Below are 55,561 nucleotides of genomic sequence, written 5' to 3'. Positions count from 1 at the left end.
GGGTGATGTCCCAGTGCAGGTAGCCGCGCACGGTGCCGGCGAGCCCGCGCGGGCCTAGCGGCCGGATCACTCCGGCTTTGACCAGGGTCAGCAGCACGCGGGTCACCATGCGGCCCACTCTGCCATCAACCTACTTGCGAGTAGGTAACGGTGTGACGGCGGTCACATATCGGTGTTGGAGGCGCTCACGACGGCGTCGCGCAACGCGGCTCGCAACCGGCCGACCTCCAGTGGTGTCAGGACGGCGGCCTCGCCCGGCGGCACGGTGATCACGATGTGCCCCTGGCTGACGAACACCGTCATGTCCCGTCGGCGCGAAGCGATGTCGCGGCAGCTCACCTGCCACTCCTCTTTTGCTCCCACGGGTTTCTTCCTCCAGCTCACTCGGCGCGCCGGCTCGGTGCACCGGCGCTCACGTCAAAGGAGACGTGCGTCACCGGCTGTCATGACGGAGGTTTCGGGTTCTCCGTCCAGCGACCGCGCCGAGCTGCGGTTAGCGTCGCACGTGGGACGAGAACAGGTCACCTGGAGGGGTGAAAATGGCGGAACCGCAACGCATCGTCATCGTCGGGACGGGCCTCGCCGGCGCCTCCGCCGCGGGCGCGCTCCGAGACCGCGGCTACGGCGGCAAGATCACGATGTTCGGCACCGAACACCACCGCCCTTACGAACTTCCCGCGCTGTCCAAGGACGTGCTGCTCGGCAAGGCCGCCGAACCGGCGTGGGTGCACGAGCCGAGCTTCTACTCGGACAACGAGATCGACCTCCAGCTCGGCGTCTCGGTGCTGGAGCTCCGGCCGGACGACCACACGATCGTCGACTCGGACGGAGCGGTCCGCACCTACGACCGGTTGTTGCTCGCGACGGGCTCACGCCCGCGCGTTCTGCCTGGCGCACAAGGACATGTGCTCCGCACCCTGGACGACTCGATGGCGCTGAAGTCCGCGCTGCGCGAGGGCAGGCACGTCCTGATCATCGGCGCGGGCTGGATCGGCTGCGAGGTCGCCTCCGCCGCCCGCACGCACGGCTGCCGCGTCACCGTCGTCGACCCTTTGGCCGAACCGCTGGTGCGCGTCCTCGGCGCCGAGATGGGAGCGATGTTCCGCGGCCTGCACGAACAGCACGGCGTGGAGTTCAAGCTGGGCACCGGCGTAGCGGGCTTCTCGCCGTCCGGCGTGCGGCTGGACGACGGCACCGAGGTGATCCCGGACGTGACGGTGCTGGCCGTGGGTGCGACACCGCGGCTGGAACTGGCCGAAGCCGCAGGTCTGGAGCTGGCTTCCGGCGGCGTCGCGGTGGACGCGGTGTTGCGGACGTCCGCACCCGACGTGTTCGCGGCCGGCGACATCGCCGCGCAGGACCACCCGCGCTACGGCGGCAGGGTCCGCGTCGAGCACTGGGCCAACGCCAAGGACCAGGGCACGCACGTCGCCGGGTCGTTGATCGGGCTGGACGAGCCGTACCTGAAGTCGCCGTACTTCTTCACCGACCAGTACGACCTGGGCATGGAGTACCGCGGCCTCGCCGACCCCGAGGACGAGCTGGTGGTGCGCGGGGATGTCGCGTCGCGGGAGTTCATCGCGTTCTGGCTGCGCGACGGGCGGCTGCGGGCGGCGATGAACGTCAACGTGTGGGACCACGGGACGGCGCTGAAGGCGCTGGTGGACGCGCAGGCGACCGTGACGGCGGAGCAGCTGCGCGAAGCGGACCTGGGCGCGCTCGTCTAGAAGCCCGTCGGCGCCGGTCACAAGCCGTAGCACCGGATGACGGATCTCCGTCTCGGAGCAAGCTCGGAATCTTTGATCCACTCGGCATCGATGAGCAGTTCCCTCGTTGGTGCCGAGTGGTCGCAGATGGCGGGCCACACGCGAGGCGGTTGGTAACCCTTCGCCGAATGTCCTCGCCTGTCCCGGAAGTTGCTCAGGTAGCTGACCCGTGTCCAGCTTTCGGACGCACTGATGACAACGGCGGGGGTGATCTCGAATTCCTCTGGGGTGAGGAATGGCGTCACCGTGTGTGGATCCCAGCCTGGGTCGTGATCGACCAGCCGCACGTCAGCTGCTTGTGCGTCCCAGAACATCGGGGTGCCGATCGGGAGGAATCGCTTGCCGTTGTTGAACGAAGTCAGTTCGGGCAGGCAGAGACTGACTCGCACTTGGCGTCGTCTGAAAGTGTGCTTCGGGTGCCGGCCGCGGATGACACGAGCTGGAAGCCAGTGCCGATCGTCGAACTTGACCACTACCTTGTCGCTGCGCGAACCATCAGGGTGATTGCGCGCGGTTTTCCCAGCTCGCAGGACTTGATCAAGCCTGGCTGCGAATTTATGGGTACGGGTCTAGATGCAGGAACCCTGCAGCGGGCCCTCGCCCTTCGAGAGGTCCTGCAGGACCTTGCGGATCACCGCCATCTCCTCGGCGGAGTACCGGGCCTGGTAGGCGCGTTCGACCTCGGCGAGCGCGTCACCGGCCTCCTTCTGCAGCGACCGGCCCTTGTCCGTGATCACCGGCGTGCGCACGCGCCTGTCGTTCGGGTCGGGCACGCGCGTCACGAGGCCCGCCCGCTCCAGCTTGTCCAGCTCGCTCGTGAGCGTGGTCTTGTCGAGGCCGAGCATCGCGCCGAGCTTGAGCTGCGTGCGCTGGACCTCCTCGTTGGCGAGCGCCTGGAGCACGAGCTGGCCGCGCAGGGAGATGCCGAACTTGGTGATCTCCTCGGCGAACGAGGCGCCGACCCGCTGGGCGGCGCGGTGCAGCAGCCAGTTGATGTCCCACTTCGCCAGGCAGGCTTCGATGAGTTCCGGCTGCTCCTCCATGTGTTCCATCCTACATCCCGGGGGAGATGTTCTTGACTCGGAACATCTTGACTCGGAAGTTCTTCGCTCGTATGTTCCGAGTATGACCAATCTGCTGCACATCGACACGAGCATTCGGTACGAGGGATCCGTGACCCGGGAGGTGTCGGGTGCGTTCGCGGAGAGCTGGCGCGCCGCGAACCCCGGCTCCGGCTACACCTACCGGGACCTGCACGCGTCGCCCATCCCGCACAAGGACGGCACCGACCAGGGCATTTCCGCCGGACTGATCGCGGAGATCGACGCGGCGGACGTGATCCTGCTCGGCGCGCCGATGTACAACTTCTCGATCCCGTCGACGCTGAAGGCGTGGATCGACCAGGTCGCGACCTCCGAGCACTTCGCCCGCGAGGACGGCACGTTCGCGTGGGGCGGCAAGCGCGTCGTCGTCGTGACGGCCCGCGGTGGCTCGTACAAGCCGGGCACGCCGCGCGAGGGGTTCGACTTCCAGGAGCCCTACCTGCGGGCCGTGCTGTCGATGGTCGGGCTCGACCAGAAGCTCGAGTTCGTGCACGCCGAGCTCACGCTGGCGGACGTCGTGCCGCAGATGCACCAGTTCCGCGAGCTCGCCGTCGAGTCGCTCGCCGACGCGCACCGCGTGGTGAAGGAACTCGCCAACGCCTAACCTCCGTCGTGTGATCGACAAGGTGGCCTGGATCTATCTGAAGGACGGCCAGGTGCTCGGCACCCGGTCGCGGGGCAAGGACACGTACTACCTGCCGGGCGGCAAGCGCGAGCAGGGGGAGTCCGACGTCGAGACGCTCGTGCGCGAGATCCGCGAGGAGCTGTCCGTCGACATCGACGCCGGTTCGGCTGAGCACGTGGGCACGTTCGAGGCGCAGGCGCACGGCCACACGTCGGGGGTGACCGTGCGGATGACCTGCTACACCGCGTCGTTCGACGGGGAACCGGTGGCATCGGCCGAGATCGAGGAACTCGCCTGGCTGACCACCGCGGACGCGGACCGCGTCTCACCGGTGGACCGGATCATCTTCGCCCACCTGAACGAGGCAGGGCTTCTTCGCTGACCCTCTGAAACGGAAAAAGGAGAGCAGCGCTCTCCTCCCACTTCAACATATAGCGCACCCGGGGGCTTGCCACAAGACCCCGGGTGTACTTCATCATTTCCCGGCCAACGTCATCTACCTGGGGAAATGGGGAAGACTCCATGATCGACGTCATCATCGCCGGCGGTGGACCGACCGGCATGATGCTGGCTGGGGAACTGCGCCTGCACGGAGTGGGCGTGCTGGTGCTGGAACGGGACCCGGAACCGACGAAGGTCGTCAAGGCGCTCGGGTTGCACGCGCGCAGCATCGAGGTGATGGACCAGCGCGGCATCGTCGAGCGGTTCCTGGACGCGGGTAGGACCCATCCGCTCGCCGGGTTCTTCGCGGGCATCGACAGGCCCGCGCCGGAGAAGCTCGACACGAAGTACCCGGTGGTGCTCGGCCTGCCGCAACCGCAGATCGAGCGCCTGCTGACCGAACACGCCGTCGAGGCCAGCGCCGAGATCCGGCGCGGCGCCACCGTCACGGCGTTCGAGCAGGACGACGAGGGCGTGACCGTCACGCTCGCGGACGGCACGTCGTTGCGCGCGCGGTACCTCGTCGGGTGCGACGGCGGCCGCAGCACCGTGCGCAAGCTGGCCGGCATCGACTTCCCGGGCGAGCCGTCGCGGGTGGAGACGCTGCTCGGCGAGATGGAGATCGGCATCCCGTGGGAGGAGGCGATGCCGTTGATGCTGGAGGTCCGCGAGACGCAGAAGCGGTTCGGCATCGGGCCGATCGGCGGCACCGCGACGTACCGCGTCGTCGTGCCCGCGGACAGCGTGAACGAGGACCGGGCCGCCGTGCCGACGCTCGACGACGTCAAGGCGCAGCTGGTGAAGGTCGCCGGCACCGACTTCGGCGTGCACTCGCCGCGCTGGCTGTCCCGCTTCGGCGACGCCACCCGGCAGGCAGAGCGCTACCGGTCGGGGCGGGTGTTCCTCGCGGGCGACGCGGCGCACGTCCACCCGCCGACCGGCGGGCAGGGGCTCAACCTGGGCGTGCAGGACGCGTTCAACCTGGGCTGGAAGCTCGCGGGCGCGGTGCACGGGTGGGCGCCGTCCGACCTGCTCGACACCTACGAGGCCGAACGGCACCCGGTCGCCGAGGAGGTGCTGAACAACACCCGCGCGCAGATCGAGCTGATGAAGGTCGAGCCGGGGCCGCAGGCGGTGCGGCGGGTGTTCACCGAGCTCGTGGCGTTCGAGGAGGTCAACCGCTACCTGATCGAGAAGATCATCGCGGTGGCCGTGCGGTACGACCTCGGCTCGGAGCACCCGCTGGTCGGGCGGCGGATCGGGGACCTCGCGCTGAAGCGCGGCGGGCTGTACGCGCAGATGCACGCCGGGCGCGGGATCCTGCTCGACCAGGCGGGAACGGTGTCCGCCGGCGGCTGGGCGGACCGGGTCGACCACGTCGTGGACGTCAGCGAGGAGCTCGACGTGCCCGCCGTGCTGATCCGGCCGGACGGGCACGTGGCGTGGGTCGGCGAGGACCAGGCGTCGCTCGACGCCGAGCTGGCGCGCTGGTTCGGGGAGTCGGCGGGCTGAGCACCCGGCGAGGTGACCTCGGCGCCTCCGTCGAGGTCACCCGTTCGGGGGCGCGGACCGCTTTGTCACACTGTGCGGCGTGTCCGAGCCGATGACAGCGGTGCTCCTGCGTGCCGCCGAACTCACCGCCTCGGGGAAGCCGCGGCAGGCCGTCGACCTGTTGCGGCCCCTCGTGGCGGCGAACCCTCGGCACTCCGAGGCGTGGTGCCGCCTCGCCGCCGCCCACCTCGACCTCGGCGAGGCCGACCAGGCGCTCGACGCGGCCAAGCGCGCGATGGTCCTCGACGGCGAGCCCGCCTGGCCGCAACGGCTGGCCGCGCTGGCGTTGAGCGACCTCGGCCGTCCCGCGGAGGCGGCGGTCTCGGCCCGCGAGTCCGTGCGGCGCAAGCCCGGCGACTGGCGCGGCTACGTCGTGCTCGCCGAGGTGCTCGCGGACTCGCCCGAAGGCGCCGTCGAGGCGTTCGACTCGGCCCTGCACGCCTCGCAGCTCGCCCCGAGCGAGGCGCGGGCGTTCCAGGTGCTCGGCGACGCGGCGCTGCGCATGCGCGACTGGGGCACCGCCGAGCACGCGTACCGGGCGGCGATCAAGCTCGACCCGTCCGACGCGGACTCGAAGGCGAACCTCGCGACCGTGCAACGGCGGCGGTCGGCCAAACCGCCCGCGCCGTCGCAGTTGAACAAGGTCCAGGTGTGGCGTTCGCTGCGCACTCTCTCGTTGCTGCTCGTCGGCGGCGGTTTACTCGCGTTGATCGCGGGCATGCCCCGGCCCACCCCCTACCTGGGGTTCTTCACCGGCGCGCTGGTGCTGTGCTGCCTGGTGGTGGGGCTGCGGCTGCGGCCGTTCGCGCTGCTCTTCAGCCTGCGCAAGCTCGCCGTGACGGTGTCGCTGCTGGGCGTTTCGGCGCTGATCCTGGTCGGCTGGACCATCGCGTTGTTCTTCGGGGCTACGACGATGCAGCCACTTGTGCTTTCCTGGTTGTGCGCTGTCGTGGGGGGAGCGCTCGTCTATGTCGGTGGAGGCAGGAAGCGGTGATGCGTCGCAACGCGGTCGCGCTCGCGTTCCTGCTGTTCCTCGGACAGCTGTTCCTCGTCAGCGCGCCGGTCGAGCCCGCGGTCGCGGGTGCCGTCGTGCAGCACGGCCACGACGTCGCGAACCTGCCGGTCACCGCCCCCAAACCGCACAACCCGCACGCCGCCCAGGTGCCGCAGGCCCAGGTGGCGTCCGACGTGCCGCCCGTCGCGAAGCCCGCGCTGCCGATGCGGTTCGTCGTCGCCTTCGCCCGGCGCGTGCACCGCACGCCCGAGGGCATCCGCTGGACCCCGCAGCCCGCTCGTTCACCGCCTTCCGGTCGCTGAATCCCCTTCACCAGCAACCACTTTCTCCCGGAAGGCTTCTTCACCCATGTCGCGCGACAACGCGCGACGAGGGCTGCTCGTGCGCGGTCTCATAGCGCTCGGGGTCCTCGTCGCCTCCGCATTCCTGCTGCTCACCACCGATCCCCGCCTCGGTCTCGACCTGCGCGGCGGAACCCAGATCGTGCTCCAGGCCCAGGGCGACTCCGACGCCGCCGACCGTTCCATGGAGGTCCTGCGCCGCCGGGTCGACTCGCTCGGCGTCGCCGAACCGGTGATCGCCCGTTCCGGCGAGAACCGGATCGTCGTCGAACTGCCCGGCGTGCAGGACCCGGAAGAGGCCGTGAAGGTCCTCGGCCAGACCGCGCAGCTCACGGTGCAGCGGGGCGGCCAGACCGTGATGACCGGCGAGGGCATCTCCGACGCGCAGTCCAACGCCAACCCGCAGGGCGCGGGTTTCGTGGTCAACATCCAGTTCCAGGGCGAGGGCTCGAAGACCTGGCAGAAGGTCACCGGCGAGGCGGCCTGCGAACCGTCCGGCACCCCCGGCCGCCAGATCGCGTTCGTGCTCGACGGCAAGCCCATCTCGTCGCCCGAGGTCAGCCTCGACACGCCCTGCGGCGGTGGCCAGGCAGGCGGCGCGACCACGATCACCGGCCGCTTCTCCCAGCCGGAGGCCAAGGAACTCGCCCTGGTGATCCGCTCCGGCGCGTTGCCCGTGCCGGTCGAGGTGATCGAGCAGCGCACCGTCGGCGCGACGCTGGGCGCCGAGGCCATCGAGGCCAGCGCCAAGGCCGCGATCATCGGCATCGCCCTGACCTCGTTGTTCCTGATGTTCGCCTACCGGCTCGCGGGCTTCCTGGCCGTCGTCGCGCTGGTCGGGTACGCGGGTGTCGCCTACGCCGGGCTCTTGGCGGTGGGGGCGACGTTGACGTTGCCCGGCCTGGCCGGCTTCGTGCTGGCCATCGGCATGGCGGTCGACGCGAACGTCCTGATCTTCGAACGAGCGCGCGAGGAGTACGCGCGAAAACCGAATCTGCGCCGTGCCTCGGAGAACGGCTTCCGCGGCGCGTTGAGCGCGATCGCCGACTCGAACGTGACGACCCTGCTCGCCGCCGGTCTGCTGTTCTGGCTGGCCACCGGCCCGGTTCGGGGCTTCGGTGTCACGTTGACCATCGGTGTCCTGGCCTCGATGTTCAGCGCCCTGGTGCTCTCGCGCGTGCTCGTCGTGTGGGTGATCGGCTCGCGTTTCGTGGCTCGTCGCCCCCGGTTGAGCGGTCTGCACACGTTGGGCTACGTCCGCCAACGCCTGTCCGTCGTGCTCTACCGGCGTCCTTCGCGGTGGCTGATCAGCGCGGGCGTCCTGGTCCTGGTCGCGTTCGCGGGCCTCTTCGCGCGCGGCCTGAACCTGGGCGTCGAGTTCACCGGCGGCCGCATGCTCGACTTCACCGCAGGTGGCGGCATCGACGCCGGTCGCGTGCGCACCGCCCTGTCCGATGCGGGCTTCTCCGACGTGGTGGTGTCGTCGTCCGGCAACGAGGTCTCCCTGCGCACCGGCCCGATCGACGACGCGACGTCCAACCGCATCGGCGAGGTCGTGTCGTCCGCCGTTGACGGGGGCGCCCGCCAGTCGAGCAACGAGCTGATCGGTCCGTCGCTGTCGTCCGAACTGCGCCGCAACGCCATCATCGGCCTCGCCATCGCCGTCGCCGCTCAGCTCGGCTACCTGGCCATCCGCTTCGACTGGCGCCTCGGCCTCGCCACCGTCGCCGCGCTGATCAGCGACGTCCTCGTGCTGATCGGCCTGTTCGCGTGGATGGGCAAGACCGCGGACGGCGTGTTCCTGGCCGCGCTGCTGACCGTGATCGGCTACTCGGTCAACGACTCCGTCGTCGTCTTCGACCGCCTGCGCGAGCTTCGTGGGGCGAGGTTGAAGGCCGCCTATCCGGACGTGGTGTCGGACGCGGTCGTGCAGACCGTGCCGCGCACCGTGAACACCGGCATCGGCGTGCTCTTCGTGCTGGCGGCGTTGCTGGTGCTCGGCGACGGCTCGCTGGCGGACTTCGCCATCGCGCTGCTGATCGGCCTGATCGCCGGCACGGTGTCCACAGTGGTCACGGCGGCGCCGATCGCGATCTGGCTGGAGTCGCGCTGGCCTCGTCAGTCGGTCGCCCGGAAGCGTCCGGCGGCCGCGCGGGTCTAGTGCGCGCCGGTCGTTCCGTAGCAAAGTAGGCGGCATGACCTCTTTCGCCGCGTACCAGAACGAGATCTACCTGCAGGGGCTCGGTGGCGCCGTGCCGCCGTTCACCACCGACCCGGACGCGCTGGAGCAGTCCGCGCGGGATCGGCTGGGACCGGGTCCGTTCTGGTACGTGGCGGGAGGCGCCGGCTCTGGCGCCACCGTGCGGGCGAACCGCGAGGCGTTCGACCGGGTGCGGATCGTGCCGCGGATGCTGACCAACGCGACCGAACGGCACCTGGGCGTGTCCGTGCTGGGCACCGAGCTGCCCGCGCCGGTGATGCTCGCACCCGTTGGCGTGCAGTCGATCCTGCACCCGGACGGCGAGCTGGCGACCGCGCGGGCGGCCGCCGAGCTCGGCGTTCCGATGGTGTTGTCGACGGCGTCGTCGCACACGATCGAGGAGGTGGCGGAGGCGTCGGGCGAGGGGCCGCGCTGGTACCAGCTGTACTGGCCGAACGACCCCGACGTGTGCGCGTCGTTGCTGGAGCGCGCTCGGAAGGCGGGGTACACGGCGCTGGTCGTCACGCTGGACACGTGGACGCTCGCATGGCGGCCGCACGACCTGGACCAGGCCTACCTGCCGTTCCTGCGGGGTGTCGGCACGGCGATCCCGTTCAGCGACCCGGTTTTCCGCGCCGGGCTGCAGAAGTCGCCCGAGGAGGACCTGCCGATGGCGATCCTGCGGTGGGTGCAGCTGTTCACCGGCACCGACAAGTCGTGGGACCAGCTGGCGTTCCTGCGGGAGCACTGGGACGGGCCGATCGTCCTCAAAGGAATCCAGCACGCGGACGACGCGCGCAAGGCCGTCGAGTACGGAATGGACGGTGTCGTCGTCTCGAACCACGGCGGGCGTCAGGTGGACGGCGCGGTGGGGTCGCTGGACGCGCTGCCGTCCATCGTGGAGGCGGTGGGGGAGCAGGTCGACGTGCTGTTCGACTCGGGCATCCGCACCGGCGCCGACATCGTGAAGGCGCTGGCGCTGGGGGCCAAGGCCGTGATGGTGGGGCGGCCGTTCGCGTACGGGCTCGCCCACGGCGGCCAGGTGGGTGTGAAGCACGTGCTGCGCAGCCTGCTCGCGGACTTCGACCTGACGCTGGGACTCTCGGGCCACCGCAGCCCGGCCGACCTGGGGCCGGACGCGCTGCGGTTCTCCTGACGAGAAAGGCCGGGGGTGCCCCGGCCCTTCTTACGGCATCGTCGCGGTCATTCGCGCCAACGTGCCGAAGTCGGCTGGCTGCACGCGCAGCCAGCCTTCGCTCTTCGCCGCCAGGTACCGCCCGCTCGGCGTGTCGATGTACGTGATCGGGTTGACGCAGCGCTGCTTGCGGCCCAGGTGGTCCCGCTTGGCCGAGAACACCTGACCGCCGCCCGTCCGCGGCTGCCCCATGATCTCCTTGAGCTGCGCGACGAGCTGGTCGTTCGGTGTGCTCGTCGGCCGGCTCTGCTGCATGAACGACCCGGTGTCCTCATAGGACGGCTGCCGCTTCTGCTGCAGCGCGTCCTCGGGGAGCGTGATCGGGCTGCCCTTGCCGGCCGGGGTCGGCGGCAGCGCGCCGACCAGCGCCTGCGGGGCCTCGTCCGGCCGCACCGGTTCGAGCACGAACTGCTGGTCCGCCGTGAGCAGGATCCGCAGCGCGTCCTGGCCGTTCGTCACGACCAGCACGCTCTGCTGAGGCCCGTCCTTCAGGCTGAAGAACGCCCAGTACTCCACGCCGGCCTCGACGACGAGCCGCAACGCGTTGACGAGGTCCGGGTGGACCTGCCCGCCGCGCGCGAGCCCGTATCCCTCGAGGTGAGCCCACGCCGTCCGCTGCAGCCGTTCGAGCTCGCTCACGTCGCCCGACTCGAGGAGCCCCTCGTCGAACTCGACCTGGGCGAGCAGCGCCCGGTGCAGCGTGGGCAGACCCGCGGCCTGCCACGCCTGGTACAGCGCAGTGACAGGAATGGCGACCCTGCTCCGCAGCACGTTTCCCCCTTATCCGCCGATGACCGGCGGAGCAACCATCGTTCCGTCGCCGAAGATGTCCTCGGTCTCCTGCAGGTACGACGCGGACTTGTGCTCGCTGTCCTCGGCACCCTCGCCGCGACCACCACCAGCGCCCATGCCGCCACCCATGCCGGCCGCACCACCACGTCCGGCAGCGCCGGCCGCACCGGCACCGGCGGGCCCGAACCCACCAGCGCCACGACCTTCACCGGCAACGCCGGCCGCACCACCGAAGCCGGCGGCACCGGCAGCTCCAGGCCCGCCCATCCCACGAGCGGCCGCGGCACCACCGAGACCACCACCGGCGCCACCGCCGGGCCCACCGAGCCCGCCACCACGGCCACCGCCTCCGGCGCCGCCACCACCAGGCCCACCCAGGCCACCGGGACGGTTGCGCGGGTTGTTCGGGTCGAGCGGCCCGCCGGGACGGCGCGGGTTGTTGGGGTCGAGCGGCCCGCCGGGACGACGCGGGTCGTTGGGGTCGAACCTGCCGCCAGGCGGCACGTTCGGGTCACCGATGTTGGTCGGCGGCCGGTTGCGCGGGTCGTCGGTGGGGGGAGGCGGCGGGAACTTGTCGTCGACGCCGGCCGTGCCGGTGGTGTCGGTCGGCGGCGTCCACTGGGACAGACCAGTGCTGCCGTCGCCACCACCGTTGCGGCCGCCCCCGCCGGGAGGCGGGTTGTTGCTGCCGCCGGGAGGGTTGTTGCCGCCGCCGGGAGGCGGGTTGTTGGTGCCGTCGACCTCGTCGATCTTGTACTTGCCGTCCGGCGGTCCGTCCTGGACGCTCGCGTCGTCGGCATTGGGGGAGATGAACGTCGGCTGGTTGTCGGTGCTCGCGTTGACGGCGGTGGCGTACTGGTTGAACGCCCGCACGTTCTGCTCGCTGACCTGCTGGTTCTTCTCGACGGCCTTGTCGTAGTCGGTGTCCCACCACGCCATGTCGTTGAGGAACGGCTTGTCCGGGACGGCCGGGGGCTGAGCCATGGCGTTGCGCGCGTTGACGTACGCCTCGCCGACGGCGTCCGCGCTCGTACCGGCCTGCGTGGCCGAGTCGCCCGTGACGGTCGCCCAGGTGGCGAGCGGCGAGGTCGCACCGCGTGCCGCGTCACCCGCGGAGCCTTCCCAGGCGGCACCGGAGTCGCGCACTGCCTGCTCGATGAGCTGGGCGACGTCGCCGTGGCCGCTGGACAGGTCGCGCCACGCCTGTGCGGTCACCGAGGTGCTCTGACCCGGACCGCTGCCGTTCTGGAACCACTTGTAGATCGTGTCGCCGCCCGCGAAGGGGAGCACGGCGAAACCGCTGACGTTCGGCTCATCCCCAGCCATCTCGCTACCCCTTCAGGTTTGTGATGATCAATTGCGCGACCCGCTCCGCCTCCGGGCACGCCTTCTTGGCGGCTCGCTCGTCTGCGGCGATGTTGGTCTGAACCGTGACCGAGTCGGTCTTGGCAGCCTGGATGGAGACCAGGCAGGTGATCAGGCCGTCGAGCTGGTCGGTGGAGATCACCCGAACACCGTCGATCTTCTTGTCCTCGAAGACCGGGTTGCCCTTGACGTTGGCGACCATGTCGTCGAACGACTTCTTCTCGGTCACGGAAACCGAGTACCGGGAGTTCTTGATGACGTCCTGGCCCTTCCAGGAGCACTGCGGGCCGAGTTCCGCGGTGTTGGACTCGGGCGCCCGCACGGAACCGAGTGTCGTGACCTGGCTCGCGGTGAGGATGCTGCACGGGTCGCTGACGTACTTGGCGATGCTGAGGCCTGGGCCGTCGCTTCCGGTGGGCTCCGTGCTCGTCTGCCCGCCGCCGGTCGTCGGCGCCGGCGTGGGGTTGCCACCGGTCTGGGAGCTCGTGCACCCGGCGAGCGCACCGAACGCGAGCACGGCGGTCAGGAGGGCGGTCATGCGCTTCAAGATCGTGTCAGCCCTTCATGGCGGACTTCGCCGCGTCGTCGGTGGCCCGGTACTCGGCCAGGGCCTTCTCGATGTTCTTGATCGTCTGCTCGAGCGCTTTGCGTGCTTCGCGGTTCGCCCAGAGGTAGCCGCCGGGCTCACCGCCGGCCGTCTTGCGCATGGCGAGCGTCGCGTAGCCGCTGTACGGGTCGGGGCCGGGAGCGCCGGCGTACTGGATCTTGCCGCTCGATTCTTCCAGTTCGGCCAGGCGCTCGATCGACTTCTTCAGGCCGTCGATCATCTTCTGGGCCTGGTCGGGGTCGACGCTGAACTTCGCGGTTCCGCCACCGCCGCCACCCGAGCTGCCCAGGGCCGATCCGATGGCTCCGCCCACGGCGGCGCCGGTCGTCCACGGAACGACTGCGTCGAACATCAGCATCCTGGCCAGCTCCCCTCAGAACTCCACACCCCGGTTAGAGGATTTTCGCATAGGACCGGTTCCCTGCGCGGGCGAACGAACCAGCTGATCAGGTCACATGGCCGATTCGTACAAGACGGCGGGCCCCCGGCGCGCCTACGTTCGGGGGCATGATCGGACAAGCGAGGAACTTCCTCTGGCACAACGCCCGCACGCTGGAACAACGCTGGTTCGAGCACGCCTTCGACGGCGGAAGTGCCGAGAACGTGGTCAGGGCCGTGCTGGCCTACCGCAACGACGACGGCGGGTACGGCTACGGGCTGGAGCCGGACCATCGCGGTCCGACCAGCCAGCCGTTGCACGCGCTGCGGGCCTTGCAGATCTTCGCCGGCGTGAACGCTCCCGAGCACGCCGAGAGCGTCCTGACCTGGCTGAACGCCACCTGTCCCGACGGAAGCGTGCCGTTCGGCATGTCGACGTCGAAGGACCACCCGAAGGCGCCGTGGGTGCAGGCCGACGACCAGGGCGGACTGCTGCTGACCTCGCAGATCGCCGCCGCCCTGCACGCGCTGGAGGTGGGCGACCCCTGGCTCGACAAGGCCACGGACTACTGCTGGCAGGAGATCGAGAAGCTCGGGGAAACCCACCCGTACGAGTTGCGGGGTGCGGCGATGTTCCTCGACGAGGTGCCGGACCGGGCACGGGCCGAGCTCGCGGCCGAAAAGCTCAAGCACCTCAAGCCCAGCACCGAGGGCTACGCGGAGGGCGAGGGTCTGGAACTGCACCAGTTCGCGCAGAAGCCCACCAGCCTCGCGACGGCCTGGTTCACCGAGGAAGAGCTGGCCGAAGACCTCGACGAGCTGCAGAACGCACAACAGGAGGACGGCGGCTGGGACTTCCACTTCCCGGCCTTCACACCGATCGTCAAGTTCGAGTGGCGGTCGATCGCCACCGTCGACGCCCTGCTCACGCTGCGCCGCTACGGCCGGATCAGCTGACCCAGCGACACCCCGGCAAGGGAACGGACCTCGCGGGCCAGGTGCGCCTGGTCCGCGTAACCGGCCGCCAGAGCAACGGAAGCAAAAGACTCACCGGCCCACGCCAGGCGCAACGCGGAGTCGAAGCGCAGCACGCGTTGCAGCACCTTGGGCGGATACCCGAACGCGTCCAGGCAACGGCGGCGCAGCTGGCGTGAGCTCAGCCCGATCTCCCACGCCGCGGAGGCCACGTCGCCAGAACGCAGCAACGACGCGGTAGCCGCCAGCGCGGGATCGACCACCACCCGCGAGGCGCAGAAGGCCACCATCGACGAGAACGAGTCCAACCGCGCCGAAGGCACCAGCTCGGCCAACGGAACCCGCAGGTCGCGCACGGCATGAGCGGGCACCCCGAACACCGAGGGAAAAGCGCCGGGCGGCAACCGCACCCCGTACAACGTCCCAGAAGAAACCGACGCCATCTGCGCACGAGTGTCCGGCCCGGCCACCATCAAGGTCCCGGAAGCAGGCGACCACATCAGGTCCGTGCAGCCGTCCGGCACCACGCGCTGCACGGTCGGGGTCGACACCGTGCGCGTCCAGAGGCAGGCCAGACCCGCGGGAGCAGGACGTTCGGCGTACACGCCTCGACCGTACCTGTTTCCGGTCCCTGCAAACGTTGTCATTCGTGGTACCAAGAGGACGCCGTCGCCAACGGAGGAGACGACCCCGAAGGACAACTCCATGCCCCGCAGAACCCTGCCTCTGATCCTGGCCGTGGTGCTCACCCTGACCGGAGCAGCCACGACCCAGGCCGCCCCGCCCGCGTTCACCCACCCCGGCGTGCTCGTGAGCAAGGGCCAGCTCGACGTCATGCGCACGCGCGTCAACGCCGGCACCCAGCCGCAGAAGCGCGCGTACGACGCGATGATGGCCTCCCGCTACGCCTCGCTCAGCTACACACCGCACCCCAGGGCGGTCGTGGAGTGCGGCCCGGTGAGCAACCCCAACCTCGGCTGCACCGACGAGCGCGAGGACGCCATCGCGGCCTACACGCACGCCCTCGCCTGGTACGTCACGAGGGACGCCAGGTACGCCAACAAGGCCATCCAGATCATGGACGCCTGGTCGAACACCGTCCGCGACCACACCAACGACAACGCCCACCTGCAGACCGCGTGGGCGGGCAGCAGCTGGCCGCGGGCAGCCGAGATCATCAAGCACGTCTACGGGAACTGGCCCAACAGCGCCCGCTTCGGCACCATGCTCCGCAACGTCTACTACAACGAGATCAAGGCGAGCGACCCCCGCACGGGCAACTGGGAGCTCAGCATCGCCGAGGCCATCGTCGGCATCGGGGTCTTCCTGGACGACAAGGCGATCTACGACCGCGGCATCGGCCTCTACCGCGCACGGGTCCCGGCGTTCATCTACCTCACGTCGGACGGCGCCCTGCCGAAAACCGTGCCCAGCAACAACCTCAACACCCGCGAGAAGATCATCGGCTTCTGGCACAACCAGTCCACGTTCGTGAACGGCCTCACCCAGGAGACCTGCCGCGACTTCGTCCACACGGGATACGGCCTGTCCGCCATCTCGCACGTGGCCGAGACGACGAGGATCCAGGGCGTCGACCTCTACCCGGAGATCGGCACGAGGTTGCGGGAAGCGCTGGGATTCCAGGCGACGTACGAACTGAACGGTCCGCCGTCGTGGCTCTGCGGCGGAACGGTCAAGCGAGGACTGGGTCCCATCACCGAGGTCGGCTTCAACGCCATGCACAACCGCCTCGGCAACCCCATGCCCAACACCGAGACGTGGACGACCCAGCGCCGTCCGCAGGGCACGAACAACCTGTTCGTCGCGTGGGAGACCTTGACCCACGGCGACAACCTCGGGTAGACGAAAACGGGGCCTCAGAAGCTGAGGCCCCGTTCTCAAGTGGACGATACTGGGATTGAACCAGTGACCCCTACCGTGTCAAGGTAGTGCTCTCCCGCTGAGCTAATCATCCGTGGTCGTGCGATGACAGCTTAGCGGACGGGGCCGAGGGCCCGCGAACCCAGGGGTCAGGTTCCGAACTTCACCCAGTTCACGCTCACGTACGGCGAAGGCTGCCCGCTCGTGAACGTCACGTACACGTCGTGCGTCCCGGAGATGTTCGAGATGTTCGCGGGGATCGTTCTCCACGCGTCCCAGCCACCGGTGTTGCCGACCGCGATCGACCCGACCGGGGTGGCGGTGCGCGACCCGAGCCGCACCTCGACCAGCCCGCTCACGCCACCACCGGCACCCGACGCCACGCGGGCGTAGAACTGCCGCGCGGGTCCGGAGCCGAAGTTGACGCCGGAGAACTTCAGGTAGCCGCCGTTCGCGATCTGGTGCACGCCCGAACCGCCATCACCGGGCGCAACGGACCCGCCGGAGCGCTCGGAAGCGTTCTCCGCCTGCAGTTCGTTGTACGCGGAACCCCCACCGCCGGGGTTCGACGTCGTGGTCGTAGTGGTGGTGGTCGGGGGTGTGCCACCAGCCGAGTAGACGGCCACGTAGTCCACGACCATCGAGTGCCCGGACTGGGTGGCCGCGACAGGGGTCGGCTGGTTGTTGTTGAGCGCGTTCGGGAACGCGCCGCCCATCGCGAGGTTGAGCAGGATGAAGTGGCCGGCGTGCGACGTCATCGCGTTCCACACGTTCACGCCGACACGGGCCTGCGTGACCTGGTGGAACGCCTGGCCGTCGACGAACCACGTGAACGTCTTCGCGGCGTCGTCCCACTCGAAGCGGTACGTGTGGAAGGCGCTCTGGCAGGACGAACCGGGGCACGCCCTCGAGTTGCCGATGCCGGTGAACTCTCCGCAGGCACCGCCTGGTGCGACGTCGCAGTGCAGCACGCCCCACACGGAGTTGATGCCGTTGACGTTCTCCATGATGTCGAACTCGCCGATGCCCGGCCAGTTCCAGTAGTTGCCGCGGTACGGCGCGCCGAGGGTCCAGAACGCGGGCCAGTAGCCCAGGGCGGCCTCGCCCGAGACGTTCGGCATCTGGATGCGGCCCTCGATGGCGAGCTTGCCGCCCGCCGCCGGCTTGAAGTTGGAGCGCTGGGTCTCGATGCGCGCCGACGTCCAGTTGCCCCCGCCGTCCTTCAGGGCGGTGATGCGCAGGTTGCCGTTGCCATCGAGCTTCAGGTTGTTCGTGCTGTTGGTGTAGTTCTGGATCTCGCCGGTGCCCCAGTTGGCAGGTCCGCCGGGGTAGCCGTGGCCGGTGTCGATGATCCAGTTGGCGCTCGACGGCAGCGAGCCGTTCGAACCGTTGAAGTCGTCACCCCACACCTGCGTCCATCCCGATGCGGGGGGTGGGATCGAAGCGTTGGCGGACATGGCGGCGATCGCCAGGGGTACCGCAGCAAGAAGAGCTGTCGTGGCCGCGAGGATGCGGCGGCGTTGCCTCATGCGCGAGTGACCTCCTTGTCACGGGTGCAGTCCATTTATGAGAGCGCTCTCACAGTGCGAGAACAAGCGCCCGTTCGGACCAACGGAACAAATCGCCGCAGGTTCGGAACGTCTCGTTTGGACTTACTTCGCGTCCGCGTAGCAGGTCACGGGCACGGCGTTCATCGGGAACCGCACGGCCGTGTCACCGAACAGCAGGCGCGTCGCCTCCCGCCCGGCCTCCGCGATCGCCTCGATCACGGCGTCCGCGTCCTCGCGCGGGCAGTGCACGAGCACCTCGTCGTGCTGGAAGAACACCAGGTGAGCGTCCTCGGGCAACCTCGTGCGCAGCACCGCCAGCAACGCCGCCGTCCAGTCCGCCGCGCTGCCCTGCACCACGAAGTTGCGGGTGAACCGGCCCCAGTTGCGCGCCGCCTGCCGCGACGAGCTCGACACGTTCCCGAAGTCGTCCGCGCCGCCGGTCAGCTCCTGCCAGGCAGCGGACGGCGTGGGCGACGTGCGCCCCAGCCGCGTGCGCACCATCCGCCCCTGCTCACCGGCCTGCGCGGCCGCCTCCACGTAGCCGACCGCGACGGGGAAGCGTTTGCGCAGCACGGCGAGCAACGGCCCGGCCTCGCCCGAGGTGCCGCCGTACATCGCCGACAGCATGGCGATCTTCGCGCGCGGCCGTTCGCCGGAGAACGAGTCCTCGGCCAGTGCCGCGTAGAGGTCGTCGTCCGTGCACACCTCGATCAGCCGCGCATCCCCTGACAGCGCAGCGAGAATCCGCGGTTCCAGTTGTGAGGCGTCCGCGGCCACGAGGCACCAGCCGTCGTCCGCGATCACGGCCTGCCGCATCAGCCGCGGGATCTGCAACGCCGCCCCGCCGCGCGACGCCCACCGCCCCGACACCACGCCGCCCACGACGTAGTCCGGCCGGAACCGCCCGTCCGACACCCACGCGTCGAGCCACGTCCAGCCGTGCGCCACCCACAGCCGTGCACGCTCCTTGTAGTCCAGAAGCGGCGCCACGGCTGGATGATCGACCTTCTTCAGCACCCACCGCCGCGCCGACGGCACCTCGACGCCCGCCCGCGCGAACGCCTTCACGATGCTCGCCGGCGCGTCCGGGTTGATCTCCCGCCCGCCGAACGCCTCCTGGATCTGATCCGCCAGCGCCTGCAACAGCTTCGGCCGCTGACCCGGCGCCGGCCGAGGCCCGAGCACCTCCTCCAGCAACCGGTTGTGCACGTCCTCGCGCCACGGCAGCCCGTGGAACGTCATCTCCGCCGCCACCAGCGCCGACGCCGACTCCGCCGCGATCAGCAGCCCCAGCGCCGAATTCCGTTGCTGGGCGCGGAAAACCAGCGACAACGCCGCCAGCGGGTCGGTGTCGCCCGGCAGCACCACCGGTTCCGGCCCGAACAACGTCAGCGCGTCGTCCTTCTTCGGCGGCCCGACGTCGGCCGGCACCTGCAGGCCCAGGACGCGCGCCAACGCCCCGGCGAGCTCCTTCGGCTCCCGGTGCCGCCCCTCCGCGCCGAGCAGCAACGACTCGGTCAGGTGCAGGTCCCAGCACCGGTCGACGCGCACCCCGGCCGCGAGCAGCAGGGGGTAGATCTCGGACGTGTCCGCCCACACCCAGCGCGGCCGATGGGCGCGTTCCAGCGACGCGACGGCGGAGGCCAGCGACGAAGCCGACATGACGGGCCCCGCCGCGGTCCCGTCGTCGTCCAGCTTCTGCCACCGACCCGCGCCGTCGCTCTCGGCGACCAGAGCGACCAGCACACCTCGAATTGTGCCGACAGGGTCTGACAATTTCAGTCCAGGCTGAACTGGAAACGTTTGCAGTCTCGGCGAGGGGGTAGCTGTTGGACGTTCTCCAAGCCAGTAGGCGTTGGGGTGAAAGAAAAACAGGAAAAGGCCACGATGGTGTGGTCTTGCTACCCCTGGCCTGACCTGCGACCGACTATGAAGGAGTGGACCGAGCACTCAGCGTCGCCGCATTGCTGGATCCCACCCATCAGGTGGTCCCCTTTCACGGCAGAGAATCCGAACTGCGCACACTCCTGCGGTGGCGCGACAGCTCGGCGCCCCAGGCATCCCTGCTGCTGCACGGCGCGGCCGGCGCGGGCAAGACCAGGCTCCTCCAGCACTTCGCGGAGGAGCACTGGGCCGACGACGCGCACGGCAGGCTGCTGCTGATCGACGACGCCGACCGCCTCCCGTGGCAGGACGTCTTCCTGCTGCTGCAGGAGACCCTGCGCGGCGGACCGGCGCGCACGCGGGTGCTGCTGGCGGCGCGGTCCACGGGCTGGTGGTGGTCCTCCACCCGCCAGCGCATCGCGGACTTCGACCACGAGGTCACCGACCTGGACCTGCCGGGCACGGTCGACGACCGCGCCGAGTCGTTCACGCTGGCCTGCCAGCACTTCGCGAAGCAGCTCACGGTCACCGCGCCGGACGAGCCGCCGCCCAACATCGCCGGCGAGACGGTGCTCGACCTGCACATGGCCGCGCTCACGGTCGTGCACGGCGACCCGTGCGACGTCAACCGCACCCAGCTCGTCCGCCAGCTGCTCAAGCGCGACGCGGGCCGCAGGACCGGCCGCATCGCCGAGGACTACCTGGCCGTGGCGACGCCGGACACGCCGGACCCGGACCTGCTGGCCCGCGCCGCCGAACGCTGGCCGCAGCTGCGCGCGAGGCTCGACGAGCTGATCACCGGCGACCCCGAGGTCGTGCGCGACATGGCCCGCGACAGCCTCCGCATCGCCGCGGAGACCGGGTCGCCCGCGACCCTGGAGACCATCGCGCGCAAGGTGTTCCGCGACGAGCGGTTCGCCACCGACGCGCTCGGCTCGATCCTCACCCGCCGCCTGCTCGACCGCGCCACCGACGTCCTCGAACGCGCCGAGATGTACGGCATGCTGAGCGCCCGCACGATGGTGTGCGGCCTGCGCCAGGAGTCGGTCGACGCCTCCCTGGCCGAGGTCGAGTGCTACCGCGAGCTGGCCGCGCGGGACCAGGAGAACCGGCCGCTGCTCGCGGACGCCCTGGGAGACCTGGGCCTGCGGCTGATCAACGCCGGGCGCATGGGCGAGGTGCTGGAGGTCTCCGAGGAGGCGATCGACCTCTGGCGGGAGATCGCGATCGCCGATCCGGAGAGCACCCCGCAGCTCGCGTCCGCGCTGGAGCAGATCAGCTACCGCTACCAGGCGCTCGGCCGCGATGAGGACGCCACGAGCGCCATCAGCCACGCCACCCTGCTCTTCCAGGAGCTCGCGAAGGGCCACCCGGCGCTCTTCCGCGCCGACTTCGCCAGGGTCGCGGCCGTCATGGCGCACCGCTTCCAGTTCGAGGGCAACCGGCAGCACGCGACCGACTCGATGCAGCTCTCCATCGCGAACTGGCGGGTGGTCGCCCAAGAAGATCCGAGGTTCGAACCGGAGCTCGCCCGCAACCTCGTCGCCGCGGGCACCATGTTCGTCGACCTGGGCCGGGCCGGCGCCGCGAACGAGGCGCTCAAGGAGGCCGTGGACCTCTTCCGCCACCTCGCCGTCGCGCACCCCGAGACGTTCGGCAAGGAGCTGGCCGACGCGTTGTGCCGGCGCAGCCAGGCGTTGCTCGAGCTCGCCGACGACATCGACGCGGCACTCACGGCGCGCGAGGCCGTCATGCTCTGGCGCGAGACGGGAGACCGGGCGGGTCTCGTCAAGGCGCTGCTCAACGTCGCCAAGGTCGTCGGCGACGTCGAAGCGGCCGTGGAAGCCGTTGCGGTGCAACGAGAACTGACCGAGGAAGACCGGGTGCGCAACCAGGCGGGCCTGGTCGTCGCCCTGACGGCGCTGATCGACCAGCAGCTCCTGCGCGACCAGGACGACGAGGCGTTGCGCACGGCCGACGAGTGCCTCGACCTCTGCCACCGGCTGCCGCACCAGCTCGTCGAGTACTTCGGCACGACCTTGGCGCCACCACTGCAGAACACGGCCCGCGCACTGTCCGATTCGGACCACCACGTCCGTGCCGTGCGGATGTCCGCGTTCACGGTCGAGATCTGCGCGGCGATCAGAACGAAGACGGCGCCAACGGTCTACCTCTCGGCGTTGCAACGGTATGTGTGCAGACTCCGTGCGGCGGAACGCAAAGAAGAAGCGCGCAACACGGCACACACGGCCGTGGTGCTCTGGCACCTGTCGGGCGTCCAGCTGAACACGGACTACGCCGACCTCGTGACGATCTACGGCATGCTCTGCGCCGAGACGAGGTTCCAGACGGGCAAAGCACTCCGGCTCACCCACCAGGCGGCGGAGATCCTCCGCGAGGCGGGCGAGCCGGTGAAGCTGCGGTTCGCGCTGGAGACCGCGGCGGAGCTCAGCTCTTCGTGAGCAGCGAGCGCACGAAGAACGCGACGTTGGCCGGACGCTCGGCCAGGCGGCGCATGAAGTAGCCGTACCACTCGTCGCCGTACGGGACGTAGACGCGCATCCGGTTGCCCTCGGACGCGATGCGGCGCTGCTCCTCTGGCCGGATGCCGTACAGCATCTGGAACTCGTAGGTGTCCTTCGAGCGAGCGGACGCCAGGTCGGCGGCGATCGCGATCAGGCGCGGGTCGTGCGAGGCCACCATCGGGTAGCCGTCGCCCTCCATCAGCACCTTCAGGCAGCGCACGTACGACAGGTCGACCTCGTGCTTGTCCTGGTACGCAACGGAAGCGGGCTCCTGGTAGGCGCCCTTGCACAGCCGCACGCGGGAACCGGAGTACGCGAGGTCGCGGCAGTCCTGCTCGGTGCGGTGCAGGTAGGCCTGCAGCACAGCGCCCACCCACGGGAAGTCCACCCGCAGCTCACGCAGGATGCCCAGCGTGGAGTCCGTGGTGGTGTGGTCCTCCATGTCGAGCGTCACGGTCGTGCCGACGACAGCGGCGGCGGCACAGATGCGACGGGCGTTCTCCAGCGCGATCTTCTCGCCGTCCACGGCCAGCGACTGCCCGACGGCCGACAGCTTCACCGACACCTCGGCGCCCTCGGTGAGCCCGAACGACTCCAGCCGCGCCAGCAGCGTCAGGTACGCCTCGACGGTGGCGTTGGCCTGCGACTCCTCGAAGGTGTCCTCACCGAGGTGGTCGAGGGTCACCAGACGGCCGTCGCCGAGCACCTCGGCGGTCGCGCGGATCGCCGCGTCGACGTCGGCGCCGGCGACGAACCGCTCGACGACGGGCCGGGTCAGCGGCGTCGACTCGACGAGCTTGCGGGCGCTCGCGTTGCGGGCCGCGAAAAGAAGGCTGGAGCGCAACATGGTTCACGTCCTCAGGGTGTGAAAGGTGAGAGGAACGTCGAAGTGCTTGTGGCGCAACGACGTTCCCCTCACTCAGAAGGGCCGGATCTAGCCCTGGTGCGGGTGGAGGTGGGTGGTGGGCGCCGCGAAGGTCTCCTTGATGGAGCGCGGGCTGACCCAGCGGAGCAGGTTGTGGACCGACCCCGCCTTGTCGTTCGTGCCGGACGCGCGGCCGCCGCCGAACGGCTGCTGACCCACGACGGCACCGGTGGGCTTGTCGTTGACGTAGAAGTTGCCCGCGGCGAACCGCAGTTCCTCCTGCGCGTGCGCCACGGCGGCGCGGTCACGCGAGATGATCGAGCCGGTCAGACCGTACGGCGCCGCGCTCTCCATCTGCTTGAGCACGGTCAGGTAGTCGGCGTCCTCGAAGACGTGGACCGCGAGCACCGGGCCGAAGAACTCGGTGGTGAACACGGAGTTCGCGGGGTCGGAGCCGAGCAGCACCGTCGGCCGCACGAAGAAGCCGTCGCTGTCGTCCGCGGTGCCACCGGCGGCGATCTCCAGCGACGAGTCCGCGCGCGCCGCCTGCAGCACGCCCGACAGCTTGTCGAACGAACGGCGGTCGATCACCGCGCCACCGAAGTTCGAGAAGTCGGTGACGTCGCCGTAGGTCAGCGCCTCGACCTCGGCCAGGAACTGGTCCTTGATCTTGTTCCACACCGAGCGCGGCACGTAGGCGCGCGACGCGGCGGAGCACTTCTGGCCCTGGTACTCGAACGCACCGCGGATCATCGCGACACGCAGCACGTCCGGGTCGGCCGACGGGTGCGCCAGGATGAAGTCCTTGCCACCGGTCTCGCCGACGATCCGCGGGTACGAGCGGTAGTTCGCGATGTTCGCGCCCACCTGCGCCCACAGCTTCTGGAACGTCGCGGTGGAGCCGGTGAAGTGGATGCCCGCGAGGTCGGGGGCGGTCAGCGCCACCTCGGACACCGCGAGACCGTCACCGGGCAGCAGGTTGATGACGCCGGGCGGCATGCCCGCCTCTTCCAGCAGCCGCATGGTGAGGTGCGCGGCGAACGACTGGGTGGGCGACGGCTTCCACAGCACGACGTTGCCCATCAGCGCGGGCGCGGTCGGCAGGTTGCCGGCGATGGCGGTGAAGTTGAACGGCGTGATGGCGTAGACGAAACCCTCGAGCGGACGGTGGTCCGTGCGGTTCCAGACGCCGGGGGAGGAGATCGGCTGCTCGCTCAGCAGGTTGCGGGCGAACTGCACGTTGAAGCGCCAGAAGTCGATCAGCTCGCACGCCGAGTCGATCTCCGCCTGGATCGCGGTCTTCGACTGGCCGAGCATCGTGGCCGCGTTCAGCGTCTGCCGCCACGGGCCGGCGAGCAGGTCGGCGGCGCGCAGGATGATGGCCGCGCGGTCGTCGAACGACATCGCGCGCCACGCCGGGGCGGCCTCGCGGGCCGCGCGCAGGGCGTCGGTGGTGTCCTGCTGGGTCGCGCCGGCGAGGGTGCCGAGGACCGAGCGGTGGTTGTGCGGCTGCACGACGTCGAACCGCTCGCCGCCACCCATGCGCTGCTCGCCGCCGATGGTCAGCGTCAGGTCGAGCGGCTCCTTCTGGAGCTCGACCAGCTTGGCCTGCAGCTCAGCGCGCTCCGGGGTGCCGGGGGCGTACTGCAGGACCGGCTCGTTGACCGGGGCGGGAACCTGGGTGACCGCGTCCACTCGCAACTCCTTCTGGGCTTGTTCGGTACGCAAACCGTAAGTCCGGGCGACCTGGCCCCGTTTGTTCAACTGACCAAGATTCACCAGGTCAGATGTACGATCGGACAGTGTCGAGTCTCCGCCACATTCTCATCGCGCTCGGCGATCCGCTCGTCGAACTGCAGGTTGCTCCGAGCGGCCTGGAGGTAGACGTGCGCGATGTGGTGATCGTGGATCCGGACGACCCGCCGGACGTCGCCCAGGGTGACCTCGCGCTGGTGATCGGCGCGCGCGGCCGGGCCGCGTTGCCCCTGATCAGGGCCGCCGGCCGGGCGAAAGCCGCGGCGGTGGCCGTCAAGGAGTCGTCACCGGCCCTCGAACAGGTGGCGACGGACGCGGGCGTGGCGTTGCTTGAGGTCAGGCCCGAGGTCCGCTGGGGGCACCTGGAGTCGCTCGCCAAGGGCGTGCTGTCGACGACCACCGACGACGGCGAGGTCCTCGGCGACCTGTTCGCCCTCGCGCAAACGATTGCCACCCTGACCGGCGGCATCGTCAGCATCGAGGACACCGCGAGCCGCGTGCTCGCCTACTCCCGCTCGTCCGACGAGGTCGACGAGCTGCGGCGGCTCTCGATCCTCGGCCGGCAGGGCCCCGAGCCGTACCTCAAGATGCTGCGCGAGTGGGGCGTCTACAACCTGCTCCGCTCCGGCGAGGAGGTCGTGCGCATCGACGAACGCCCTGAGCTGGGGATCCGCCGGCGCATCGCGGTCGGCATCCACGCCGGTCAGCAGCCGCTCGGCACGATCTGGGTGCAGGAGGGCGACCAGCCGCTGACCGAGCAGGCCGAACGGGCGTTGCTCGGCGCCGCCCGCGTCACCGCCCCGCACCTCATCCAGCAGCGCAACCAGCCGACGTCGCGGTTCCGCGAGAACCTGCTGGCCGCGTTGCTGACCGGCCGGATGGACGCCGCCACCGTCGCGGGCCAGATCGGCGCCGACCCGAAGAAACCCGCCGCCGTCGTGGTGTTCGCGGTGCGCAGCAGGGAAGGCGACCGCAGCGAGCACGAGCTCCGCCGAGCCGAGATGACCGGCCTGATCTCCGTGCACGCGGCTGCGTACCGGCGCAGCGCGTTGGTGAGCGAGTCCGGCGGCCGCACCTACGTCCTGCTGCCGGACCTCGCCCCGAACGCCCAACTCCTGAGCCTCACACGCGAAATCGTCACTACCGCACGCCGTCACCTGCACACGGCCGTGCAGGCCGCAGTGGGGTCCACGGTGTCCACGTTGGACGACGCGCAGATCTCCCGGCAGGAGGCCGAACGCGTGCTGGACGCGATGGCCCGCGACCTCGACGCCGAGGTGGCGACGCTCGCCGACGTGCGTTCGCAGGTGCTGGTGAGTGAGATCCTGGCGTTGTTGCAGGACAATCCGCGCATCCGGGACCCGCGGATCGACGCGTTGGACCCCGAACTTGCGAAGTCGCTGTTGGCGTACCTCGACGCGTTGGGTGACGTGCGCGCGGCGGCAGACCGTCTGCACGTGCACCCCAACACGTTGCGATACCGGTTGAAGCGGATCGACCTCGACCTGGACGATCCGCTCGTCCGGCTCATCGCCCAGCTTCAGCTGAGGATGCGGTAGAGCAACGCCCGTTCCGCGATCGTCCAGGTCGTGGTCGTGAGCAGGTACAACCCGGCGGCCAGCGGCAGGTAGGCCGCGACCAGGATCGTGCCGTACGGCAACACCTTGACCAGCCCGGTCATGAACCCGGGCTGAGGCGTTGTGGTCACCCGCGACTGCTGCCACCGCACGGTCAGATAGGCGACCACGGCGAGCAACCCGAACAACGCGAAGAACACCCACGCGAAGCCGGTCGTGAAGTGCGAACCGAGCGAGATGCCGAACAACGTGCCTTCCAGCAACGGGTTCGGCGTCGTGACGACCTGGTAGATGACCATGAAGAACGGCACGGTGGCGAGCATCGGCAGCATGCCCGCGAACATCGACACGCCGTTGCGCTTGTAGACCTTCTGCGACTCCTCGGAGAACCGCATCAGGTCCTTGCCGTACTTCTTCTGCAGCTTCGAGATCTCGGGGGCGAGCTTGGCCTTGGCCTTCTCGCCGCGCACGGCCGCGCGGTAGAAGGGGTGCAGCGCGAGCCGCACGGTGATGGTGAACAGCACGATGGCGAGCGCGGGCATGCCGAAGCTCGCCAGGGCAGCGCCCAGGTCAGCGAACAAGGGAGTGGTTCTCCGTCTTGAGTTGGGGATCTTGCGGACGTGTCAGAACGTCCGGCATCCCGGTGCTCGGGGACGGGCTTTGCCTGCGGCGTCGGGGTTGCGCAGCCGCAGCTGGGCTGTGCGCCTGGCTCGTTCGCGGATCGAGAGCGACCGCGCCGGTGCCACCGACAGCGGCACCAGCGCGATGACGACGATCAACGCGAGGGCGAGCGCGGTCACGGCCGCGACGACCTCGGTGGGCGACGAGAACAGCGTGAAGGCGTAGAGGGCAGGCAGGAAGACCGCGAGCAACAGCATCGCCCGCTGCTTGGTCTCCGGCCGCCACATGGCGCCGAGACTACTCGAACTCGGCGCTCGCCGTCTCGATGATCTCGCCCTCACCGTCGTAGAGCGTGACCGACTTCGCCTCGGACAGCGTCGGCCACCACGCGACCAGCCACCCGTTGGCGATCGTGCCGGTGACCTTCCTGCCGTCCTCCGTGTCGATCCGCGCCTTCGCGACGCCGGGGCTCACCCGGCCGAGCAGGGTCCGCCGCGGCTCGCCCCTGCCGGGATCGGGGTTCGACAGCTGCAACCCCTCCAGCCTGAACTTCGCCTGCCCGAGCGGAGGACGGCCCTTCGGATCGCCGCCGCCACCCTGCATCTCGATCCCCTTCGGCGTGCCCAGACACGTCTGGTCGCTCTGCGGGCCGGTGAACAGCACCAGCGTGAGGTCGCCGCGCTGGTCCACCACCGTGACGTCGGTCGGCATCGCCGGCCAGCCGGGGAGGTCCTTCCGGTGGAACTCGTCCCGCCGCACGATCTCCTCGCGGCAGGCCGCGATCTGGCCCTCCAGCTCCGGACCGGGGGCGCGCGGCTCGGCGGTCCACGACGCGTAGGCCGACGGGTTGGTCGGCGTCCACAGCACGGTACCGACGACGACCGCGGCGGTCAGCGCGGTCGCCGGCACGGTCAGCCGCCACCACCGGCGCCGTGGCTTCCGGCTGATCTCGTTCAGCAGCGCGTGCTTGCGGGTCTGCACCCGCATCGGGTCGAGCTGCGGGATGTCCGGGGTGATGTTCACAGCGCTTCCTCCTCCACCAACGCGCTCCGCACGGTGCGTTGCGCACGAGCGAGGCGGGACTTCACCGTGCCGACCGGGATGCCGAGCACCTGGGCGATCTGCGCCTGGGTCAGGTCCGACCACGCGGACATCTCCAGCACCTCGCGATCCCCGGCAGGCAGCTTCTCCAGCTCCGCGATCACGGCTCGTGTGCGTGCCTCGGCGTCCACGCGCCGTGCGACGTCATCGGCGTGGTCGTCGTCGGCGTGCTGCTGCGGAACCTTGCCAAGAGCTGCCTTGTAGCGCGTGCGGGAGCGTTGGTGGTTGCGGGTGGCGCCGAGCGCGACGGTGTACAGCCACGGCAGCAGGGACTCCTCGACCGTCACGGACGTGCGTTTGCGCCAGGTCTCCATGAACACCACGGACACCAGGTCCTCGGCGACCGCCCACGTGCCGGTGCGGCGCAGGCAGTAGGCGAACACGGCCTGGGCGTGGCGTTCGAACAGCAGCCCGAACGCCTCGCTCGCGCCGGCCCGGACCTGCCCCCAGAGTTCTTCGTCGGTCACGGACCCTCCTCTCTGCTCCGCCTATGTCCGCGGGAGGAGGGTCGGTTCACGACTCGACCAGACCGGGTCGTTCCGGGTGGTCGTAGCGCACGAAGAGGTCGGCGGCGGGGTCGTAGTCGTCGAACGCGGGCAGCGTCCACTCCTCGGCGGTCTTGCGCTTGAGCGCGCCGGGGGAGAGCCAGAGGTGGACGGTCAGCTCGGCGGGCAGCCCGCGGTCGAGCAGCAGGGTGCCGTCGACGAGGACCACGCCGTTCTCCGGCACGTCGACGTACTCGGCGCGGCTGGCGCGATCGGTGACCGCGTTCCACAGCGCCGGCAGCACCTTGCCGTCCATCGCCGGGTCGAGCACCTCGCGGCGCAGACCGGCGTAGTCGAACCAGCCGTGCCGGTAGGAGTACGGGTCGGTGCGGCCGTGTTCCAGCCGCACCGACGCCGGGCGCAGGAAGTCCTGAACGGACACCCGCTGGACAGCGCGGCCCAAGGCGCGCAACGGTTCCACGACGGCGTCCGCGAGCCTGCCCGGGTCGGCGGCCGGTGCGCCGTCGATCAGCACGCGCGCCCGGCCGTCGATCGTGCCGATCCGCGAGACGATCTCGGTGACGAGCGAGTCGAACGTCAGCGGGCGTACTTTCAAGGCTTCCAGTCCGCCCAGGCCGTGTCCCACCAGATCTCGCCCGACGCCAGCATCTTCTCGATCTTGAGCCCCTCGGCCCTGATCTCCTCGGCCTCCCGCGCCGAGTACTTGCCGGCCGCGACCTGCTCCTCGAACTCGTCGAGGTCGCGCTGCTCCCACGTGCCGTCGGGCGCGAGGGTGTAGTCGAGCGCGTGGTCGAGGGTCTCGAAGCCGTCCTCGACGCGGCGGTAGGGCGCCTGGAGGTTCAGGTAGTAGTTGCCGAACACCCGGTCGTCGCCCTTCCAGAACAGGTCGACCGAGTAGGCGTCCCGCGGGCGGTGCAGCATGAGCTTGCCGTGACCGCGCCAGAAACCGCGCTCCGGTTTGTCCCACGGGTGCGGGTGGTGGTGGTCGGGGTAGGTGAGCCGGGCGCCCGGCTCCACGAACACCGCGAGCAGCCCCGGCTCGTCGACGATCACCCTGGTGGGCATCTCCGACCACACCTTGCCGTGCAGCACCTCACGCCGCACCACGATCTCACCCGGCGTGAACGACCTCATGCGGAGAACTTACGTGATCACGCTCCGCCGCGTCCTCGGCCAGCATCTTCCGCTTGAGCGGCGGGACGGCGTTCGTCACGCGCAGGAACGTCCGCTGGAACGCCGCCGCGACCCGTCCGATCACGGGCTTGTGGACCACGCTGCGGCCGTCCATCATCTCGCGCGACGCCTCCACGGCGTGGAACCCGTACTCGACCATCTCGCGCTCGTACTCGCCGATGGCCTGCACGGCGTCACGGCCCTGGTGTGCCTCGACGAGCTTGCGGCACAACAACTCCGCGTCGCGCAACGCCGTGTTCGCGCCGATGCCGCGACCAGGGGTCATCAGGTGCACCGAGTCGCCGATCATCGTGACGGTGCTGGGCTCCCACGGCTTGAGGCGCTCGGACGTGCGCACCCTGATCTGGAACACGGTCTCCGGCGTGGCGCGGGCGAAGAGCTCGCGCAGGTCCGGGTGGAACTTCGGGGTCAGGTTGAGCACGACCTGCTTGAGCTCGGCCTGGCTCAGGTCCTTCAGGTCCGGGAACTTGTCGTGCGAGGCCGCGTAGCCCCACATGATGTAGTCGTCCTCGACGCCCGTGCCGTCGAAGCGCATCACGTGCACGATCACGAACTCGCCGTGCGGCCCGAACAGCAGCGTGATGCCGCCGTCGGCCAGCGGGGGCAGCAGCTTGACGTGCTCGTCGGTCAGCGGCAGCTTGCCGGCGATCGACGTGATGCCGGTGTCGACGACCCCGGCGTGCGGCAGGCGCTGGCGGCGCACCTTGGACTGCGCGCCGTCCGCGCCGACCAGCACGTCACCGGTCTCGGACGTGCCGTCGCCGAAGAACGCGGTGACCGTGCCGTCGTCGTTCTGCGTGTAGTGCGTGAACGTCTTGTCGAACCGGACGACGTCGTCCAGGCCGTTCAGCAACGCCGTGCGCATCGCGATCCGGCTGACGGACTTCTCGCTGCGGCTGTCGTCGAGGTCCGTCGCGATGTCGCCGACCAGCAGCTCCTTGTACTTCTCCGTCCGCATGACGATGTGCTTCGGCGGCCTGGCCGTGGTGCGGACGAACTCCGCGAACACCTCCGGCGGCAGGCAGCTGTGCAACGCCTTGCTGCCGTCCGGGCTGATCCCGACCCGGTAGCCGATCAGCATGCTGCGCGGCGTGCGGTCGCGTTCGAACAGCGCCACGTCCACGCCGGCCTTCTTCAGCCCGTGCGCCAGGCACAGGCCCCCGGTCCCCGCTCCGATGATGAGTACGCGCATGACAACCCCCTCACTAAGTCTCTTAGTGAGGAAGATATTCAGTTGGAGAGACTCTTGTCAATCGTCCTGACTGAGCCTCCGCAGCCGGGCGGTCGCGAGGGCGAGCCGGACGTCGTCCGGTGGCAGCAGCCTGACCAGCTGTTCCAGTGCCTCGACGTCGTGTTCGCCGGAGTCGGTCTGGGTGAACGTCCACAGAGCGTTCGCGTCGCCGCGTTGCAGGGCCGCCTTGCGCACGCCGGTCGCGAGGTCGTCCCGCTCGGCCAGCACCACGGGGGCCTCGGAGCGGCGCAGCAGCGAGCCGCGGTACCGGCTGGTGGCGAGCGGCACGTTGCCGTTCTGCAGGGCAGTGCGGACGCCGAGGAAGTCCGTCTCGACGTCGGCGGTGAGCCGGTACGGCCTGGTCGCGAGGACGTCGGTGCCGAGCTGGGCGCGCAACCGGTGCAGCTCGGCGCGCACCGTCGTCGGGTTGCCGCGCTCGCCGTAGAGGTGCAGCGCGAGCTGGTCCGCCGTCAGCCTGCCCTGGAGCGTGAGCGCGCAGAGGATCTCCGCGTGCCGCAACGAGATCGGCACCTCGCGGCCGTCCAGCACGACCTTGGGTTCCTGCAGCAGGAACGACAGCGACAGCATCCGGCGGCGGACGTGCCGCTGCCTCGGGATGCGCAGCAGGTAGCCGTTGGCCAGGGGCTCGAGCAGCGCCTCGCGGCCGTCCGGCAGCTCGACGCGGTCTCTCGACACGTCCACGCGCGGCGGCAGCAGGCCGTACGGCTCGACGGCGACGACGCGGCCGGTGGGGCTGAGCAGCGCGCCCGGTTCGCCGCGCAACGCGATGAGGTGCCGCATGTTGCGCGCCCGCAGCTCCTCGTCCTGGGCGTGCATCCGGACGAGCATCTCCGACTCGGCGAGCCGCGCCGACGCCGAGACCAGCGCCACCATCGAGGGATGCACCGTCTCGATCGGGCCGCTGAGGTCGACGACCCCGATCGTGGAGCCCGTGTCGGGGTCGCGGATGGGGCTCGCCGCACACGTCCAGTGGTGGTAGGTCCGCACGAGGTGCTCGGCCGAGTGGACCGTGACGGGGGCGTTGGTGGCGAGCGCGGTGCCCATGCCGTTGGTGCCCGCCGCACGCTCTGACCAGAGCGTTCCCTCCGCGAGACCGACGTCCTCGGCGCTGCCGCGGGTGTCCTTGGAGCCCTCGCACCACAGGATGTGGCCCTGGGCGTCCGCGATGATCATGATGTGCCCGGCCTCTTCGGCGAAGCCCAGCAAGGTTTCCCGGAGCAGCGGCAGCGTCGGGTGCAGCGGGTGCCGTTCGCGCAGGTCGGAGAGTTCGTCCGCGGCGAAGACCGTCGGGGCCGTGTGCAGGTCGGGGTCGACGTTGGCGGCGAGTGACCGTTGCCACGACGCGGAAATCACTGAGCGTGGCGAACTGGCCGTGCGAGTACCACTCAACACGGCATCTCTGACGCGACTCAGCAACAGTGCGTGTTGCCCGGGTTCGTGGGTCACTGATCCATCCACGGGTTGCAACGAGCATGCAACGTTCTGCTGCCTACTTTCTCATTTCTCCCACCCCGGTCAGCCGGTGGGCACCTTTTTGGCAAGGAATTCCGGCGAGGAGTCGACATGACGCAGTACGCGGCACCGGGGCAGCCCGGGAGCGTGGTCGCGTACCGGGCGAGGTACGACCACTTCATCGGCGGCGACTACGTGGCGCCCGTGAGCGGCGAGTACGCCGAGAACGTCACGCCGGTCACCGGCGAGGTGTTCACCGAGGTCGCCCGCGGCACCGATGCCGACCGCGCCCGCGCGCTGAACGCGGCCACCGGCGCCGCGCGCGCGTGGGGCAACACCACGCCCCGCGAGCGCGCCACCGTGCTGTGCGAGATCGCGGACCGCATCGAGGAGCACTCGACCGAGCTCGCCGTCGCCGAGACCTGGGACAACGGCAAGCCGGTCCGCGAGGCCCTGGTCGCTGACCTGCCGATGCTGATCGAGCTGTTCCGGCAGTACGCCGCGATCATCCGCACCGAGAACGGCGAGATCGAGCAGCTGGGCCGCAAGGCCGTCGACTACCGCTCGTTCCAGCCGCTCGGCGTGGTGCACGAGCGGATCTCGTGGGCGTTCCCGCTGATGAACGCCTGCCGCGTGCTCGCTCCCGCGCTGGCCGCAGGCAACACCGTGGTGCTGGAGCCCGCCCTCCAGACCCCGGCGTCGATCCACGTCCTGCTGGGCGTGATCGCCGACCTGCTGCCGCCGGGTGTCGTCAACGTCGTCACCGGCTCAGCGGACCACCCCGTGGTGGCCGGGCGGTGTCCGAACATCTTCTTCTCCGACGTGCTGGCGCAGCGCGACAACTTCCTGGACAAGGCGCTGGAAGGTTTCGCGATGTTCGCGGCCAACCAGGGCGAGATCCCCACGGCGCCGTCCAGGGCGTTGATCCAGACCGCCGTCTACGAGGAGTTCCTGCACCTCGCGACCGTGCGCACGCAGTCGTTGCGCCTCGGCGGCCCGCTCGACACGGACACGATGGTCGGCGCTGTCGTGAGTCTTGCGCAGCGCGATCGAGTTCTTGCGTACGTCGAACGGGGCAAGGCCGAGGGCGCGCGCCTGGTCGTCGGCGGCGAGGCCTCCGGCCACTACGTCCAGCCGACGATCTTCGAGGGCGACCACCGCTCCGCCGTGTTCGCCGACGACGTCCTCGGCCCGGTCGTCTCGGTCACCCGCTTCGACGACCGCGACGACGCCGTGAAGATCGCCAACGAGGCCACGGCCCAGCTCGGCGCCGGCATCTGGTGCCGCGACCTCGTGCTGGCGCACAACGTCGGCCAGGACCTGCGCGCCGAGCGGGTGTGGGTCAACAACTACTACGCCTACCCGGCGAACACCGCCGTGCTCGCCGAGTACCGCCGCGTCAAGCACCTGGTCGTCAGCTACTCCGACCGCGGCCAGGGCTACTTCTAGTCACTTCTTCCAGGGCACCTGCGGGCTCGCGTAGAAGCCGATGCCCTGCACCTTCCACCGCGGCGCCTGCGCACCGAGCCGCGGTGCGAACCGCTCCCAGTCGTGCGTCGACGCCTGGGCCCAGCCCAGCTCGGCGGCCACCGGGAGCCGGGGGAAGGCCATGTACTCGATGTCGGCCGACGTCCTGATGGTCTCGGTCCACAGTGGAGCCTCGACGCCCCGGACGTTCTGCTCCGCCACGCCCTTGAGGTAGGCGCCGGGGTTCCAGCCGTAGGAGTCCCTGACCTCGACCAGCCCGGCCCAGTCCAGCCCGAGCTTGGTGTTCTTGTCGTACTTCATGTCGAGGTAGACCCGGTTCGCCGGCGACATCAGCACCTTGTTGCCGCGCTTGGCCGCCGCGGCCACGTTGGCGTCGGTGGTCGTCGTCCCCCAGAACTGCGGGATCGTCTGCGTGTCCTTGGTCGTCTTGACGAACTCGTGCCACCCGACCGTCGTCTTGCCGTACTTCTTCACCAGCGGCAGGACCCGGTCCATGAACGTCTGGTAGTCCGCGTCCGGCGTCGACAACGCCTCGTCCCCGCCGATGTGGAAGTACGGCCCGGGCGTGATGGCCGCTACTTCTTTGATCACGTCCTCGACGAACTTGTACGTGATGTCCTTGTTGATGCAGAGGGAGCTGAAGCCGACCTCGGTCCCGGTGTACAGCGGCCGCTTCTTGCCGTCGCAGTTGAGCTCCGCGTAACTCGCCTGCGCCGCGTTGGTGTGACCGGGCATGTCGAACTCGGGAATCGTGGTGATCCCACGCGCCGCCGCGTACTGGACGAGGTCCTTGTACTGCTCCTGCGTGTAGAACAGCTTGCCGGTCCTGCCACCGACCTCGGTGCTGCCGCCGATCTTCGTGAGCTCGGGCCAGCTCTTGATCTCCAGCCGCCACCCCTGGTCGTCGCTGAGGTGCAGGTGGAAGTAGTTGATCTTGAACGCGGCGATCTGGTCGATGTACCGCTTCACCTGGTCCGTGGTGAAGAAGTGCCGCGACACGTCCAGCATCGCGCCACGGTGGTGGTACCGCGGGTGGTCGACGATCGTCGCGCCCGGGATCGGCCAGGGACCCTGTTGCCTCGTCTTCGCCTCGACCTTGGCGGGGAGGAGCTGGCGGAGCGTCTGCACGGCGTTGAAGTGGCCTGCCGTGCTGTTCGCCCGGACGACCACCTGCTTCGGGGTCACGTCCAGCTGGTAGCCCTCGGGGCCAGTCTTCGGGTCCGCGCCCGCGGTGAGGACGATGCCCTCGCCCTGGACGTCGTTGGTGATCGGGAGCTCGAAGCCCGTGCTGGGGCGGAGGATGCTCGCCAGCAGCTCGGCCGGCTGCTTCGCCTCCTGGGTGGAGAGCTGGATCCTGGCTGCCGCCGTGAGGGTGAAGGTGATGTCGGGGCGGGGTTGGACCTGGGCCGGTTGGGGGACCAGTTCCTGCAGGGTGGTGGCGGGGGCCGCCGCTGCTGTTTCGGTCACCAGCACTCCTGATCCGGCGATCAACAGCGCCGTCAGCGCTGCCTTGAGTTTTGTGGTCACGCCGTCCGTCCTCCTGGGTGCGAAGGGGCTGGGCGGCGTTCAGCCACCGTTTCAGCGGGGGCGGTGGGGTGTCAAGGTTCAGACCAATTTCGGGGGCGCGTTCGGGTCCGTAGGTGGGTTTGTTGCGTTGGCGGTGGGTCCCATCACGAGTGATAGGACCCACCGCCGGGCCCTCTTGGCTCAAAGCGAAAAGCAAAGGCCAAGAGTCTCGGCATCGCTCGGACTGTCAGACCCCATCGCTAGGTTGGGTCGCGGGGGATTCGAAACCCGAGGGGACCCCTGCGCGAGCCTGCCCTCAGGCCGTCAGAGGTGTTCCTTGCTCAGCTTCTGCCACAGGGCCGGGAGCGCCGCCTCCGTCTTGTGCGCCAGCTCCACCTCCTGCCCGTACAGCAGGCCGAAGGTGAACCCGTTCTCGTCCCCGCGCCCCAGCTCCAGCAGAACCGGCCGCGCCACCACCGAGTCCTGGTGGTCGCCCAGCAGCGTCTGCACGTCCTTCGCCCGCTTCCGCAGCGCCTTGGCGTGCTTGCCCAGCGCCGGTTCCGCCACCTCGGCCGAGTACCGGAGTCGCTTGGCCGCCTTGCGGGCCTCGTGCAGCGGTTCGTCGGAGTCGGACGTGGCGAGCGCCTCCTCCACCCGGTCGTCCAGCCGCCGCCGCGCCTTTTCGACGAGACGGGGCAGCACGTCGCGGGCCTTGCCCGAGGCGGCGGAGGTGAGGGGCGGGGTGCCCAGCAGCGTGTCGATGGAGTTCAGCAGCGCGAAGTAGCGCTCGCTGTCCAGCGCCGCCACGGAGTCCTTGTGCGCCTTGGCTTCCAGCGGGGCGAAGTGGCGGGTGACGCGGGCGGCCACGTCGCCCAGGACCAGTTCCGGCGGCAGGGCGTGCAGGCCGTCGGTGAAGCGCATCCGGAGCACCTCCAGGTCGCGCGAGGTGCCGAGGACGGAGGCGAGCCACTTGAGCTCGTCGGTCAGGGTGCGGGTCTGTTCGCGGTCCACGATCTTGCCGAACGCCTGCAGAGCCGAGCGCATGCGGCGGGTGGCCACGCGCATCTGGTGGACGGCGTCGTCCTCGTTGCGGCGGACGCGCGGGTCCTGGTTCTGCAGGGCGGCGCGTTGTTCGTAGAGGTAGGCGAGGACCACTTCGCCCGCCGTGGACTTCTTGCCGATCGTGGGGCCGGCGTCGCGCTTGACGCCGATCACCTGGGAGAGCTTGGACTTCGAGGACGACGGGTGGATGCCCGCGTCGCCCAGGTGGCGTTCGACGGTGTCGAGCAGGTCGCGGTCGCCGCTCTCGCCCAGCTCCACCTCGATCTCGCGCCACGAGGTGGTCGTGGTGGAGGAGCCCATGGTCTGGGCGGTCACGACGTCGTCGACGACCTCGGCGAGCATCTCGCCGTCGCCGTTGGTCAGCTGCCAGCGGCGGCGGTTCGTGCGGATCTCCGCCACGGGGGACAGGGTGTCGCCGCGGGTGTGGGCGCGGACCAGCGAGGAGAGGTCCTTCGGGGGCTTCTTCGTCCCGCGGCCCAGGGGGACGCGGAGCTCCTGGCGCGAGTCCTCGCCCGCGGGGAGCTTGAGGTGCCAGCCCTCGTCGCTGCCGCCCACGCGCCTGCGCAGCGTGACGCCGGCGCGGGCCAGCCGGTAGTCGCCGGTGTCGAAGTACGTGGCTTCGAGGTCGAACTCCTCCGGTCCGGTCGCCACGCCGGTGATCTCGGTGAGGTCCGGCAGACTCGCGTCCGATGGTGCCTCGTACTTGCGTTCGGTCTCAGTAACGGAGGTCGCCATCTCCTATTAATACCTCGTTTTGTCGCAGTTCACCCGTGTTGTGACGGTCTGTGAGGAACGCCTGCCACGGCTGGGCGGATCGTGGTCCCTAATGCGTGCATTCCACGGCTACCCGCTTTTGCCTCCGCTCAGTGTCCGGTTCGCTGGTCGTGTGCCCACGGAGAAGGAACGGCTCGACGTGGTCGAGCCGCAGGTCGCCACGTTGATCAGCCACGTCGGTCAGCTCACGGCCGAGCTCGAGCGCGTCACGGCCCGCCTGACCGTGCTGGAACGGCGGTTGTCGGGCGCGGGCGACGGGCCGCTGGCCGACCTCGACGCCGTCAGCGGGGCCGTCGAACCGCTGGTCGAGGCGTTGCGCAAGGCGTGGGACGCGGAGCAGGAGATCCTCGCCGACCCCGCCCGCGTGGAGCTGAAGCAGGAAGTGCTGGAGTTCGACGGGCTCAAAGCCCGCCGCGACGACGCCAAGTCCAAGCTGGACGGTGGGCGGGTGCCGCGGTTCGAACGGGACGCGCTGTCGCACGAGGTGCGGCAGATGGAGTGGCTGATCAACGCCAACGAGGCGAGCGCGCAGCGGGCCGCCGAACGGCTGGAGGCCGACGAGGACGCCGCCGGCGAGGAGTGGCGCACCGAGGCCGTGCTCGCCGGGGGCAAGGCCCGCGGCGAGATCAAGGACGCCGCCGCGCACCGCATCTCCGAGGCGCTCGGCCAGTACGCGCGCATGCCCGTGTGGTTCCGGGTCGGCCTGGGCGAGATCCCGACGCCGGACCCGTCGTTCTGGCTGGAGTCCGCGATCGCCGTGCTCGCGTACCGGCTGGAGTACGGCGTCACGGACGCGGTGTCGCCGCTCGGCGCCCCGCCGTCCGCCTCGTCGGGCAGCGAGAACTGGGTGCGCCGCACGAACGTCCACGCCGACATCACCGACCGGCTCACCACGTTGGCCGCGACGTTCCATCTCCAGTAACCTGTTCTGCAACCGTCGGGTTGCAGAAGGGTGTGCGCGTGAGTCAGGTCGATGACGTCTTGGCCGCACTCGCCGACCCCATGCGCCGCCGCATCCTCGATCTCGTGGCGGCGAAGGGGGCCGCGTCGGCGTCCGCGCTCGCGGCCGAGCTGCCGGTCAGCCGTCAGGCGATCGTGAAGCACCTGGGCGTGCTGGAGAAGGCGGAGCTGGTGGCGTCCGCGCGCGCCGGGCGGGAGAACAACTTCTCCGTCCGGTCCGGCGCGCTCGACGCCACCGCCACCTGGATGGCCTCGCTCGCCTCGCAGTGGGACGCGCGGCTGGCCGCGATCAAGAAGGCCGCGGAGAGCTGATCACGACGGCCGTTGGAGCGGGTCCAAGAAGGCCGGTCACGACGGCCGCCGGAACGCGAACGCGCCACCCACCATCGTCGCGAGCACGGGGATCTCCGCGATCGCCTCGCTGGTGCGCGGGTCGTCGCCGAGCACCACGAGGTCCGCGAGCTTGCCCGGCGTGAGGCTGCCCAGCACGTGCTCCTTGCGGCACGCGTAGGCGCTGCCGAGCGTGTACGCGCGGATCGCCTCCTCGACGGTGATCGCCTCGTCCTGGCCGACCGCGCGCCCACCCGAGGAGCGGCGGCGCACCATGAAGTCGATGGCGCGCAACGGCGCCCCGTCCGCGACCGGCCGGTCCGAGCTGCCCGCGACCGTGATGCCGTGGTCGAGGAACGCCCGCCCGCGGTACATCCACGGCGCCCGCTCCGCGCCCATGATCTCGCTGTAGTCGTCGCCGTACGCCCACAGGAACGCGGGCTGGACCACCGGGATCATGCCCAGCGACGCGATCCGCCCGAGCTGCTCGGGACGCACCAGGCCGCAGTGCTCGATGCGATGGCGCGCGTCGGTGCGCGGCCGTTGGCGCTGGGCTTCTTGGACCGCGTCCAAGGTGAAGTCGACGGCCCTGTCGCCGATCGCGTGGACCGCGAGCTGCCACCCGGCGTGGTGGGCGTCGATGATCGCCGCCCGCATGAGCTCCTCCGGCTCGGCCAGCTGGCCGGCGTTGCTGGTGCCGGCGTAGGGCTCGGACAACGCGGCCGTGCGCGCCATCATGCCGCCGTCGGTCCACAGCTTCATGGCGCCCAACGACAGCATGTCGTCGCCGAAACCGGTGTGCAGGCCGAGGTCGATCGCGCGGGGGACTCCGTCGGCAGGGTCGGCGGTGACGTCGTGCAGGACGTGCGCGGACACCATGAGCTGCACGCGGATCGGCAGCCGCGCGCGTTGGTAGGCGGCGGCTTCGAGCGGGCTGCTCGCGATCAGACCCGCGCCGATGCCTGCTTCCGCGCACATGGTGACGCCCTCGGAGAGCACCTGCTGTGCGCTCGTGTGCAGCTCCGCGGTGATCTCGTCGAGCGAGTAGGGGAGTCGCAACGTGCGGGCGGCCAGCTGCTCGTTCTCCGTCAGCCACCCGTCGCTGACGATCCCCGGAAGCCGTTGCAGCACAACGGAGTTCACCACGCACGCGTGGCCGGAGAGGTCGGCGACGTAGACGGGCCGGTCGCCGCTGATCCGGTCGAGGTCGAGCGCGGTGAGCGGGCGGTCCATGATCCGCCGGTCGTAGCCGGACGCCTCGATCCAGCCCGTGCCGGTGACGCCGGCGAGCCGGTCGAGGACCTGTTCGACCGCGGCCAGGCCGGTGATGTCGGTGGTGCGGCGCCCGTTCCACGCCAGGTGCGTGTGGGCGTCGATGAAACCGGGCAGCACCACGGCACCGCCCAGGTCGGCGGTCTCGGCCGCGGGCAGGTCGGCGACGTCGGAGTCGAGTCCGGCGATCCGGCCCTGCCAGATGCCGATCGTGTGCGCGACGGGACGTGCCGGGTCCATCGTGATGGCCCGGCAGCCCGTCAGCTTCAGGTCGAGTCTCACCCGTTGATTGTCATGCGCGCGCGAGGACCGGCACGGGCGTGTTCGTCAGCACGGACGCAAGGATCTCTCCGGACCGCACGGCGACGTTGGACAGCAACGACGACGTGATGCCGTGCGAGTGCTCGGTGCCGCCCTGGAGGTAGATGCCGCCGCGCAACGTCGTCTGCACGCGGTAGTCGCGGCCCACGATCAGACGGCCGGCCTCGTCCCGTGCGCACGTGTCTTCGAGTGCGCCGAGCACGGGCGTGGCCTCGTCATAGCCGGTGGCGAGCAGCACGAGGTCGGTGTCCACGAACTCCTGCTCGCCGGTGACGAGCGACTGGATCACCGCGCGGGCGCCGTCCGCCGACTCCTCGACGGCGACGAGCCGGGTCATCTTCATCATCTTCAGGCGCTCGGTGCCGAGCACCTTCTCCTGGTACGCGGTGCGGTAGAGCTGCGCGATCAGGTCGACGTCGACCACCGAGTAGTTGGTGTTGCGGTGGTAGTCCATCAACCGCTGCTTCACGGCGTCCGGTGCGTCGTAGTAGTGGTCGACGGCCTCGGGGTCGAAGATCCGGTTCGCGAACGAGCTGTCGTCGGCAGGGGAGTAGCCGTACCGGGAGAACACCGAGCACACCTCGGCGCCGGGGTATTCACGGTGCAGGTACGCCACGGCCTCGGCGGCGCTCTGACCCGCACCCACGACGACGCAGCGCTTCGGGTCAGTGAGCCCGCCGACGCGGTGCAGGAACTCGCTGTTGTGCCACACGCGGTCCGACAGCGCGATTCCCTCGGGCACGGCCGGGCGCAGTCCGGTGGCGAAGACGACGTTGCGGGCGTGGTACACGTCACCCGTGGCCGTCGTCACCTCGAACAGGTCGTCCTGGATCGCTTCCACGCCAACGGCTTCGACGCCGTACGCGACCACGTCGTCGACCTGCGCGGCGGCCCACTCGAAGTAGTCGTGGAACTCGACGCGCAGCGGGAACAGGTTCTTGTGGTTGACGAAGTCGATCAGCCGGTCGCGGTCCCGGAGGTAGCACAGGAACGAGAAGCGGCTGGTCGGGTTCCGCATGGTGACCAGGTCCTTGAGGAACGACACCTGCATGGTGGCGTCGTCCAGGAGCATGCCCCGATGCCAGCCGAACGCCTGTTGGCGTTCCAGGAACACCGCGGTGACAGGGGTTTCGGCCTGCTCGTTGTGCTCGGTCAGAGCGATGGCGAGCGCCAGGTTCGAAGGACCGAACCCGATGCCGACGATGTCGTAGATCGGATGCATGAGCACCTAACTTAGGGAAGCCTAAGCTATCTGCGCAAGCCGTCAGTTAGGTTAGCCTGACCGTATCGCACCGGAGTAGAGGAGGACACCCCCATGAGGGTCGTCATGTTCGGGTTCCAGACCTGGGGTCATCGCACCCTGCAGGCACTTTTGGCGTCCGAGCACGAGGTCGTCCTGGTGGTGACGCACCCCAGGGGTGAGGGCGCGTACGAGAAGGTCTGGAGCGATTCGGTCGAGGACCTCGCCCGCGAGAACGGCGTCGACGTGATCGTCCGCGAACGCCCCGAGGACCAGGAGCTGCTCGACGCGCTGAAGGCCGCCGAGCCGGACGTGATCGTCGCCTGCAACTGGCGCACGTGGATCCCGCCGCAGGTCTTCGCACTGCCGAAGCACGGCACGTTGAACGTGCACGACTCGCTGCTGCCGAAGTACGCGGGCTTCTCGCCGTTGATCTGGGCGCTGCTCAACGACGAGAAGGAGGTCGGCGTGACGGCGCACATGATGGACGACACGCTCGACGCCGGCGACATCGTGCTGCAGCGGTCGGTTCCGGTAGGCCCGCGCGACACCACGGCCGTGCTGTTCGAGAAGACGCTGGAGCTCTTCGGCCCGATCACGGTCGACGGCCTCGCCGAGATCGCGTCCGGCCGCACGGACTTCACCAAGCAGGACCGTTCGCAGGCCTCGTTCTTCCACAAGCGCGCCGAAGAGGACCTGCGCATCGACTTCACCTGGACCGCCGAGGAGCTCGACCGCCTGGTGCGCGCCCAGTGCGCGCCGTACCCCAGCGCGTTCTGCTTCCACCGCGGCCAGCGGCTGGAGATCATCGAGGCGGACGTCTCCTCCGAGGTCTACGGCGGCACTCCCGGCCGGATCTTCTACCGCGAGGGCGACGGCGTGACGATCGTCGCCGGTGCCGACGCGCGGCGCGGCCAGAGCAAGGCGTTGCTGGTCAAGAAGGTTCGCACCGCCGACGGCACCGAGCTGAAGGCCCACGAGTACTTCAGGCACATGGGCGGCTACCTCACCTCGCGCCCGTAACTCCGACACGCGGATCACGGGCCGGGTGACCAGCCCGTGATCCGCATGGTCGATCATTGCCGCATGAATCGCGCGGCGGTGACGTCACTGGTGGTCTTCGTGCTGCTGCTGGCAGCGGGCTGGTACCTCACGAATCTCCAGTCATCGCAGGAGAATTCGCCCAACAGGCCCCCGTCCACCAGCGCGACGCCCGGCGGTTCGTCCGACCTCGGCGCACTGAAGATCGCGCCGGAGAGCAAGATGGCGGGCTACAGCCGCGACCGCTTCCCGCACTGGGCCTCGCAGGGGAACTCCTGCGACACCAGGGAGATCGTGCTGCAGAAGCAGGGCGCCGACGTCAAGACGGACAAGGACTGCAAGGCCACGTCCGGAACCTGGACCAGCCCGTACGACAACGTCGTGATCAAGGACGGCGGCGAGGTCGACATCGACCACACCGTCCCGCTGGCGGAAGCCTGGCGGTCCGGCGCGGACAAGTGGACCGACGACGACCGCAAGGCGTTCGCCAACGACCTCGGCGGCATCCAGCTCCTCGCCGTGACCGCGAAGACCAACCGCAGCAAGGGCGACCAGGACCCGGCCAAGTGGAAGCCGCCGGTCGAGGCCTACTGGTGCACCTACGCCCAGCACTGGATCCAGGTGAAGATCACCTACCAGCTCACCGCCGACCAGGCCGAGCACGACGCCCTCGCCACGATGCTCAAAGCCTGCTAGGCGCTGTCCTGCAAGTTCATCGGGCGACAGTGGCGGACGAGGGCACCGCCTCCGGGTCTCTCGCCCGCGCCTCTCACCTGATGAACTTGCAGGACAGCACCTAGTCAGGCCAGAAACCGGGATTCCGGGTCGGCGTGAAGTCGATCAGGCGGCTGCGGATCTTCCCGGTGAGCAGGTCGAACAGGAACGCGGTCGCCGGCCCGTCGTAGCTCTCCCACTCGGAGAACTCCGCGTCGCACCAGGTGATCGTCCACTGGTCGGGCTCTCCGCCGGTGCGCCAGAACAGGGTGCACCGCCCGGCTTTGCCCCACTGCACGAGCCCGTCGAACTCGCGCGACTCGTAGACGTCGCTGAAGAAGACGTCGAGCGACTCCTCGTCCTCGACGGGCGAGACCACCTCGACGACGTGGTCGAAGACGCCGGTGCCGAACGTCCCGAGCAGGTCCTTGAAGTCGCCGGGGAACGCGAACCCCACGTGCTCCTCGGCGTCGTCCCAGGACAGCTCGGGTTCGCGCCGCGCGACCCGGCCCAGCAACGCCACGAGGTCCGCGTTCCTCGACAAGAGATCCCCTCCGGTGTGCCGACGGCACGGCCCGACCCCCCAGACGGGCCGCGTCGGCTTCTTCCTCTCGTACCCGGCCTCCCCCGAGGCCGGCCCCCTACCCGACCTGAACGGACTCGAACAGGCCGGACAGCTTCCAGTGCGTCACGTACCCCATCGCCTCCGCGGCGATCAGCACGTCGAGCTTCCCCAGGTTCGTCCGCGCCGGCATCTGGTACGCCTTGCCCCGCCGCGCGTCCAGCACCATCGGCGTCGCCCCCGGCAGCGTGTCCGCCACCGTGTGCTGCAGGATCCGCAACGCCACGTTCGCCGCCTCACGCGTCAGCGGCGCCTCCTTGGTGTGCACGAGCACCGCGTACGACGTGCCGTCCTTCTTGCGCAGCCCCAGGTGCGGCCGCACCTTCAACGTGAGCTCGCCGGCGCGGTAGGCGGCCCCCTCCACCGGGACGCCGGTCGCCCTGAACGCCCCCAGCCACGGCAGGAAGCCGTCGGCGATCTCCTCGAACGCCCGCGGCTGGCCCGTGCGGTTGGCGCCCGTGATCGCCTTCTTGAGCTCGATCTCCGGCTCGGTCGAGTTGACCGCTCGTCGCATGGCGTCGCGGATCGGGTTGTAGAACCCGCACACCCTGGTGTCGGCGGCGAGGTACATCCCCCGCTGTTCGGAAACGATGTTGATGCGTCCACGCTGGCCGCTCATGACGTACTCGGTGAACGACAGTGCGGTGACGCTGACGTTGTTGTCCGGCAACGCTTTCTCCCCTCGTACCGCGAGCTTCACCTGACGTTATCCGAGGGGTCTGACAAAAACCGGGCTGCTCCGAACGGAGCAACGGTTACGTATTGTTGAACATTCGCTCGAATAGGTGACACGCAGAGTTGCGACGTAGATCGCAATCGGTAAACGGACGGTGACGGACCGGGAACCGATCACGCGGATGACCGTTCGTCTGCCGTTCGCCGACGCTCACCGAACGCTCACCGCATGACCGGCGGAAGTAACACTCCGTAGAAGATCAACTCGGGAGAATGGGGTTCGTCAGGAGGAATCACGGCGAGGGAGCACGATGGCGGTAAAGGCGGAGCGTTCACCCGATAGAGCGGGTGACGTGGAGGTTCCGCAGCCGCGGCAGCTGGAGAGGTGGCTGACGCAGGTCGGTCACTGGCCCCACGCCGTGCAGGTGACCGTCATCCTCGTGCTGATCGCGCTGCTGCTGTGGGCCATCGCCGTCACGTTGGGCCCTGACCAGGCGTTCATCGTCGGCTCCGCGGGCATCGCGGCCAAGCTCATCTGCATGTACCTCGACACCCGCGTGCGCAACTAACGCGCGTATCGCTCCTGAGCGCGTGCCTTCGCCTTCGCTGCCTCGACCTCGCGGTCCTTCGGCGGCGCGGAAGTCACCAGCGCGTCCAGCAGTTCCCGCGTAGCCGCTGCCACGGCCTCGACCGCCTTGTCGTAGGCGGCCTGGTTCACCGCGGACGGCTTCGCGGCCCCGCCCACCTTGCGCACGTACTGCAACGCCGCCGCGTGCACCTCGTCGGAGGTGGCCGGCGGTTCGAAGTTGTGGAGCACCCGGATGTTTCGGCACATGCCTCCACTATGACCTGTTCGGCGGCGCCGCGCGGGTGTGGATGCGTTCTCCCTGCTTGCCGAACAGGCTGAGGATCTCGGCCGGCTTGCCGTCCGCGCTGCTGAAGCTGTGCGGCTGACGGCAGTCGAACTCGGCCACCTCGCCCGCGCGCAGCACGATCTCCTGGTCGCCGAGCCGCATCCGGATCCGCCCGCTCAGCACGTAGAACCACTCGTACCCCTCGTGCACGCGCGGTTCGTGCAGCTCGGGGTCGGTGAGGATCATCTTCCACGCCTGCAGCGGCCCGATCGAGCGGGTCAGCGGGATGCCGACGCGGCCGTGGTCGAGCTGGCGCGGCTTCATCACCACCCGCGGATCACCGACCTCCGGCGCGCCGACCAGGTCGTCCAGCGACACCTGGTAGGTCCGCGACAACGGCAGCAGCAGCTCCAGCGTCGGCTTGCGCTGGTCGGTCTCGAGCCGCGACAGCGTCGACTTCGAGATGCCCGTCATCTCGGACAACGTCGCCAGCGTCAGATCGTGCTCTGCCCGCAGCGCGGCGAGCCGTTGCCCCACGGTTGTTGCCATAACGGCAACTTACTTTGCCAAAACCGGGCTGTCGACCGCACTCTCGGACCATGACTTACGACGTGGTGATCATTGGTGGGGGAGCGGCCGGACTGAGCGCCGCCCTGATGCTGACCAGGGCACGCCGCAGCGTGCTCGTGGTCGACGGTGCCGAGCCGCGCAACGCGCCGGCCGCGCACATGCACAACTATCTCTCTCGTGACGGCCTCTCGCCGTTGGAGCTCCTCAAGCACGGACGGGCCGAGGTCGAGGGCTACGGCGGCGAGATCGTCACGGACGACGTCCTGGGCGTCACGAAGGCCGGCGACGAGTTCGCGGTCGACCTCTCCGAACGCACCGTGCGCGCCCGCCGCCTGCTCTTCGCGACCGGCCTGGTCGACGAGGTGCCCGACAACCTGCGCGAACGCTGGGGCCGCGACGTCTTCGGCTGCCCCTACTGCCACGGCTGGGAGGTCCGCGACCAGAAGCTCGCGGTGTTCGGCGAGGAGATGAAGGTCGCGCTGGTCCGGCAGTGGTCCGACGACGTCACGCACGTGCCGTCCGTCGACGCGATCGAGGTCGAGGACGACCGGCTCGTCGCCGTGATCTCGGACGGTGTGCGCGTGCCCGCCGATGCGCTCGTGTACTCCGCACCGGTCAAACCGCGCGACGAGCTCCTGCTCGCGTTGGGAGCAGAAACTGAGGAAACGATGGCGGGCCAGTTCGTGCGCACGGACGCAAAGGGCCGCACGAGCGTGCCGGGCGTCTACGCAGCAGGCAACGTCACGGACCCCACGGCCATCGTGATCGTCGCCGCCGCCCAGGGCGCCCAGGCCGCCGGCATGATCAACATGGACCTGCTGGGCCTCATGCCAGCGGCAGGCTGATCCGGAACGTCGAGCCCTCGCCGAGCCTGCTCGTCACCGACACCGCACCGCCGTGCGCCTCCACGAGGTGCCGCGTGATCGCGAGCCCCAGCCCGCTGCCGCCCGTGCGCCGGCTGCGCGACTTGTCCGCCCGCCAGAACCGGTCGAACACGTGCGGCACGTCCTCGGGCGCGATCCCGGTGCCGGTGTCCACGACCTCCAGGATCGCCCGGTCCTGCCACTGGAACAGCTTCACGACCACCTCGCCGCCCGGCGGTGTGTAGCGCACGGCGTTCGCGACGAGGTTGCCGAGCGCCTGCCGCAGCCGCACCGGGTCCGCGCTGAGGTGCACCGGCGTGGTCTCGGAGCGGAGCAGGATCTCGCGGTTCTGCTGCGCGTTGACGACCTGGTCCACCACGTCGTCCAGCGCGATCGGCTCGGGATGCAGCCGGAGCGTGCCCGCGTCGGCCTGCGCCAGGTCGTGCAGGTCGTCCACGAGCCGTTGCAGCAGCAGCGACTCCTCCAGCAGCATGTCGATCAGGTGCGGGTCGGGTTCGGCCAGCCCGTCCTGCGTCGCCTCCAGCCAGCCGGTGATGTTGCCCAGCGGCGTGCGCAGCTCGTGCGCCACGTCGCTGACCATCGCCTGGCGCTGCCGTTCGGTCTCGGCGAGCTTCTCCGACATGGCGTTGAACGACTTCGCCAGCTCGCCGATCTCGCCCGCGCCCCCGTCGACCCGTGCCGTGCGGTCGCCTTCCGCCGTGCGTTTCGTGGCGGCGGTGAGCGCGCGGATCGGCCGCACGAGCTGCGTCGCCGTGACCCAGGACGCGAACCCGGCGAGCGCGAGGATTCCCAGCGCCACCAGGATGATCCGGTTGGTGCCCGTCGTCGACAGGTCGATCGCCTGCGGCTGGCCGCCGGTCGGCTCGGTGATGAACAGGTGCGCGTACTCGGCCACGAACGGCCGCAGCTGCTCCCGGCGCGCGCTCTCCATGCACTCGACCACGGGCGGGTCCGAGTACCTGACGGTCAGGACCTCCCAGTCGAGCGGGACCGGGCGGCCGTTCAGCGGCTTCACGGCGTACAGCCCGGGCAGGCGTGCCATGCACCCGTTGAACAGGTTGTAGAGGTCCTCGTACGCGACGCTCTCGGTGTGCGTCACCGTGTAGAGCTCCTCGCCCGACGGGCATTCCGGCCACGCCGACTCGGTGCCCGGCGGCATGGTCGAGACCCGGAGCCTCCGGTTGGGCGACTCCACGATCTCGAACTTGCCCTGCGTGCAGTTGAGGAGGCGGTCGGCCACCGTCCGCATCTTCGCGAACTCCTCGTCGGTGAGCCGGAACGGGCCGACCGCGCGTGGATCGATCTTGCTCGTCGCCCCCGGCTTGAGCACCGAGTCGACGTTGAGCGCGTCGATGGACACCTTGGGCGTGATGGGCAACGGGGGTGAGCCCGCCGTGCCGGTGTCGAGCAGCGTCTTGCCGCCGCGGTCGGTCAGCGCGAGCCGGCGGCCGTACTCGCGCGCCAGACCGTCCACTTCGGACTTCGCTTCGGCCCACGTCCGGTGCCTGGCCGCGATGCCGAGCAGCCGGTCGTAGATCTCCGCGTCGCCGCGCAGCGCGTCGCCCTGCTCCTGCCGGATCGCGCCGGTCGTCGCCTGCGACGCGAGCCACGCCGTGACCGCGATCGAGCAGGCCGCGATCACCAGGGAGAACAGGAAGAACCGGACGAGGAGGCTTTTCATACGAGCTTGTACCCAATGCCGTAGACGGTGAGCAGTCGTTCCGGCCTGCGCGAGTCCTGCTCGATCTTGCGCCGCAGCTTCATCATGTGGACGTCGACCGTGCGCGCGGTGATGAAGCCGTCCTCCAGCAGCTGTTCGCGCGTGAACACGCGTTGCGGTTGCGCGGCCATCTTGGCCAGCAGGCGGAACTCGGCGGGCGTGAGGCTCACCAGTTCGTCCTTGATGCGCACCTCGTGCCGAATGGGGTCCACGGTGAGGTCGCCGACCTTCAGCACCGTGGCGCTCGTCTCACGCGCACGGCCCGTGCGACGCAGAATCGTGCGTACGCGCGCGACCATCTGCCGTGGACGGAACGGCTTGGTGATGTAGTCGTCCGCGCCGAGGTCGAACCCGAGCAGCACGTCGTCCTCAGTGGACCGCGCGGTGAGCAGCACGATCGGCACGTCCGACTCCGCGCGGACGGCGCGCATCACGTCGATGCCGTCGACCAGCGGCATCATCACGTCCAGCACCAGCAGGTCCGGGTTGCGGCGCCGCGTCTCGTCGATCGCCGCCCGTCCGTCGTGCACGACCACCACGGAGTGCCCGTCGTGCTCCAGGTACCGGCGGACGAGTTCAGCCTGATGAACGTTGTCCTCGGCGACGAGAATGTGGGCACACACAGTTCGAAGTATGCAGTCCTTCACGACAGTCAAGTGAGACGTAAACAGGTTCTTCATCAGTTCCGGCGAGCGTGGGTGCCATGAAGGTGCACCTGGCTCTGGCGGCTCTCGGACTGACGGCGCTGCTGCTGACGACGGTCCAGTTCGCGGGCGAGTCCTCGCCCGCCGCCGCTCCGACCACCACCACCGCGGTGACCACGCCGTCGTCCGAGCCGCCTGCCTCGGCCCCGGCCGCGCCGCCGCCCCCGCCGAGGGTGTACGCGTCGAGCTCCGACCTGCCGGACGGCCCCGAGTTCCCGGCCGCCGGCGCCGGCGCGTTCCACGTGGTCCCCGGTGCCGGTGACGTCGTGGGCACGGGTCCGGTGCGCACCTACGCCGTCGAGATCGAGGACGGCATCACCGTCGACGAACAGGCCTTTTCGACGTTCGTCGATCGCACCTTGCAGGACCCACGGGGCTGGACGGCCCGTGGCGCGCTCTCCGTGCGTCGCGTCACTGGCGCCGCGTCTGTGCGTGTGCGTCTCACGTCACAAGCGACCGCGCGGAACGTGTGTGGGTTCGAAATCCCGGTCGACGTCTCGTGCCGTGACGGCAACTTCGTGTACTTGAGCGCGGCTCGCTGGATTCGCGGTGCCGTGGCGTTCCTGCCGGACCTCAACGAGTACCGGACGTACATGGTCAACCACGAGGTGGGGCACGCGTTCGGTCAGGGCCACCGGCCGTGCGACGTGAACGGCGGCCTTGCACCGGTGATGATGCAGCAGACGTTCAGCGTGTCGAACGACGAGATCGTGCGCATCACCAACGGCGTGCCTCAGGGCGCGTTCATCCCGCAAAACGGGAAGGTGTGCAAGGCGAACGGGTGGCCGTATCCGTGACCTTCGTGGCCACGACCGTGGTCGTCGTCTCACCCTCGGCCGCGAACACCGGCTCGACCCGCTCGAAGACCTTCCTGAGCTCGGCGACCACGTCGGCGCCGGTGAACCCGGCGACCAGGCGGTAGGCCGTGCGCAGCATCCGCGTGACCCGCGTTCTCCCGGTCAGCCGCACGTCGAACACGAACAGCCGCCCGCCCGGCTTGAGCGCGGCCGCGGCGTTCGCGACGGCCGCCGGCACGTCCGGCATGGCGCTGAACGCCCCGAGCGCCACCGCCGCGTCGAACTGCCCGGCGCCGTGATCGGTTGTGCAGGCGTTCGCGTGCCGCACTTCGACGTTGGGCCACTTCTCGGTGCGTTTCCCGGCGATGGCCACCATGCGCGTGCTGAAGTCCATCGCGACCACACGTCCTTGTGGCCCAACGGCTTCGACGAGCGCCGGAACCAGCGCGCCGGTGCCGCACCCGATGTCGAGCACCGCGTCCCCCGGCCTGAGCGCGAGCGTCTTCACCGCGAGCCGGTTGAGCGGCCCGGTGAACCGGTCGAGCACGCGGTAGTAGGTCAGCGCCGCGAAGTCCCACAGTTGCATGACGTCCCCCTTCACGTTTTTGCAATGCGAACGCATCGTAAAACAGCGCGCCGGTACGATGCAATACGATCGCATTGGAGTTGGTGCATGCCGAAGCAGGTGAACCACGACGAACGCCGGCGCCAGATCGGCGACGCCGTGTGCCGGTTGATCGCGAACCGGGGCCTCGACGCCGTGAGCCTGCGGCACGTGGCGGCGGAGGCGGAGGTGTCCATGGGGCGCGTCCAGCACTACTTCGCCAGCAAGGACGAGCTGCTGATGTTCGCGTTCGAGCTCATCAGCGACCGCGTCGCGGGCAGGCTCGGCGCGGTTCGTTCCGACGACCCGGCGGCACACCTGAGGGCGATCCTGCTGGAGCTGCTGCCGTTGAGTGCCGAAGCCCGGGCCGAAGCGCCGGTGCTCGCCGCGTTCCTCGCGCACGCCGTGGTCGAACCGAGGCTGGGGGAGCCGTTGCGGTCGGGCAGCGGCGAGATGGTGGCGTGGCTGGCGGGCATGATCACCGCGGCGGGCGGGTCGGCCGACGCCGAACAGGATGCGATGGCGTTGCTGGCGTTCGTCGACGGCCTGATGCTTCAGGTGCTGATCGGTCAGGTGTCCGCGGAGGTCGCGGTAGACCTCGTGGACCACCAACTCTCTCGTGTACTCACTTGTGGTTGATGCCCGTCTTCCTAACCTGACGTTCATGGATGTCGACACGAGGCTGCTGAGGTACTTCGCCGCCATCGCCGAGGAGGGCAACCTCACGCGCGCAGCGCACCGGCTCTTCGTGTCGCAACCGTCGCTGACAAAGCAGCTCAAGCACCTGGAATCACAGCTCGGCGTGCGGCTGTTCACGCGCTCCAGCACCGGGATGAAGCTGACCGAGGCGGGGCACGTGCTGGCCTCGCGGGTGCCGCCGGTGCTCGCCGGCTGGGACGCGGCCGTGAGCGAGACCCGCAGTGCGGCCCGCGTGCTGCGGGTGGGTTTCCTGAGCAGCGCGGCGAACGACGCGACGCAGGACATCGTGGCGGCGTTCGGGCGGACCCGTCCCGGCTGGCGGGTGGACCTGCGGCAGGCGCCGTGGTCGGATCCGACGGCGGGGCTCGCGGCGGCGGAGGTGCCGGTCGCGTTGCTGCGCCTGCCGTTCCCCGGCGAGGAGACGTTCGGGGTGCGGTCGTTGTTCAGCGAATCACGTTGTGTGGCACTGCCTTCGAGCCATCGGCTGGCCGGGCGCGACTCGGTGCCGTTCCGCGAGATCCGGGACGAGCCGGTGATCGTCGCGCCGGCGTTGAAGGGCGCGTGGCGCGAGCACTGGCTGGCTCTGTCCGAAAGGGACGGACGGGAGGTGCGCATCGGGGCCGTGGTGGAACGTCCGGACGAGTTCCTGGGCGCGATCGCCGGCGGTTACGGCATCGCGCTCGTGCCGTCGTCCGCGTCGCAGTTCCACGCACGGCCCGATGTCGTCTACGTGCCGGTGACGGGCGTGAGTCCGAGCGAGGTGGCCGTCGCGTGGCTGCCGGACGCCGGTGAGGCCGCGGCCGACTTCGTGCGCTGCTGCCTGGAGGTCACGCGCTCGCGGCGCACCGCGTGCGGCACTCGCTGGGGCTGAAGCCGTGCACCCGCTTGAACGCGGCGCTGAACCCGAAGGCGTCCGCGTACCCGACCTTGCGCGCGACCGCCGCCACCGTCGCGGACGACTCGGCGAGCAGGTCGGCCGCCACCGCCATCCGCCACTCCGTCAGATAGGTGAGCGGCGGCGCCCCGACCAGCTTCGTGAACCGCCCGGCGAGGGTCGTGCGCGCCACCCCGGCCTCCTTGGCCAGCAACGCGAGCGTCCACGCCTTTTCAGGCCGTGAATGCATCGCCTGGAGCACCGGCCCGACGACAGGATCCGCCCGTGCGGCCAGCCAGCCGTCACCGTGCGCGTTGTCGAACCACTCCCTGAGCGCGCACACCATGAACCAGTCGAGCAACCGATCCATGACAACCGTCGGCGCGTTGGTGTCCACCGCTCCGTAGAACTCCGCACAGCCGTCAGTGCCTGGCGCCACCAACGCGTCCGGCAACACCGATGTGAGCCGTTTCGCCACGGCACCCTTGATGGAGTACGAGCCGCTCACCACCGATGCATGTCCCCGTGCCGCAACGGACTCCTGCACCACGAGGATGTCGCCGGCTTTGGCGGTCTTGCCCTGGACGTCCAACTCGCCGGCCGCCAGCGCGTACAACGTGAGCCCGGGCAGCACCCGCGTCCCGTCGATGTCGCTCCGGCACACCCCGGCACCCTCCGCGCGCACCCCGCGCAACAGCTCGTCGAACGGCTCCATACCCCTCACCATACGGCCCGAACGATCGAACATCGTCGATGAACGCTCGCCCATGTCACCGCGCGGCCCTGGCGGCTTGGCTGGGTGCATGACTGAAGAGATCCTCGTCCTGGGCGCCACCGGCAAGACGGGCCGCCGCGTGGTGCAAGCCCTCGAAGCCGCCAACGCCGTGGTGCGCAAGGCTTCCCGCGCAACCGGCTTCGACTGGACCGACGCCACGACCTGGAAGCCGTTCCTCGACGGCGCGACCGCCGCCTACGTGATCGCCCCGGAGGACCCGGCCGCCGCGGCCCCGTTCGTGGACCTGGCGAAGACCTCCGGCCTCTCCCGCCTGGTCCTGCTCTCCGGCCGAGGCCTAGACCAGACCCCGCCGGACGTCTTCCAGGGCATGCACGCCGCCGAGAAGGCCGTCCGCTCGAGCGATCTGCCCTGGACCATCCTGCGAGCCAACAACTTCAACCAGAACTTCTCCGAGCAGATCTGGCAACCCGAGATCGAGGCCGGCCGCCTCTCCCTCCCGGTGGACGACACCCCGGAACCGTTCGTGGACGTCCACGACATCGCCGAGGTGGCCGCCCTGACCCTCACCACCGACCACGCGGGCAGGACCTACGACCTGACCGGCCCGGAAGGCGTCACCTTCGAGTCGGCGGTCGCCACCATCGCCACCGCCACCGGCCGCCGGATCGACCTGGTGAAGCTCACCCCGGCCGCCTACCGCGAAGCCCTGCTGGCCCAAGGCCTCCCCGAGGAGGTAGCCACCGAGCTGAACGGCATGTTCGAGGCCATGCGCAACGGCCACCTGGCCACCCCGACCGACGACATCGCCGGCCTGCTCGGCCGCCCGGCGAAGTCCTTCGACGCCTACGTCTCCGAAACCTGGCGCTGACGAGGCAACAACAGGTGCACGGCAAACCCGGAAGCCGTCGCCAGCACCGCCTGGTGGACGACCGACAGCTGGTACCGCCCGCCAACGAGGTACGCGGCCTCCAGCCCGGTTGTCCACCACCCGGCGAGCTCACCGAGCCCGAGCACGTGCCACCCGAAGAACCCGGCACACCACCCGGCCACCACCCAGGCAGCCTGCCCACCCCGCCGCGCGAAGAGGAACGTGGACACCGCGGCCACGGCGTTGAAGGCGAGCCCGATACCGGTCAGCGTCGCGTCGGCACCCCACAGCAGGCTCGCCGCCGTCTGCGCCACGAGCACCCCGACGACCAGCCAGATGCCCAATCGCGTCTTGTCCACACCCCCGGATTATTCCGGGTGGCCCGAAACGTCCGATCAGAGGCCGGGCAGGCCGGGAAAGACACCGGGAATCAGTGTCAGCTGAGAAAGCGTCACTCCTCGTGGTGGCGGCCCGTCTGCTCGATCATGCGGGACGCGCGGGCCTGCCTTGGGGGATTGCCAAGTTGACCTTGTCATCGGTGTCGCACGTCGCGCTTTGGGGGAACACTCGGATGCGTGCCTCTTAACCGATTATGGCTACAGAAAGTAAGATCCTTGATCCGCTCGTGAGGGGCGGTTGTTGCCCGAGTGGGCAGTGGTGTCGCGCTATGCGGGAAATTTGCTTGCACTCTGTATGGAACCTGTAACGTTCGACCTGGCCTTCTGCGACCTAGCAACTGCGATGTGGCAAGATGAACAAGCACATTGGGAGGACGCATGAGCCAGAGGGACACCCCGGTCGTCCATCAGAGGCGGCTCCGAGGGGAATTGCGCAGGCTGCGTGAGGACAGCTCGTTCACCCAGAAGTACGTCGCCGAGCAGCTCGAGTGGTCCGTCTCCAAGATAATCAGGATCGAGAACGGCTCCTCGAATGTCGGTACCACCGATCTCAAAGCCCTGCTCGAGCTGTACGACGTCACTGATCCCGATCGGGTGAATGAATTACTGGATGAAGCACGCGCCAGCCGCAAGAGCGTGTGGTGGACGCGCCACCGGCCGTACATCGATCCTCAGTTCTACTTCTTCATCGGAATAGAAGCCTCGGCGGAACGCATTCGGCAGTACCAGGCGCTGGCAATGCCCGGCCTGGTGCAGACGCGGAGGTACACGCAGGCGCTCGCTTCGGCCGTGGAAACGGATGAGACCGAAATTCAGCGTGGCGTGGACATCCGGATGAAGCGCCAGTTCATCGTGACCGCGGATGGTCCTGAGCTGCACTTCATCATCGACGAGGCGGTGCTGCGGAGGTTCGTCGACCAGCCCGAGGTCATGATCGAGCAGTGGGAGGCGATCCTCGAGAAGGCGGAGCTCCCGAACGTCACGGTGCAGGTGCTGCGACTCGGCCGGGACGTGAAGACGGCGCACCGGGGCCTTCGGGGATCTTTCTCCCTCCTCAAGCTCCCTGATGACGCCGCCGAGGTCCTCGTGCTCGAAGAGCCGCTGCGCGATGTCATGATCCGCGACGACCAGCAGGACATAAAGAAGTACGACGAGGCGTTCGGCGTGCTGGAAGACCTGGCACTCGACAAGAACGAGTCGATCGAGTTCATAAGATCTCTGATCGCTGAAGAGCGCGATGCTTCGATCGCAAAGGCGGTGTAAATGAATTTGGTCTGATCCGGCGTGTGCGGGCGCAGCCCGATCGGGGTAATCGGGTTGGTCTGAACGGT

The 55,561-nt window shown here is 69.4% G+C and carries 58 protein-coding genes and 1 tRNA gene (1 of these 59 running past the window's edge); 24 read left to right on the top strand and 35 right to left on the bottom strand.

What is annotated here, in order from left to right:
• On the bottom strand, positions 1-109 hold the start of the coding sequence (locus ACQEU1_RS18710) for an AMP-binding protein (RefSeq protein WP_433202978.1). It extends 1,391 nt beyond the left edge of the window; 109 of the gene's 1,500 nt are visible here — the first part of the coding sequence; the start codon lies at positions 107-109; its stop codon lies beyond the left edge, outside the window.
• Between the two features lie 53 nt (positions 110-162).
• A complete protein-coding gene (locus ACQEU1_RS18705) occupies positions 163-363 on the bottom strand; it encodes a hypothetical protein (protein ID WP_090010112.1) in 201 nt (66 codons plus the stop codon).
• Between the two features lie 176 nt (positions 364-539).
• Here ACQEU1_RS18705 and ACQEU1_RS18700 point away from each other — a divergent pair, with 176 nt between their 5' ends.
• Entirely contained in the window at positions 540-1,727 is a 1,188-nt protein-coding gene (locus tag ACQEU1_RS18700; protein WP_433202975.1) for an NAD(P)/FAD-dependent oxidoreductase, read from the top strand.
• 17 nt (positions 1,728-1,744) lie between these two features.
• On the opposite strand, the gene ACQEU1_RS18695 is transcribed toward ACQEU1_RS18700, so the two are convergent.
• Both ACQEU1_RS18695 and ACQEU1_RS18690 read right to left on the bottom strand, forming a co-directional pair.
• Positions 1,745-2,239: a hypothetical protein gene (locus tag ACQEU1_RS18695; protein ID WP_433202972.1), complete on the bottom strand. Its 495-nt coding sequence runs from the start codon at positions 2,237-2,239 to the stop codon at positions 1,745-1,747.
• Positions 2,240-2,335: 96 nt separating this feature from the next.
• Entirely contained in the window at positions 2,336-2,809 is a 474-nt protein-coding gene (locus ACQEU1_RS18690; RefSeq protein ID WP_433202969.1) for a MarR family winged helix-turn-helix transcriptional regulator, read from the bottom strand.
• An 82-nt stretch (positions 2,810-2,891) separates the two neighbouring features.
• Between ACQEU1_RS18690 and ACQEU1_RS18685 the strand changes: the two genes are divergently transcribed.
• From ACQEU1_RS18685 to ACQEU1_RS18655, 7 genes are all read left to right on the top strand, one after another.
• Entirely contained in the window at positions 2,892-3,473 is a 582-nt protein-coding gene (locus ACQEU1_RS18685; RefSeq protein WP_433202966.1) for an FMN-dependent NADH-azoreductase, read from the top strand.
• 10 nt (positions 3,474-3,483) lie between these two features.
• On the top strand, positions 3,484-3,876 hold the full coding sequence (locus ACQEU1_RS18680) for an NUDIX hydrolase (RefSeq protein ID WP_433202963.1): 393 nt from the start codon (positions 3,484-3,486) through the stop codon (positions 3,874-3,876).
• A 140-nt stretch (positions 3,877-4,016) separates the two neighbouring features.
• Entirely contained in the window at positions 4,017-5,447 is a 1,431-nt protein-coding gene (gene rox / locus ACQEU1_RS18675; RefSeq protein ID WP_433202960.1) for a rifampin monooxygenase, read from the top strand.
• A gap of 79 nt (positions 5,448-5,526) precedes the next feature.
• Entirely contained in the window at positions 5,527-6,480 is a 954-nt protein-coding gene (locus ACQEU1_RS18670; protein WP_433202957.1) for a tetratricopeptide repeat protein, read from the top strand.
• Complete coding sequence (locus tag ACQEU1_RS18665) at positions 6,480-6,803, top strand: hypothetical protein (protein ID WP_433202954.1); 324 nt, start codon at positions 6,480-6,482, stop codon at positions 6,801-6,803. Before ACQEU1_RS18670 ends, ACQEU1_RS18665 begins: the two co-directional genes overlap by 1 nt.
• Positions 6,804-6,882: 79 nt before the next feature.
• Positions 6,883-9,003 carry a protein translocase subunit SecD gene (secD, locus tag ACQEU1_RS18660; protein ID WP_433202951.1) on the top strand — a complete coding sequence of 707 codons (2,121 nt, stop codon included), beginning with the start codon at positions 6,883-6,885 and terminating at the stop codon, positions 9,001-9,003.
• A 34-nt stretch (positions 9,004-9,037) separates the two neighbouring features.
• Positions 9,038-10,198 carry a lactate 2-monooxygenase gene (locus ACQEU1_RS18655; protein ID WP_433202948.1) on the top strand — a complete coding sequence of 387 codons (1,161 nt, stop codon included), beginning with the start codon at positions 9,038-9,040 and terminating at the stop codon, positions 10,196-10,198.
• Positions 10,199-10,228: 30 nt separating this feature from the next.
• Here the strand turns inward: ACQEU1_RS18655 and ACQEU1_RS18650 are convergent, their stop codons facing one another.
• The 4 genes from ACQEU1_RS18650 to ACQEU1_RS18635 are packed head-to-tail and all read right to left on the bottom strand — an operon-like array spanning position 10,229 to position 13,353.
• A complete protein-coding gene (locus ACQEU1_RS18650; RefSeq protein WP_433202945.1) occupies positions 10,229-11,008 on the bottom strand; it encodes an ESX secretion-associated protein EspG in 780 nt (259 codons plus the stop codon).
• A 9-nt stretch (positions 11,009-11,017) separates the two neighbouring features.
• On the bottom strand, positions 11,018-12,355 hold the full coding sequence (locus ACQEU1_RS18645) for a PPE domain-containing protein (protein WP_433202942.1): 1,338 nt from the start codon (positions 12,353-12,355) through the stop codon (positions 11,018-11,020).
• 4 nt (positions 12,356-12,359) lie between these two features.
• A complete protein-coding gene (locus tag ACQEU1_RS18640; RefSeq protein WP_433202939.1) occupies positions 12,360-12,932 on the bottom strand; it encodes a DUF3558 domain-containing protein in 573 nt (190 codons plus the stop codon).
• 16 nt (positions 12,933-12,948) lie between these two features.
• A complete protein-coding gene (locus tag ACQEU1_RS18635) occupies positions 12,949-13,353 on the bottom strand; it encodes a hypothetical protein (RefSeq protein WP_433202936.1) in 405 nt (134 codons plus the stop codon).
• Between the two features lie 155 nt (positions 13,354-13,508).
• Between ACQEU1_RS18635 and ACQEU1_RS18630 the strand changes: the two genes are divergently transcribed.
• Positions 13,509-14,336: a hypothetical protein gene (locus tag ACQEU1_RS18630; RefSeq protein WP_433202933.1), complete on the top strand. Its 828-nt coding sequence runs from the start codon at positions 13,509-13,511 to the stop codon at positions 14,334-14,336.
• Here ACQEU1_RS18630 and ACQEU1_RS18625 read toward each other — a convergent pair.
• Entirely contained in the window at positions 14,318-14,959 is a 642-nt protein-coding gene (locus ACQEU1_RS18625; protein WP_433202930.1) for a DUF6597 domain-containing transcriptional factor, read from the bottom strand. The two genes, ACQEU1_RS18630 and ACQEU1_RS18625, sit on opposite strands and share 19 nt — an antisense overlap.
• A 100-nt stretch (positions 14,960-15,059) precedes the next feature.
• On the opposite strand from ACQEU1_RS18625, the gene ACQEU1_RS18620 reads away from it, so the two are divergent.
• Positions 15,060-16,217 (top strand): alginate lyase family protein, encoded by a 1,158-nt coding sequence (locus ACQEU1_RS18620; RefSeq protein WP_433202927.1) that lies wholly within the window; start codon positions 15,060-15,062, stop codon positions 16,215-16,217.
• 40 nt (positions 16,218-16,257) lie between these two features.
• On the opposite strand, the gene ACQEU1_RS18615 is transcribed toward ACQEU1_RS18620, so the two are convergent.
• The 3 genes from ACQEU1_RS18615 to ACQEU1_RS18605 all read right to left on the bottom strand — a co-directional run bounded on the left by ACQEU1_RS18615 (position 16,258) and on the right by ACQEU1_RS18605 (position 19,531).
• A tRNA-Val gene (locus tag ACQEU1_RS18615) sits at positions 16,258-16,329 on the bottom strand.
• A 55-nt stretch (positions 16,330-16,384) separates the two neighbouring features.
• On the bottom strand, positions 16,385-17,764 hold the full coding sequence (locus ACQEU1_RS18610; protein WP_433202924.1) for a carbohydrate-binding protein: 1,380 nt from the start codon (positions 17,762-17,764) through the stop codon (positions 16,385-16,387).
• 123 nt (positions 17,765-17,887) lie between these two features.
• Positions 17,888-19,531 carry a bifunctional 3'-5' exonuclease/DNA polymerase gene (locus ACQEU1_RS18605; protein WP_433202921.1) on the bottom strand — a complete coding sequence of 548 codons (1,644 nt, stop codon included), beginning with the start codon at positions 19,529-19,531 and terminating at the stop codon, positions 17,888-17,890.
• A 191-nt stretch (positions 19,532-19,722) separates the two neighbouring features.
• Here ACQEU1_RS18605 and ACQEU1_RS18600 point away from each other — a divergent pair, with 191 nt between their 5' ends.
• Positions 19,723-22,131, top strand: a complete 2,409-nt coding sequence (locus ACQEU1_RS18600) for a hypothetical protein (RefSeq protein ID WP_433202918.1) — start codon at positions 19,723-19,725, stop codon at positions 22,129-22,131.
• On the opposite strand, the gene ACQEU1_RS18595 is transcribed toward ACQEU1_RS18600, so the two are convergent.
• Complete coding sequence (locus ACQEU1_RS18595) at positions 22,118-23,041, bottom strand: proline dehydrogenase family protein (protein ID WP_433202915.1); 924 nt, start codon at positions 23,039-23,041, stop codon at positions 22,118-22,120. The genes ACQEU1_RS18600 and ACQEU1_RS18595 overlap by 14 nt on opposite strands.
• Positions 23,042-23,128: 87 nt before the next feature.
• Positions 23,129-24,754 carry an L-glutamate gamma-semialdehyde dehydrogenase gene (gene pruA / locus ACQEU1_RS18590; protein ID WP_433202912.1) on the bottom strand — a complete coding sequence of 542 codons (1,626 nt, stop codon included), beginning with the start codon at positions 24,752-24,754 and terminating at the stop codon, positions 23,129-23,131.
• Between the two features lie 92 nt (positions 24,755-24,846).
• Here pruA and ACQEU1_RS18585 point away from each other — a divergent pair, with 92 nt between their 5' ends.
• Positions 24,847-26,373, top strand: coding sequence for a PucR family transcriptional regulator (locus tag ACQEU1_RS18585; RefSeq protein WP_433202909.1), 1,527 nt, complete (start codon positions 24,847-24,849; stop codon positions 26,371-26,373).
• Here ACQEU1_RS18585 and ACQEU1_RS18580 read toward each other — a convergent pair.
• The 8 genes from ACQEU1_RS18580 to ACQEU1_RS18545 are packed head-to-tail and all read right to left on the bottom strand — an operon-like array spanning position 26,355 to position 32,418.
• On the bottom strand, positions 26,355-26,972 hold the full coding sequence (locus ACQEU1_RS18580; protein ID WP_433202906.1) for a YidC/Oxa1 family membrane protein insertase: 618 nt from the start codon (positions 26,970-26,972) through the stop codon (positions 26,355-26,357). The genes ACQEU1_RS18585 and ACQEU1_RS18580 overlap by 19 nt on opposite strands.
• Before the next feature lie 42 nt (positions 26,973-27,014).
• Positions 27,015-27,299: a DUF6412 domain-containing protein gene (locus tag ACQEU1_RS18575; protein WP_433202903.1), complete on the bottom strand. Its 285-nt coding sequence runs from the start codon at positions 27,297-27,299 to the stop codon at positions 27,015-27,017.
• Between the two features lie 10 nt (positions 27,300-27,309).
• On the bottom strand, positions 27,310-28,035 hold the full coding sequence (locus tag ACQEU1_RS18570) for a hypothetical protein (RefSeq protein WP_433202900.1): 726 nt from the start codon (positions 28,033-28,035) through the stop codon (positions 27,310-27,312).
• The gene (locus ACQEU1_RS18565; RefSeq protein ID WP_433202897.1) at positions 28,032-28,580 is read right to left on the bottom strand and encodes an RNA polymerase sigma factor; all 549 of its coding nucleotides are present in this window, start codon (positions 28,578-28,580) and stop codon (positions 28,032-28,034) included. Before ACQEU1_RS18565 ends, ACQEU1_RS18570 begins: the two co-directional genes overlap by 4 nt.
• 46 nt (positions 28,581-28,626) lie before the next feature.
• The gene (locus ACQEU1_RS18560; RefSeq protein ID WP_433202894.1) at positions 28,627-29,214 is read right to left on the bottom strand and encodes a uridine kinase; all 588 of its coding nucleotides are present in this window, start codon (positions 29,212-29,214) and stop codon (positions 28,627-28,629) included.
• Complete coding sequence (locus tag ACQEU1_RS18555) at positions 29,211-29,753, bottom strand: DUF402 domain-containing protein (RefSeq protein WP_433202891.1); 543 nt, start codon at positions 29,751-29,753, stop codon at positions 29,211-29,213. Before ACQEU1_RS18555 ends, ACQEU1_RS18560 begins: the two co-directional genes overlap by 4 nt.
• Positions 29,731-31,005, bottom strand: coding sequence for an FAD-dependent oxidoreductase (locus ACQEU1_RS18550; RefSeq protein WP_433202888.1), 1,275 nt, complete (start codon positions 31,003-31,005; stop codon positions 29,731-29,733). Before ACQEU1_RS18550 ends, ACQEU1_RS18555 begins: the two co-directional genes overlap by 23 nt.
• Before the next feature lie 57 nt (positions 31,006-31,062).
• Positions 31,063-32,418 carry a GAF domain-containing protein gene (locus tag ACQEU1_RS18545; protein WP_433202885.1) on the bottom strand — a complete coding sequence of 452 codons (1,356 nt, stop codon included), beginning with the start codon at positions 32,416-32,418 and terminating at the stop codon, positions 31,063-31,065.
• Between the two features lie 210 nt (positions 32,419-32,628).
• Here ACQEU1_RS18545 and ACQEU1_RS18540 point away from each other — a divergent pair, with 210 nt between their 5' ends.
• The gene (locus ACQEU1_RS18540; protein ID WP_433202882.1) at positions 32,629-33,966 is read left to right on the top strand and encodes an aldehyde dehydrogenase family protein; all 1,338 of its coding nucleotides are present in this window, start codon (positions 32,629-32,631) and stop codon (positions 33,964-33,966) included.
• On the opposite strand, the gene ACQEU1_RS18535 is transcribed toward ACQEU1_RS18540, so the two are convergent.
• Positions 33,967-35,532, bottom strand: coding sequence for a beta-N-acetylhexosaminidase (locus ACQEU1_RS18535; RefSeq protein ID WP_433202879.1), 1,566 nt, complete (start codon positions 35,530-35,532; stop codon positions 33,967-33,969).
• Positions 35,533-35,835: 303 nt separating this feature from the next.
• Complete coding sequence (locus tag ACQEU1_RS18530; protein WP_433202876.1) at positions 35,836-37,308, bottom strand: CHAD domain-containing protein; 1,473 nt, start codon at positions 37,306-37,308, stop codon at positions 35,836-35,838.
• Between the two features lie 151 nt (positions 37,309-37,459).
• On the opposite strand from ACQEU1_RS18530, the gene ACQEU1_RS18525 reads away from it, so the two are divergent.
• Positions 37,460-38,269 carry a hypothetical protein gene (locus tag ACQEU1_RS18525; RefSeq protein ID WP_433202873.1) on the top strand — a complete coding sequence of 270 codons (810 nt, stop codon included), beginning with the start codon at positions 37,460-37,462 and terminating at the stop codon, positions 38,267-38,269.
• Positions 38,270-38,307: 38 nt separating this feature from the next.
• Complete coding sequence (locus ACQEU1_RS18520) at positions 38,308-38,619, top strand: ArsR/SmtB family transcription factor (protein ID WP_433202870.1); 312 nt, start codon at positions 38,308-38,310, stop codon at positions 38,617-38,619.
• A gap of 36 nt (positions 38,620-38,655) precedes the next feature.
• On the opposite strand, the gene ACQEU1_RS18515 is transcribed toward ACQEU1_RS18520, so the two are convergent.
• Both ACQEU1_RS18515 and ACQEU1_RS18510 read right to left on the bottom strand, forming a co-directional pair.
• Positions 38,656-40,191 (bottom strand): amidohydrolase, encoded by a 1,536-nt coding sequence (locus ACQEU1_RS18515; RefSeq protein WP_433202867.1) that lies wholly within the window; start codon positions 40,189-40,191, stop codon positions 38,656-38,658.
• Between the two features lie 10 nt (positions 40,192-40,201).
• Positions 40,202-41,452 (bottom strand): lysine N(6)-hydroxylase/L-ornithine N(5)-oxygenase family protein, encoded by a 1,251-nt coding sequence (locus ACQEU1_RS18510; protein WP_433211570.1) that lies wholly within the window; start codon positions 41,450-41,452, stop codon positions 40,202-40,204.
• A 93-nt stretch (positions 41,453-41,545) separates the two neighbouring features.
• Between ACQEU1_RS18510 and ACQEU1_RS18505 the strand changes: the two genes are divergently transcribed.
• Together ACQEU1_RS18505 and ACQEU1_RS18500 are read left to right on the top strand one after the other, a co-directional pair.
• Positions 41,546-42,493: a methionyl-tRNA formyltransferase gene (locus ACQEU1_RS18505; protein WP_433202864.1), complete on the top strand. Its 948-nt coding sequence runs from the start codon at positions 41,546-41,548 to the stop codon at positions 42,491-42,493.
• A 63-nt stretch (positions 42,494-42,556) separates the two neighbouring features.
• Entirely contained in the window at positions 42,557-43,207 is a 651-nt protein-coding gene (locus ACQEU1_RS18500; RefSeq protein ID WP_433202861.1) for an HNH endonuclease family protein, read from the top strand.
• 100 nt (positions 43,208-43,307) lie between these two features.
• Here ACQEU1_RS18500 and ACQEU1_RS18495 read toward each other — a convergent pair whose 3' ends face one another.
• Together ACQEU1_RS18495 and ACQEU1_RS18490 are read right to left on the bottom strand one after the other, a co-directional pair.
• Positions 43,308-43,769: a hypothetical protein gene (locus ACQEU1_RS18495; RefSeq protein ID WP_433202858.1), complete on the bottom strand. Its 462-nt coding sequence runs from the start codon at positions 43,767-43,769 to the stop codon at positions 43,308-43,310.
• Positions 43,770-43,866: 97 nt separating this feature from the next.
• Positions 43,867-44,547: a hypothetical protein gene (locus ACQEU1_RS18490; RefSeq protein ID WP_433202855.1), complete on the bottom strand. Its 681-nt coding sequence runs from the start codon at positions 44,545-44,547 to the stop codon at positions 43,867-43,869.
• A 328-nt stretch (positions 44,548-44,875) separates the two neighbouring features.
• Between ACQEU1_RS18490 and ACQEU1_RS18485 the strand changes: the two genes are divergently transcribed.
• Positions 44,876-45,091 carry a hypothetical protein gene (locus ACQEU1_RS18485; protein WP_433202852.1) on the top strand — a complete coding sequence of 72 codons (216 nt, stop codon included), beginning with the start codon at positions 44,876-44,878 and terminating at the stop codon, positions 45,089-45,091.
• Here the strand turns inward: ACQEU1_RS18485 and ACQEU1_RS18480 are convergent.
• Both ACQEU1_RS18480 and ACQEU1_RS18475 read right to left on the bottom strand, forming a co-directional pair.
• Positions 45,088-45,357, bottom strand: coding sequence for a DUF2277 domain-containing protein (locus ACQEU1_RS18480; RefSeq protein WP_433202849.1), 270 nt, complete (start codon positions 45,355-45,357; stop codon positions 45,088-45,090). The genes ACQEU1_RS18485 and ACQEU1_RS18480 overlap by 4 nt on opposite strands.
• Positions 45,358-45,364: 7 nt before the next feature.
• Positions 45,365-45,925 (bottom strand): cupin domain-containing protein, encoded by a 561-nt coding sequence (locus ACQEU1_RS18475; RefSeq protein WP_433202846.1) that lies wholly within the window; start codon positions 45,923-45,925, stop codon positions 45,365-45,367.
• Positions 45,926-45,975: 50 nt separating this feature from the next.
• Between ACQEU1_RS18475 and ACQEU1_RS18470 the strand changes: the two genes are divergently transcribed.
• Complete coding sequence (locus ACQEU1_RS18470) at positions 45,976-46,791, top strand: NAD(P)/FAD-dependent oxidoreductase (RefSeq protein ID WP_433202843.1); 816 nt, start codon at positions 45,976-45,978, stop codon at positions 46,789-46,791.
• On the opposite strand, the gene ACQEU1_RS18465 is transcribed toward ACQEU1_RS18470, so the two are convergent.
• Together ACQEU1_RS18465 and ACQEU1_RS18460 are read right to left on the bottom strand one after the other, a co-directional pair.
• Positions 46,772-48,511, bottom strand: a complete 1,740-nt coding sequence (locus tag ACQEU1_RS18465; protein WP_433202840.1) for a sensor histidine kinase — start codon at positions 48,509-48,511, stop codon at positions 46,772-46,774. The genes ACQEU1_RS18470 and ACQEU1_RS18465 overlap by 20 nt on opposite strands.
• Positions 48,508-49,173, bottom strand: coding sequence for a response regulator transcription factor (locus ACQEU1_RS18460; protein WP_285638532.1), 666 nt, complete (start codon positions 49,171-49,173; stop codon positions 48,508-48,510). The genes ACQEU1_RS18465 and ACQEU1_RS18460 overlap by 4 nt, the downstream gene beginning before the upstream one ends.
• Before the next feature lie 80 nt (positions 49,174-49,253).
• Between ACQEU1_RS18460 and ACQEU1_RS18455 the strand changes: the two genes are divergently transcribed.
• Entirely contained in the window at positions 49,254-50,051 is a 798-nt protein-coding gene (locus ACQEU1_RS18455; protein ID WP_433202837.1) for a DUF3152 domain-containing protein, read from the top strand.
• Here the strand turns inward: ACQEU1_RS18455 and ACQEU1_RS18450 are convergent.
• Entirely contained in the window at positions 49,999-50,637 is a 639-nt protein-coding gene (locus ACQEU1_RS18450; RefSeq protein WP_433202834.1) for a class I SAM-dependent methyltransferase, read from the bottom strand. The two genes, ACQEU1_RS18455 and ACQEU1_RS18450, sit on opposite strands and share 53 nt — an antisense overlap.
• An 87-nt stretch (positions 50,638-50,724) precedes the next feature.
• Between ACQEU1_RS18450 and ACQEU1_RS18445 the strand changes: the two genes are divergently transcribed.
• Entirely contained in the window at positions 50,725-51,294 is a 570-nt protein-coding gene (locus ACQEU1_RS18445) for a TetR/AcrR family transcriptional regulator (RefSeq protein WP_433202831.1), read from the top strand.
• Positions 51,295-51,319: 25 nt separating this feature from the next.
• The gene (locus ACQEU1_RS18440; RefSeq protein ID WP_433202828.1) at positions 51,320-52,225 is read left to right on the top strand and encodes a LysR family transcriptional regulator; all 906 of its coding nucleotides are present in this window, start codon (positions 51,320-51,322) and stop codon (positions 52,223-52,225) included.
• On the opposite strand, the gene ACQEU1_RS18435 is transcribed toward ACQEU1_RS18440, so the two are convergent.
• Positions 52,182-52,943, bottom strand: a complete 762-nt coding sequence (locus ACQEU1_RS18435) for an AraC family transcriptional regulator (protein ID WP_433202825.1) — start codon at positions 52,941-52,943, stop codon at positions 52,182-52,184. The two genes, ACQEU1_RS18440 and ACQEU1_RS18435, sit on opposite strands and share 44 nt — an antisense overlap.
• Positions 52,944-53,031: 88 nt before the next feature.
• Here ACQEU1_RS18435 and ACQEU1_RS18430 point away from each other — a divergent pair, with 88 nt between their 5' ends.
• Positions 53,032-53,832: an NAD(P)H-binding protein gene (locus ACQEU1_RS18430; protein ID WP_433202822.1), complete on the top strand. Its 801-nt coding sequence runs from the start codon at positions 53,032-53,034 to the stop codon at positions 53,830-53,832.
• Here the strand turns inward: ACQEU1_RS18430 and ACQEU1_RS18425 are convergent.
• On the bottom strand, positions 53,808-54,191 hold the full coding sequence (locus tag ACQEU1_RS18425) for a hypothetical protein (protein WP_433202819.1): 384 nt from the start codon (positions 54,189-54,191) through the stop codon (positions 53,808-53,810). The two genes, ACQEU1_RS18430 and ACQEU1_RS18425, sit on opposite strands and share 25 nt — an antisense overlap.
• A 417-nt stretch (positions 54,192-54,608) precedes the next feature.
• Between ACQEU1_RS18425 and ACQEU1_RS18420 the strand changes: the two genes are divergently transcribed.
• Positions 54,609-55,493: a helix-turn-helix domain-containing protein gene (locus ACQEU1_RS18420; protein ID WP_433202816.1), complete on the top strand. Its 885-nt coding sequence runs from the start codon at positions 54,609-54,611 to the stop codon at positions 55,491-55,493.
• The last annotated feature ends 68 nt before the right edge of the window (positions 55,494-55,561 follow it).

Origin of the sequence: Lentzea sp. CA-135723 (assembly GCF_050936595.1) — a bacterium.
Lineage (GTDB): Bacteria > Actinomycetota > Actinomycetes > Mycobacteriales > Pseudonocardiaceae > Lentzea.
The sequence above is the reverse complement of the archived record's forward strand: the minus strand, read 5'-3'. Positions and strand labels throughout refer to the sequence as shown.

Coding starts and splice junctions, on each gene's coding strand:
- rox (WP_433202960.1), top strand. CDS start 4,017: ATGATCGACGTCATCATCGCCGGCGGTGGACCGACCGGCATGATGCTG.
- ACQEU1_RS18550 (WP_433202888.1), bottom strand. CDS start 31,005: ATGCGCGTACTCATCATCGGAGCGGGGACCGGGGGCCTGTGCCTGGCG.
- ACQEU1_RS18540 (WP_433202882.1), top strand. CDS start 32,629: ATGACGCAGTACGCGGCACCGGGGCAGCCCGGGAGCGTGGTCGCGTAC.
- ACQEU1_RS18630 (WP_433202933.1), top strand. CDS start 13,509: ATGATCGGACAAGCGAGGAACTTCCTCTGGCACAACGCCCGCACGCTG.
- ACQEU1_RS18420 (WP_433202816.1), top strand. CDS start 54,609: ATGAGCCAGAGGGACACCCCGGTCGTCCATCAGAGGCGGCTCCGAGGG.
- ACQEU1_RS18635 (WP_433202936.1), bottom strand. CDS start 13,353: ATGTTCGACGCAGTCGTTCCGTGGACGACCGGCGCCGCCGTGGGCGGA.
- ACQEU1_RS18575 (WP_433202903.1), bottom strand. CDS start 27,299: ATGTGGCGGCCGGAGACCAAGCAGCGGGCGATGCTGTTGCTCGCGGTC.
- ACQEU1_RS18640 (WP_433202939.1), bottom strand. CDS start 12,932: ATGACCGCCCTCCTGACCGCCGTGCTCGCGTTCGGTGCGCTCGCCGGG.
- ACQEU1_RS18505 (WP_433202864.1), top strand. CDS start 41,546: ATGAGGGTCGTCATGTTCGGGTTCCAGACCTGGGGTCATCGCACCCTG.
- ACQEU1_RS18585 (WP_433202909.1), top strand. CDS start 24,847: ATGTACGATCGGACAGTGTCGAGTCTCCGCCACATTCTCATCGCGCTC.
- ACQEU1_RS18445 (WP_433202831.1), top strand. CDS start 50,725: ATGCCGAAGCAGGTGAACCACGACGAACGCCGGCGCCAGATCGGCGAC.
- ACQEU1_RS18455 (WP_433202837.1), top strand. CDS start 49,254: ATGAAGGTGCACCTGGCTCTGGCGGCTCTCGGACTGACGGCGCTGCTG.
- ACQEU1_RS18430 (WP_433202822.1), top strand. CDS start 53,032: ATGACTGAAGAGATCCTCGTCCTGGGCGCCACCGGCAAGACGGGCCGC.
- ACQEU1_RS18435 (WP_433202825.1), bottom strand. CDS start 52,943: ATGGAGCCGTTCGACGAGCTGTTGCGCGGGGTGCGCGCGGAGGGTGCC.
- ACQEU1_RS18645 (WP_433202942.1), bottom strand. CDS start 12,355: ATGGCTGGGGATGAGCCGAACGTCAGCGGTTTCGCCGTGCTCCCCTTC.
- ACQEU1_RS18475 (WP_433202846.1), bottom strand. CDS start 45,925: ATGGCAACAACCGTGGGGCAACGGCTCGCCGCGCTGCGGGCAGAGCAC.
- ACQEU1_RS18665 (WP_433202954.1), top strand. CDS start 6,480: ATGCGTCGCAACGCGGTCGCGCTCGCGTTCCTGCTGTTCCTCGGACAG.
- ACQEU1_RS18480 (WP_433202849.1), bottom strand. CDS start 45,357: ATGTGCCGAAACATCCGGGTGCTCCACAACTTCGAACCGCCGGCCACC.
- ACQEU1_RS18510 (WP_433211570.1), bottom strand. CDS start 41,452: ATGCATCCGATCTACGACATCGTCGGCATCGGGTTCGGTCCTTCGAAC.
- ACQEU1_RS18700 (WP_433202975.1), top strand. CDS start 540: ATGGCGGAACCGCAACGCATCGTCATCGTCGGGACGGGCCTCGCCGGC.
- ACQEU1_RS18470 (WP_433202843.1), top strand. CDS start 45,976: ATGACTTACGACGTGGTGATCATTGGTGGGGGAGCGGCCGGACTGAGC.
- ACQEU1_RS18440 (WP_433202828.1), top strand. CDS start 51,320: ATGGATGTCGACACGAGGCTGCTGAGGTACTTCGCCGCCATCGCCGAG.
- ACQEU1_RS18690 (WP_433202969.1), bottom strand. CDS start 2,809: ATGGAGGAGCAGCCGGAACTCATCGAAGCCTGCCTGGCGAAGTGGGAC.
- ACQEU1_RS18500 (WP_433202861.1), top strand. CDS start 42,557: ATGAATCGCGCGGCGGTGACGTCACTGGTGGTCTTCGTGCTGCTGCTG.
- ACQEU1_RS18595 (WP_433202915.1), bottom strand. CDS start 23,041: ATGTTGCGCTCCAGCCTTCTTTTCGCGGCCCGCAACGCGAGCGCCCGC.
- ACQEU1_RS18655 (WP_433202948.1), top strand. CDS start 9,038: ATGACCTCTTTCGCCGCGTACCAGAACGAGATCTACCTGCAGGGGCTC.
- ACQEU1_RS18685 (WP_433202966.1), top strand. CDS start 2,892: ATGACCAATCTGCTGCACATCGACACGAGCATTCGGTACGAGGGATCC.
- ACQEU1_RS18450 (WP_433202834.1), bottom strand. CDS start 50,637: ATGCAACTGTGGGACTTCGCGGCGCTGACCTACTACCGCGTGCTCGAC.
- ACQEU1_RS18530 (WP_433202876.1), bottom strand. CDS start 37,308: ATGGCGACCTCCGTTACTGAGACCGAACGCAAGTACGAGGCACCATCG.
- ACQEU1_RS18555 (WP_433202891.1), bottom strand. CDS start 29,753: ATGAGGTCGTTCACGCCGGGTGAGATCGTGGTGCGGCGTGAGGTGCTG.
- ACQEU1_RS18465 (WP_433202840.1), bottom strand. CDS start 48,511: ATGAAAAGCCTCCTCGTCCGGTTCTTCCTGTTCTCCCTGGTGATCGCG.
- ACQEU1_RS18620 (WP_433202927.1), top strand. CDS start 15,060: ATGCCCCGCAGAACCCTGCCTCTGATCCTGGCCGTGGTGCTCACCCTG.
- ACQEU1_RS18610 (WP_433202924.1), bottom strand. CDS start 17,764: ATGAGGCAACGCCGCCGCATCCTCGCGGCCACGACAGCTCTTCTTGCT.